We start from the raw sequence: 57,671 nt of genomic DNA, 5'->3' as shown, positions 1-57,671 counted from the left end.
CCTCGCTGCGCTGCCTGCCCTGGCGCAGGATACTACTAAAAAGCGCGAGGTGAATGTAACGGCCTCTTTCCGGCCGACGCTGAAAGAATCCACCAAGCTCACCTTCGGCGCCACGCCGCCCGTGGCCGATACATCGCGTCCGGTGCTGCAATACCGCATCCCCAACCAGAACCTCGTGTTCGCCTACCAGCCGGGCACCCTGAAGCCACTCGCGTTGCAGGTCGACAGCGCCGTGCAATGGGATAACTGGAACTATGTAAAAGCCGGGTACGGCACGCAGCGTACGCCTTACTTCGAGACCGGGCTGTCGATCGGCGATCCGAACAAGGCCGCCCTGAATATCTACGGTCGCTATACCTCCTCGAAGGGTAAGATCAAGTACCAGGAATACAGCCAGGGCGGCGTGGACGTGCACGGCGTGGCGCGTGCCGGCAGCAACCACGAGGTGACGGGCCGCTTAGGGTATACCGACGAGCAATACAACCGCTATGGCTACGTGCCGGCGACCCTGGAGCTGCCGAAAGACTCGGTGGGCATCCATTACCAGGGCTTCCGCGGCCGTGTGGGTGTCCGGAACATCAGCCGCACGGCATACGGCATTTCCTATGCACCGGAGCTGCGTGTGGAGACCTTCGGCAACAAGCAGGGGAGCAGCGAAACGAACTCCTATATCCGGCTACCGCTCCGTAAGGCACTCGAGAACCGCTTCGAGGTGGAGCTGACGGCCGACGGGCAATTCAACTCCTATACATCAGCGGATAAGGTCCGAAGCAGCAACAACTGGCTGCAGGTGTCGCCATCGGTATTTGTGAAGACGGCAGCCATTTACCTGCAGGCGGGCATTCGTCCGTCGTGGGACAATGGCGCCTTCAAGCTGATGCCGAACGTGGTGGCCGAGGTGTCGTCGCCCAACAAGGAGGTGACGCTGATGGCCGGCTGGACAGGGCACCTGCGTGCCAACAGCTTCCGCTCGCTGGCAGGATATAACCCCTGGATCGAAGCGCCGGATTTCGTGAACAACAGCCGGGTGCAGGAGATCTTCGGTGGCCTGCGCGGCGCGCTCACCGACCACTTCAGTTACCTCGCGCGCGTTGGCTTCAACACCTATACCAACCAGCCGCTGTTTATCAACGACGGGCCCACGGGACGCGCTTTTGCGGTGCGGTATGAGCCTTCGATGAATGCGCTCAACATCCACGGCGAGATCGGGTATGCCGTAGGCGAGCGCTTCTCGCTCCGTACCGTGCTCGACGTGCAGCGCTACACCGGGGTAGATGTGAACGAGAAGGCCTGGGGGCTGCCGACGCTGGAGTTCAACATGGCCCTGCGCCTGCAGGTGCTGCGCGACCTGTATGTCACCGGCGACCTGTATGCCTTCGACGGCGTACCTTATCGTACGGTAGACGGGGAGGGCAAGCTGAAGGGAGCCTTCGACGGCTCTGCGGGCCTCGAATTCAAGATCGTGCAAAACGTAAAACTGTGGGCCCAGTTCAACAATGTGTTCAACCAGAGCTATGAGCGCTGGAAGCAATATCCGGTGTATGGCTTCAATTTCCTCGGGGGAGTTGTATTTTCGTTCCCCCAAACAAGGAAATAGTGCTTGAACTGCTGACGCAATACCTCTCCCGGACCCGCTCGCTTACCATCCCGCATCTCGGCGCCTTTACACTCGAGGCCGTTCCCGCCCAGCGCAACGTGGTGGACCAGGTGATCCTGGGTCCTGCCTTCCACGTTGCGGTGCTGCCGGCGCAGGCAGTGAGCGAGGCGCAGCTCAACTGGCTCGCAGGGGCACTCAGTGAAACAGAACGCAGTGCCGGCGAACGGCTCCAGGCCTTCGGGCAGGAATTGCAGCAGCAGTTGCACCGGGGCCCCTTTCTCTGGCCTGGCGTAGGGTTATTACACTGGCAGGACGGAAGTGCGCAGCTGCAGCCGGCTACGCCCCCCGTGCTGGAGGCGGTGGCCGCCGGACGCGTGCTTCGGGAAGATGTCCGCCACACCGTGCGCCAGGGGGAGCAGGAGGTACAATCGGCCCTCGCCTCCGATACTCTTGACGCGGTACCCGCAAAGCGGGGCGATCTTGAATGGCTTGCCTGGCTGCTGGTCGTGCTCGCCGCCCTCTTTGTACTCTACCTGCTTTTCAAAAATGATTTCTCCGTGCACAGCACCGGGTTGCAGGTGAGCGCCACCGGGCCTTTCTGAAAACGCGCCTCGATCCGGCTACTGCTAGGCCGATCGGGGACAGCCGCAGGCGGCTCAGGTGGCCATTTCGGCAGTTACTCTTCAATGTAGCGCAAAAACGGTCGGACGATTTCTGGCAACGCAAAGAAGACATCCGGTTCGTTTAGCAGCCGCGTATCGCCGGGGCCGCTATTTTTGCAGCCTATTATGGACCAACGTGTGCACTATTCCGAATGCCCGGTTTGCGGCAGCCCCGACGTCAACCCGCTTTTTTCTGCCCGCGATCATACCGTAAGTGGCCAGGAATTCGTGATCTGGCAATGCGGCGCGTGTACGCTGCGCTTTACCCAGGATGTGCCCACGGCCGAAGCCATTGGCCCGTACTACAAGGCCGAATCCTATATCTCGCACACGGATACCAGCAAGGGACTCGTGAATCGCCTATACCAACGGGTGCGCCGCTATACGTTGCAGCAGAAGGTGCGCCTCATTGAAAGCAGCAGCGGCATCAGGCGCGGCACCGTGCTCGACGTGGGCTGCGGTACCGGCGCCTTCCTGCGCACGATGAAAGAAGCCGGCTGGGCGGTGCAGGGCCTCGAGCCCGACCCCGATGCCCGGCGCCTGGCCTCCGACAGTGGCGTGCCGGTGCAGCCCGCAGAAGTGCTGTACGAGCTGCCGCAAGGATCTTTTGACGTCATCACGCTGTGGCATGTGCTGGAGCATGTACACGAACTGCACCGCTATATTGAGCAACTCAAGAGCCTGTTGAAACCGGGCGGACGCCTGTTCATCGCCGTCCCGAACTACACGGCGCTCGACGCCGATATCTACCGGTTGTACTGGGCTGCGTACGACGTGCCGCGCCACTTGTATCATTTCTCACCGAAATCGCTGGAGACGCTCCTCGGCCGCCATGGGCTGCGCCTGCTGGAGAAGCGCCCCATGTGGTTCGATTCCTTTTACATCAGCCTGCTGAGCAGCCGCTACCAGAAAGGCAGTACCGCCTGGATCGGCGCGCCGCTCGCGGGACTGCGCTCCAACCTGAAAGCGCTGGGCAATAAGGACCGGTGCAGCTCGATTACGTATGTGATCGGAAAGTAGGGAATATTGAATATCGAATAGTGAATGTCGAAATTGTGGAGCACGGGTACATCGAGCGTAGCCCTGTGATTCGCTGCGGGACGGGATCATAGAATTGCAAAGGCGCGCCATGGGCGCGCCTTTGCGTTGATGCCTTTTGCGAAATTACAGAGGCACTTCAATTTCGTAGAGCTCCGGCCAGTTCTTGCCGGTGACGTAGAACTTCTTGGTTTCGGGGTGATAGACGATGCCGTTCATCTCGTTGGCGGTCGGGTTCTTGCTTTTTGCGAGCTGGGCTACCGAATCGAGGTTCATGCGGCCCACCACCTGGCCGGAAGCGGCGTCGATCTTTACGATGTCGTTGGTCTGCCACACATTGGCCCAGATAAAGCCGTTGATGTATTCGAGCTCGTTGAGCATCGGGAGCGGCGTCCCGTTCTCCGTAACGCCCTGGGTGCGCAGGAGGCGCAGCGTGCCCGGCTCGAGGAAGTACAGGTTGGAGGAGCCGTCGGAGGCAATAAGCTCGGTGCCGTTGCTGGTGAGCCCCCAGCCCTCGCGCGGGTAATCGAGCGTTTGCAGGAGCTTCAGGCTTTTGGCATCATAGAGCAGGGCCTTCTTGTTGCGCCAGGTAAGCTGGTACACGGTATCCCTGAAAACATACACCCCTTCTCCAAACAGGGTGCTGTCGATCTTGACCTTACGAACGGGCGTTCCGGTCTGCAGATCGGTCTGCAGCAGGTAGGAGCGCCCTTCCTGCCCGGTGCCTTCCCAGAGCTGGCCGTTATAGAAGGAGAGCCCCTCGGTGAAGGAGGCCGTGTCGTGCGGGTAAGCCCTTTTGAGGGTGTAGGAAATCGCCGGGATGGCAGGAGGGGCCTGGGTTTCGCCACCCCCGGTGTCACCGCCGTTATCGTTGGAGGCGCAGGCAGCCAGCAGGAGCGGTAGCACGGCAAGCCAGGAAAAGGAACGTCTCATGCCCGCAAAAATAATGGATGCGGCCAGTGCCGGCTGTTAAAGAAAAAAAATGGTATTGTATTTGTCTAAATAGAATTTATATATTTGTACTTACTCCGCGTTCCTATAGAAACACCAATAGTCTTCTCGGTATAAGTACCTACCATCCAATCCCTCTGATACCCCTGCGCAACAGTACCTGCACCAGTTTCCAATCCTGCTGAAACCGACCTAAATCCTGTTCCTATGCCCCAATCCGGAAACTATGAGGCATATTTTTACTTTGGCTGTACTGCTGCTCACGCTGGGTCTTTCCGCGCAACGTCCCTGCTCCAGCACCCCGTATCATGAGGCCCTCAAGGCATCAGACCCCCGCATTGCGCAAGGGCTCTTGGAGGCCGAATCCTTTCAGACCCGCATTGCCGCGCTGCGCACCCGCAACACGGCCCGCGAGCAGGATGCCGTGATCCGCATCCCCGTTGTCGTGCACATCGTTTACAATACCCCTGACCAGAACATTCCCGACGCGCAGGTGCAAAGCCAGCTCGACGTGCTGAACCGCGACTTCCGCCGCCGCAACGCCGACTCGGCAAACACGCCGGAGCGCTTCCGCGGCCTTGCCGCCGATGTCGGCCTCGAGTTCGTGCTGGCCACGGCCGACCCCAACGGATACGCCACCACCGGCATCGTCCGCAAGCACAGCTCTGTCTCCAACTGGACCAACGACGACAAGATCAAGTTCGCGGCCTCGGGTGGCAGCGCCGCCTGGGACAGCCGCTCCTACCTCAATATCTGGGTGGGCCCGATGCGCACGCTGCTCGGCTACGCCAGCGCTCCCGGCGGCGTTGCCGACCGCGACGGCGTCGTGATCGCTACCAAGGCCATGGGTACCATCAATGTAAGCGCGCCCTACCACCTCGGCCGCACCGGCACCCACGAGGTGGGCCACTGGCTGGGCCTCCGCCATATCTGGGGCGATACCTACTGCGGCGACGATGGCATCGCCGACACCCCCAAGCAAGGCAACTTTACGGCCGGCTGCCCCACCAGTGTCCGCAGCTCCTGCGGCAACACGGCCACCGGCGATATGTTCATGAACTATATGGACTTCACCAACGACGCCTGCACCAACCTGTTTACCGAAGGTCAGAAAGACCGGATGCGCAGCGCCTTCGCTACCGGCGGTCCCCGTGCTGCGCTGCAGCAGAGCCGCGGCCTCGACAAGCCCTGGAACAAGACCCCGGCCGCACCGCAGGAAGTTCCCGCCACGACAGCTGCACCCACCGCGAAACTCTATCCCAACCCCGCCGCGTCGGTCGTCAACATCGACCTCGGCTGCACCACCTATGCCGGCTGCGTGCTGACCGTACACAGTGCCAACGGCGCCCTTGTACTGCGCAACACCATCAGCGGCCGGCAGCACAAGCTCACCGTGAGCAGCCTTGCCCCGGGCATGTACTGGCTGAGCACACAGAAAGACGGACAGACGGTGCGCCTCTCCTTTGTAAAGCAATAAAAACGAATGAATTTTTTCGAAGCCCCGGCAGAAGCGCCGGGGCTTTTTCATGCGGGAAACGGATTAGAGTTCGATCAGCCGCGCTGCCCGGCGACCCACTTCAGGAGCGGCGGCTACGCCAATGCCGCCAAGCGCTACGGCCGCATGCACGCGGTTGTCCAGGGTGCGTACACAGGGCGTTTTTTCAGTGCCCATGCCCATGATCCCGCTCCAGCGGTGCTCGATGGTATAGTCGCCCTTGCGGCCGGGAAGCACCACCGAATCGAGGAAGCGCTCCAGCTCGCCCTGGATCAGCTCCGTGGTCACCCGCTCGTCGGAGGTTTCGGCCTCGCAGGCTTTGTTGCGGGCGCCCCCCAGCAGCACCCGGTTGCCGAGGTTGCGGAAATAGTAATACCCTTCGTCGGCGTGAAAGGTCCCCTGCCAGGCAAGTCCTTCGATAGGGGAGGTGAGCAGTACCTGTCCGCGCGCGGGCGTCACCTGCAGTTCGGGCAGGAGGTGCCGGGCGGCGGTATTGTTGCACAGCAACACGTGCCTTGCCTTGAGGTCGAAGCCTGCGCTGGTGGTCACGGTTACAAGGGAGGCGTCAGCATGGATAGCGCCGGCGGCGACGCCGTGGAGCAACTGTACATCATTTTGCTGCAGGCTTTTTTGCAACGCGCGCACGAGCTTGCCGGAATGCAGCGATCCCTCGGCCTTGTTGCGTACGAGGTGCGTGGTGGCACCGAAGCCGAAGCGCGGGATCTTGTGCGACACATCGCGGAACGTGCGGCGGGCACCGGTAAGGGGCTTGAGCAGGATGTTGAGGACTTCGAGCTGGCCGGCGAGCTCCTCGCTGCTGATGACGCCTTCTTCGAACAACTCGTAGCCACCGCACCAATCGAGGTCGATACGCGCGGCGGTCAAGTTCTTTTCGATCTGCTGCAGGCCGCGGTACCGTAGTTCTACGAGCTCCAGCATGCGGTCGTTTCCGAGGGCTTTGGCGTCGGCCACGAGCTCGCCCGCCGATCCGAAGCAGGCAAAGCCGGCATTGCGGGTGGAAGCGCCCATCGGTATGAGGTCGCGCTCGAGTACCACGATGGACGCTTTCGGGTAGCGCCGCCGCAGGTGCCAGGCCGACCAGAGGCCGGCGAAGCCGCCCCCAACGATGAGGACGTCGGCAGGCGCGAGAAAACTTTCCTGTTCCCAGATGCTGAACATGCGGCAAAGGTACTTTAACGGCACCTTAAGGACGGATTCCTGTATTTTCGGTGTTGAACACTACCACCATCCATGAAAAAAATTCTCCTTCTTGCGCTCGGCGCCTGCGCGCTCAACGCCGCCAACGCCCAGTTCAAAGGCATGCTTGAAAAAGCCACGCAGCAGGTGGCCAAGAAAGACACCGCCAAAGCAGCTTCCGGCAATCCCCTCGGCAAGATCGTTTCGGCCGCCACCGGCGGTTCCGCCTCCGGCCTTTCCAACGAGGACATCATCAGCGGCCTGAAAGAGGCCCTCGCCGTAGGTACCACCAATGGCGCCAATAAGCTCTCCGCCGTCGACGGCTTCTTCAAGGACGCCGCCCTCAAGATCCTGATGCCGGCCGAAGCGCAGAAAGTGGAAAAGACCCTGCGCGGCATGGGCATGGGCAAGCAGGTCGACCAGGCCATCCTGAGCATGAACCGCGCGGCCGAAGATGCCACGAAGAGCGCGGCGCCCATCTTCCTGAATGCCATCAAGGGCATTACCATCCAGGATGGCTTCAACATCCTCAAGGGCAACGAGACGGCCGCTACCACCTTCCTGAAAGACCGTACGCAGGCGCAGCTTACGGCTGCCTTCCGTCCGGTGATCGAGGAGGCCCTGAAAAAGGTGGATGCCACGAAATACTGGAACACGCTTTTCACCAACTACAACCGCTTCTCCGCCCAGAAGGTGAACCCCGACCTCACGGCCTACGTAACCGAGAAGGCCCTCTTCGGCATCTTCACCAAAGTAGGAGAGGAAGAGGCCAGAATCCGCAAAGACCCCATGGCCCGCACGTCGGATATCCTGAAGAAGGTGTTCGGGAAGTAATCCGGGAAATGATATTGACGAAAAGGGAGAGCCGCAGGGTTTTCCCTTTTTTTGTTGGAGGCGTGAGCCGTGGTGAGATGGAATTTTTCCGGTCGATTAATCCCCGACCGCCGCTTTACCGACGGTAGACACCTTGCGTGGAAAGGATCTTGGAGGGATGCGCGCTTGGTAGCCCGGCATAACATGCCGGGTTAAAGGTGTCGATAAAGAAAAAACATGTCAGCATCCCGGAGGGATGCGCGTTACTGGCCACGGTCGAAAATAAGGCGGTACCAATCGATTAATGCGAAATTCGAAACGGCGGATGATGATGCCAGGCGCTTCCAGTTATGGTACCGGACAGCGATAAATTTCACGGGATGTCTGGATCATGCTCCATTTCCCGATTTTTTGGTAACGCGCATCCCTCCGGGATGCATTTGGCGCAGGCGCTTGATCTGCACGCGGAGCCAGGAATTCATTTCAGAATTGCGGAGATCATACTAAATAATCGGAATGACGGAACTGCCCTGCTCACCCGCTCACGCTAATGTGTCGTCAGGTAATTATAATCCTTCAGCAGGATCTCCAGGAAATCGTACGGCGACATATCCGTTTCGATGTGCAGGTGCGCCTTGATCTTGTTGGCCGCGCGTTCGGCCAGGTTATAGTCGTGGTGGCGGCGCGCCGAGTCGAGGATGTTCTTGATGGCGTTGATGTCGCGGTCGGACAGCTGCATCACCTGTGGATATACGGGTGTGTAGGTGTCCACGACGTGCTGGAAGATCGTTTCCTCGATGCCGGCCTTCTGGGTGGTGCGGATCAGCAGGGTATGGGCCAGCAGGTCGCCGAGGCGCTGGTGCCGGGCGGTGACGTTGACGAGGATGATATCGGCCGTGAGCAGTGCGAAAGCGAGGCCGGCCTGCATCAGGAGCTGCGGGCTGCGGCCGCCCGAGGCCCCGCTGATCATGATCACGATGATCATATAATCGGTGGTGCGGATGATCCAGCGGATCAGCACCTGGCTCACGCTCGGGCGCCCGCCGCGGTCGTTGATGACCCGCAGCTTCATGAGGCGCTTTCCGATGCTTTGCCCCTTGAACACGAGCTCGCAGAACGGATGGTAGCAAAAGAAAGGCACGATGATGCAGAAGAGGCCGATGCCTTCCCAGAACTCCCGGGCCTTGCTGCCGTAGTCGAGCCCGCGCGTCACGCCCGTATAGATCTCGCCCATCACGTAGATATACGCAATGAGCACGGCGGTGTCGATGAACCAGGCGCCCAGCCGGCGGTGAAAGGCCGCCGCCGGAAAGGTGATGCTGATGTTGAAGCTCGTAGGTATGTGGATCGTAGACATAGGAAACCGCAACAAGTTACAGGATAAAACGGGTCGGCGAACCGAAAAATCACTAATTTACCCGGCGTAAATACTGCCATTTGCGCGAAGGATTATTCATTAAGAAGAACAAGGAGCACTGGGAGAAGATCGAGCACGACCGGTCGGCGAATGCGGATGAAACGGCCTCCAACTTCACCCGCCTGGTAAACGACCTCGCGTATGCCAAGACCTTTTACCCGGGCAGCAAGATCACAACTTACCTCAATGCCCTGGCATCGCGGATCTACCTGAGCATCTACCAGAACCGGAAGGACCCCGAAAACCGCCTGGCCGCCTTCGTGCGCCGCGACCTGCCGCTTACCATCGCCCGGCGCTACAAGATGCTGCTGTTCGCCTTCGGCGTCTTCGTCATCTTCTTCTCCGTGGGCTTCTTTTCCGCCATGCAGGACAAGACCTTCGTGCGCCAGGTACTCGGCGACGGCTACGTGGACATGACGGAGCAAAACATAGCCGAGGGCAATCCCTTCGACGTGTATGCCCAGACAAGCCCCTTCTTGATGTGGATCCAGATCATGCTCAACAACATCATCGTCTGCATCATGTATTTCTTCCGGGGCGTGCTGCTCGGCATCCCGAGCATCCTGGCGCTGGGCCGCGAGTCGATCCGGATCGGGGCCTTCGAATACATGTTCTATTCGCATGGGCTGGGTGCCGATGCCGTGGTGACTGTGCTGCTGCATGGGCTCCTCGAGCTGACCGCCATCATCATCACCTGCGGCGCCGGCCTCGTGATGGGCACGAGCTGGCTGTTCCCGGGCACGCGCCGCCGCTTCAAAGCCTTGCAGGACGGGGTCAAGGACGGCGTCAAGATCGTGGCGGCACTGATCCCCGTGTTCATGGTCGCCGCCTTTATCGAAGGCTTCGTGACGCGCCACTACAAGATGCCCTTGCCCATGAGCCTCGGCATCCTCGCGGCCTGCGGCGCCTTTATCGTCTGGTACTTCATTCTTTATCCCTTCCAGGTGGCCGCTGCGGAGAGAAAACGCCGGGCCGCGACCTATGAATAAGCGTTTCGTGCCTCTGTCATTGGTGCTACTACTGGTCAGCCTGCTCGGCGCCGCACCGCGCCTGCACGCGCAGGACGATGCCATGAGCGATACCCTGCAGCTGGATACCGTTGTGGTGGAGGAAGGTCTACTGAGCAATTCTGAGGATGACGAAGAAGAGACCACTACCTACACGGTGGAGACGGAGGACGAGGACGCGAAATTCCGTCCCGGTACGCTTGCCGCCACCGACAGCGGGGCGGTGCAGGCCCGCCGGGTTCCCGACGACCGCGTGCGTGCCCTGCGCGCCGACGACGCGTTCTGGTACCTCGGGGTGCGCCCGAAGCAACCGAAGCAGGAAGCGCCGCGCAGCAGCCGGACTTCGTCGCCCGGCTTTTTTTCCGACCGCTGGATCTCTTATATTTTATGGACGCTCGTGGGCATCGGCATCCTGGCCGCGATCATCGCCTTTTTATCGGCAGTGGATGCTTCGCCCTTCCGCCGCCGCAAGGAAGTGCTCGACGCTGATTCGGAGCCGTCGGAGGAAGACCTGTTCAGCTTCGACTTCGATGCCGCCATCCGCGATGCCGCGGCTGCTGAGAACTACCGCCTGGCCATCCGCCTGATGTACCTGCAGCTGCTGCGGGTGATGGCGGAACGCAACGTGCTGCAATACCGCCAGGAGCGTACCAACAGCGCCTATGTAAGCCAGCTTTACGGCACGCCCTACCATGCCGATTTCCTCCGCGCCACCCGCTACTACGAGTATGCCTGGTACGGGCAGCTGCCGGTAAGCGCCACTGCCTACGCCGCCGTGCGCACACAGATCGATCACCTCAAAAACCGCGTGGCATGAAGCGCAGGCTCCCCCTCCTGATCGCGTTGGCGGTCGTGCTCGTGGTGATCGTGATCGCCGTGGGCCGCGGCAAGAGCTCGCGCTCGTTCGACGAGCGGGTAACCCTCCGGCGCGACGACAAGATCCCTTATGGCTGCTTCGCGGCCCGCCACCTGCTGCCCACCCTTTTTCCGAAGGCTACCGTCAGCGACGACCGCAGCATGCCCGGCAAGTGGACCAACCTAACGGCGGCGAACAGCGGGCAGGCCGTGATCCTGATCGGCCGCGACATCAACGCCGACGAGGAGGAGCTGACCGAGCTTCTCGACTTCGTGCGCGCCGGCAACTACGTGTTCCTGAGCGGTGGCGATTTCTCCTACACGTTCAACCGCAAGCTGGGCCTCATGAACAGCACCTTCGACTTCGCCTCGTCCGACGACTCGCTCGAGGTGGAGCTCGTGGAGCCCCGTTTCCCGCACCGCGTGTATCACTATGCCGGGCGCAACGGCGGCACGGTGTTCGGCCGCAACGACCCCGACAGCGTGCAGGTGCTCGGCACCAACGAAATGGGCCGGCCCAATTTCGTGGCGCTGCGCTACGGCAACGGGCTGCTGTTTGTGCACGGGGCACCGCTCGCTTTCAGCAACTACTTCCTGCTGCAGCCCGGTAACCTCGATTACTTCGAACAGGTGCTTTCGGTGATCCCGCGCGATGTAACCCAGGTGGTCTGGAACGAGTACTACCTGAGCAAACGTGAGGGACCACAGGAAGAACCCAACTGGCTCGCCGTGCTGCTGCGCCACGAAGGCTTTGCCTGGGGGCTGGGTGTGCTGCTGGCCGCCCTGCTCTTGTATGCGTTCTCGGAGATGCGCCGCCGCCAACGCTGGATCCCGCCCTACGAGCGGCCCCGCAACGAGTCGCTCGACTTCGTAACCACCCTCGGCCGCCTCTACTACGATAAGCGCGATCACTCCGACCTGGCACATAAGATGACTACCTACTTCCTCGAGCACGTGCGGGCGCAATACAAGCTGTCTACCGAGGTGCTCGACGAAGACTTCATCCGCCGCCTGCGGGTGCGCTCGGGCTACCCCGAAGAGGACCTGCGCGGGATCGTCGACACCATCCAAACCCTTCGTAACGAACAAAGCGTGGACGCGAACAGGCTGCAGTCACTCTACCGCCGCCTCGAGTCCTTCTACCAAAATACATAACATGGAAACAGACCTCTTTGAACAACGAACCGACCTCTCGGCCCTCAGCGAAGCCATCAACGCCGTGCAGGCGCAGATCCGCCAGGTGATCGTAGGCCAGGACGAGATGGTGCGCCTCATCATCGCCGCCCTGCTTGCCGACGGCCACGTGCTGCTCGAAGGTGTGCCCGGCGTGGCCAAGACCCTCAGTGCCAAGCTCACCGCCAAAAGCCTCGAGGCGCCCTTCTCGCGCATCCAGTTCACCCCCGACCTGATGCCTTCCGACGTACTGGGCACACCGGTGTTCAACCCGCGCGAGGGCACCTTCGACTTCAAGAAGGGACCGCTCTTCAGCAACATCGTACTCATCGACGAGATCAACCGCGCCCCGGCCAAGACGCAGTCCGCACTGTTCGAGGTGATGGAGGAGCGCCAGATCACGATCGACGGCAAGACCTACCAGATGGCGCCGCCCTTCATGGTGATCGCCACGCAGAACCCGATCGAGCAGGAGGGAACCTACCGCCTGCCCGAGGCCCAGCTCGATCGCTTCCTCTTCAAGATCGTGGTGCCGTACCCGACCGCGGAGCAGGAGTTCGCCATCCTGCAGCAGTTCAACACGATGGGCAGCGCCGACGCGCTGGCGGCCATACAGCCGGTGCTGCGCCGCGACGAGGTGGTGCGGCTCCGCCAGCAGGTGCGCTCCTTCGTGGTGGAGGAGAAGCTCCTGCAGTTCATCGCCTCGTTCGTGCACCAGACCCGCAACCACAAGTCGATCTACCTCGGCGCCTCGCCGCGCGCGTCGCTGGCCGTGATGAACGCGAGCAAGGCCATAGCGGCCATGAGTGGACGCGACTTCGTGACACCCGACGATATCCTGGAGGTGATCCCGCCCGTGCTGCGCCACCGCATCATCCTGTCGCCCGAGAAGGAAATGGAAGGGGTATCCGAAGACACCGTGATCCGCCAGATCCTGCAAACCATGGACATCCCCCGCTGATGAAAACGATCAAGCGCTTTATCGACAGGACGTCTTTTTTCCCGACGCACCTGGTGTATTACACGCTGATGGGCGCTGCAGCCCTGTTCGTGCTGAGCTTCTGGTTCCCCTACCTGTTTACGATGGGGATGTTGGCGCTGCTCTTCATCGGGCTTGCCGTGCTGGTGGATACGCTGATGCTGTTTGGCCGGAAAAAAGGCTTCGATGCCTGGCGCCGCTGCCCGGAGCGCTTCAGCATCGGCGACGATAACCCCGTAGCCCTCGAGCTCGAGAACGAGTATGGCTTCGCGGTGCGCTGCACCATCATCGACGAGCTGCCCTACCAGTTCCAGGCGCGCCGTTGGCGCCGCCACATCCGCCTCGCCGGGGGCGACAAGCAAACGCTTTCGTACAAGCTGCGCCCGCTGCAGCGCGGCGAATATGGCTTCGGCAGTATCAATGTGTTCGTGCAATCGCCCCTCGGGTTCGTCAGCCGCCGCTATTCGTTCGAGCAGGAAGAGGTGGTGAAGGTGTACCCGTCGTTCCTGCAGGTGCGGCGCTACCAGCTGCTGGCCGCGGCCAACCGCCTCCAGGAGGCGGGCATAAAGCGGCAGCGTGCCCTCGGACACTCGCTCGAGTTCGAACAGATCAAGGAGTATGTGGTAGGCGACGACTACCGCACCGTGAACTGGAAGGCCACCGCCCGCCGCGGTGATCTCATGGTCAACAATTTCACCGACGAGCGCAGCCAGCAGGTGTATTGCATCGTGAACAAGGGCCGCGCCATGAAGATGCCCTTCGAGGGCATGACCCTGCTCGATTACGCCATCAACGCGGCACTGGTGCTGAGCAACGTGGCGCTGCAGCGGCAGGACAAGGCGGGCCTCATCACCTTTGCCCAGAAAACCGACACCTTCCTTGCCGCCGACAAGCGACCGGGGCAGTTCAACGGGATCATGGAAGCGCTCTACAAGCAGGAGACGACCTTCCTGGATGTGGACTTCGAAAAGCTGTTTGCCATCGTGCGCAACCGCATCACCCAGCGCAGCCTGCTGGTGCTGTTCACCAACTTCGAATCCTTTGAAAGCCTCGAGCGCGAGTTGCCCTCGCTGCAGCGGATGGCGCACTACCACCTGCTGGTGGTGGTGTTCTTCGAGAATACGGAGCTGAAGGGGCTGCGCGATAAGCCGGCCAAGACGATGGAGGATATTTACATCAAGACCATCGCCGACAAGTTCGCCCACGAAAAGCGCCTCATCGTAAAGGAGCTGCGCAAGCACGGCATCATCGCCCTCCTCACCACCCCCGAGAACCTGACGGTCCAGGCCATCAACAAGTACCTCGAGGTGAAGAACCGGCAGTCGATCTAGGAGCTCGGATCGGTGATCGCGGATCTGGGATCTTGCTTAGACGCGGCTATCTCTCGTTTTTCCAGGACACCGGTGTCGCCTGGGGCAGGAGAGAAGGAACGCAGATACCACGGATTTTATACGATGAGCGCGGATGATTGCGCACTACGTTTTTTTGCACCGGCTCTGCAGGATCTCCATCGCCGTTAAGATTATTTGGTACGATGAGGGCGTAGAGCCAGAATTACAAATAGACCACCAGACAAATAGACATCCCTCCTTTGCGAATACCTTAGCCCCTTCTTTTCTTAGCGGTTAAAATCACTTCTTTCTCTTTCCCTGCCTTCCCGGCTGCATTCAAGAATCGTCCTAAAACCGGTTCCCGTATTTTTGCTACCCCATGGAAAAAGTCCCGAACAGGTACGACGAAGGACAGGTGCTGCTGGTGAACAAGCCCCTGCGCTGGACCTCATTTGATGCCGTGCGCAAGCTGCGCCACCTCGTGCGCACCAAGAAGGTGGGGCATGCCGGTACCCTCGACCCCCTCGCCACAGGCCTCCTCATCGTGTGCACGGGCAAGTTTACCAAGAAGATCAACGAGTACATGGCGCAGGAGAAGGAGTACACCGGCACCATCACCCTCGGCGCCGTGACGCCCACCTACGACCTGGAGAGCGAGCCCGAAGATTTCAAGCCCTTTGACCACCTTACTCCGGAGCAATTGCGGGAAGCCACGAAACCTTTTACCGGCACCATACAGCAGCTTCCACCCGCGCATTCCGCCATCAAGAAGGACGGCAAGCGCCTCTACGAGCTCGCCCGCGCGGGCAAAGAGGTGGTGCTGGAACCCCGCACGGTCACGATTTCGGAATTTGAGCTGACGCGCATCGCCTTGCCGGAGGTCGATTTCCGCGTGGTGTGCAGCACCGGCACCTATATCCGCTCGCTCGCCAACGATTTCGGCGCGGCCCTCGGCACCGGCGGCTACCTCAGCGCCCTTTGCCGTACCCGCATCGGCGCCTTCCTCAACAGCGAGGCGAAAACGATGGAGGAATGGGAAGCCGAGATCCGGGAAGCGCTTGGAGCGCCGAGCAGGGAACAATCGAACAAGGAACAAGGAACACGGAACTACAAGCAAGGCACAAGGAACTTTGATGTACGACCTGGAAGCGACGAACCTAAGGATGCTCCCTGAGCGGATATTCCGGACCGACCGTTCGATCAAAACAATTATCGTACGTGCTTCCTGAGCGGCTGATACGGATTTTCGTTTCCGGGATTACTGGCCCACGGCTTCAGCCGTGGGTTTTCGATTTGCACAAGCCCATGGCTTCAGCCATGGGCGGAAGCGAACAAGGAACACGGAATATCGAAAATCGAAAGGGAGTTGCGAGCGGGAATCCACATGCCGCCGCCAGCCGTGCAGCACACCTTTCCGGATAGCTACCTACGTATCAGCGGGACACCGATTCTGCGCAGCCATTTCATCAATACGACCAGCGCTATTTTCTCATACTCACTCCGAACATTTTCTTTAGGGTAATCCGGCTCCCCTTCCCTTTGGGCAACCGAGCCACCGCGAAGGTTGCGCGCGTAGCGCTGGCTGGGGGCTGGGTCAAAACGGATAATCCACACCGAGCTGCAGGGTACCGCCCAGCGGCTTCCAGCCATAAAAGAATTTATTCTGCGCAGCCGGGTTTTCGGGGCTCGGGTCCTTGGCCTTGAATGCGTAATCGAGGCGGAACTTAATGAAGCTGAAGTCGGCCCGCAGCCCGGTACCCACGCCGATGGCCAGGTCGTTCCAGAGCTTGTCGGGGCGGAACTCGCCGCCGGGGTATGCGTCGTTCTTGCGGAGGAACCAGATATTGCCCGCATCCACAAACAGCGCGCTGTTGATGAACACGCCGCCGACCTCGAACAGGCGGAAGCGGTACTCCACGTTGCTTTCCAGCTGCATGTCGCCAAAGCGCTCGGGGAACGCGTTGCGCGCAAACGACTGCACCGAGGAGCCAGGGCCGAGCTTCCGCAGGCCCCAGGCCCGCATGCTGTTGGCGCCACCGCCGAAATAGGCGCGGTAGAAGGGCATATGACGGCGGTATTTGTTTTCGCCGGTGCTGATGCCGACCCCGCCGAGGAACCGGAAGGCGAGGGTCGACTTCGGGCCGGTGGCGATATTCTTCGCCCAGGAAACGTCCACTTTCACAAAGCGCTTCAGGGTGCTGTCGAGAAATTTCGAGCTGATGGCGCCTGCCGCAAGCCCCGAAAGCTCGATGGCCGCGCGAAGCACCCGCGAGCTTTTCTCGCGTACCCGCGTAAACGAGTTGCTGACGATGGTGGAAAGGATCAGTCCGTCGTTGAAGATGAATTCGTACGAGCGGTTGGTCTCGATCAGCTCTTTCAGGATGCGCATCCGGTTCACCTTCACAAATTCGGCATTGAAGCGCGTGGAGGCGATGGTGCTGCGCTCGCCGGAGGTCCGGTTGCCGTCGTATCCCCACGAAGCATTTACCGCCGTGAGGTCGAGGTAGTCGAAGCGGTGGATATAGCGGGCGTTGGCGCCGAGGGAGGAGCGCAGGGTACTGCGGAACGGCGATTTGAGCAGGAGCAGCGGTGCCTTCCAGCCATCGAACCACACAAGGCGTGGGAACAGGAGCGAGTAGGCCCCCGAAACCTGCACCGTCTGCGTCACCGTGGCGTTCAGCTCCGTAGCCACGCCGAGGCTGTAGGTGGCCTGGATGGCGCGCCGGGCGAAGTTTCGGTTCTGCAGGTTGAAGTTGAGGCCCACCAGGTTGGAGCCCACAAAGAGGCCGCCGAGGTTCTGTGAGCCTTCGATGTTGAAATCGTAGATATACTTACGGGCAGGGGTCAGGCGGATCACGAAGTCGACGGTGTCGGTGCCGGCGCGCGGCACGGCGTCCACGGTGGCCATGCGCCAGGCGGAGAGCGAATTGAAGCGGTTGGCCGTACGTTGCTGCACCCGCTGGTCGTAGAGGGTGCCGCGGCGGAGGTACACGTTCTCGGTGATCACCTTGGGCAGGAACAGCGTCGAATCATAGGGCCGTAGGAGCACGTCGCGGAAGGGGCGGGCGGGTGGCAAGGGCAGCTTCGAATTTTCGACGGTCAGGTCGGGATAGACCGTTACGTTGCCTACGTAATAGCGTGTCAGGTGGGAGCTGTCGGCGATGGGGCGGAGGCGGAGCTCTACGTCGGCTACGGGGTTCTCCCGGCGGCGCTGCAGGGCCTCGAGCAATTGCGCCTGCTCCAGCGGGTCCACGGTGGGGCGGAGCAGGGCGAGGCCCACGGTGTCCCACACGATCAGCATGTCTTCACGGCTGAAGCGCAGGAAGCCACGGTTGCGGTAGACATTCACCAGGCGGTCGAGCTCGGAGGAGAGGAGCCCCTTGGCAAAGGGCGCGCCCTTCCGGAGCAGCGCGGCGCGCTGGTTGGCGGGCTCCAGGGTAATGGCCTGCAGGGTGTCGAGAGCGGCGGCCTGCCGCGGGTTGTTGATCAGCGTGTCGTTGAGGGCGATGGTGATGGAGTCGATAAGAAAGCGCTTGTTCGGCTGCACGAAGAAGTCGAGGAGCACCCGCTGCTGGTCGCCTTTTTGCACCGTGTCGGTACGGTACGTGATCGTGTCGCGGAAATAGCCCAGCGCGCTCATGAGGCCGTTCATGAAGGTGATGGACCGGGCTACGTTGAGGGTATCGAAGCGGGCGGGGTTGCGGATAATGTTGAAGAAGAACAGCTTGGTGACGCTGCGCACGGCGATGGAGTCGTGCAGCTGCTCGGCCAGTCGCGACGCCAGCTCCTTGCTCGTGTCGCGGTCGAGGCCCTGCACGTGAATGTTGGTCTTGTATACGAACGGCGTATTCGCGCGGTAGTCGCGCACGGTGGTGCAGGAGGCGAAAAAGAGCAGCGCGGCAGCTACGAGAAAGCTAATTTTGACGCGGTACAAGGAAGAAGCTGCCGTTTCGATCATAGAATTGTTGCGATCAATGCTGAGTAAACAAGGGATCAAAGATATTCAAAGATTAGGCCTGAAAAAGGGACGCTCCGAAACCGGGCTCTTCCTTGCCGAAGGGCCTAAAGTGGTGGGCGAGCTGCTGGAGGCGCTGCCTGGTTCGGCCGTTGGGGTATACGCGTTGCCCGCCTGGATCGAAGCCCATGGCGGCTCTGTGCCCGGCTCCTTACTGACACCCGTAACCGAAGGCGAGCTTGCCCGCATCTCGCAATTGCAGACGCCCAACGGGGTGCTGATGGTTGCACGCCAGCTGCCCGCCCGCCGGCCGGCGCCCGCCTCCGGCTGGACGCTGTACCTCGACGATATCCAGGATCCCGGCAACCTCGGCACGCTGGTGCGCATCGCCGACTGGTTCGGCGTGCGCGACGTGGTGTGCAGTCCGGGCTGTGCCGAGCTGTATAATCCCAAGGTGGTACAATCCACGATGGCCTCGCTCGCGCGCGTCAACGTTTGGTATGATGAGGAGCAGGACTGGCTCGGGCAGCAGTCGCTCCCGCTGCTGGCCGCTGCATTGGGCGGCGATTCGATGTACGCGTTTTCGCCTCCGCCCACCGGCGGCATTCTTCTCATCGGCAACGAGTCGAAGGGCCTGCGGCCCGGGCTCCTGGAGCGCGCCACGCACCGGCTGACCATCCCCCGCATCGGCGGCGCCGAATCCCTAAACGCCGCGGTGGCCACAGGGATCATCCTGGCGCATCTCGTGAATCGTCAATCGTGAATCGTGAAGGGCTTCCCTTGGCTTCGGGGAAACAGTCGGTGGGCAGGAATGGCGTAGTTGCCTCGGGGACGGCGTATTTCCGTTTGGTCTTTAGTAGCGGAGAGGACCCTTTTATCGCTAAGCCGCAAAGGGGGGTTACGTGGAGTCGCTTATAATTACAGGCACTCCGAATACAGGTAGCGACGGTCGTTTTTATCTACAGACTTTTTTCAAGAGCGCAAAGAGAAGGCCCGCAGGCGGGCCAGTCTGAGATTGAGTACCCTGATCATCGAGGGGCTCCATTAGGGCATTGGCACGTCGTGAATAGCTTAGTAAACTGATTGAGCAGGGTTTCCGGTTTGCTCATTGGTAGCCGGGAGGGGCAGTTTTTATCGCTAAGGTGCAAAGGGATTTATCTAACGTCGCTCTTAAGTACAGGCACTCCGATTACAGGTAGCGACGGTCATTTTTATTTACAGTCATTTTTCAAGAGCGCAAAGAGAAGGCCTGCAAGCAAGCCCGTCTGACATTGAATACTCTTGTCGTTCAGGGGTTCCATGAAGGTATACTGTCTCAAACTCCCCTTCCCTTTGGACAACCGGGCAAAGCGAAGGTTGCGCGCGAAGCGCTGGTTGGGGGATGGGTCACTCCCCTTCCCTTGGTGAATGGGCCGGGGGATGGGTCACTCCCCTTCCCTTGGTGAATGGGCCGGGGGATGGGTCACGAGAACCGGATCGCCTTGATGGGCTGGATGCGGCGTACGAGCAGGGAAGGGATCAGCAGCACGAACAGTGACAGCAGCAGGGTACCGACCACCACGAGGCCTACCTGCGACCAGTCGACCCGCACGGCGGCCGTGCTCATGTAGTACTCGGCTTCGTTGAGCCGCACGAACTGGAAGCGCCGCTGCAAGGCGATGAGCAACAGGCTGAGGCCGGTGCCGAGCGCGATGCCGGTAAGGGTGATGAGCGCAGAATGAAAGAGGAAGATCCGCTGGATGGTCCAGTTGGAAGCGCCGAGTGCCTTGAGGATGCCGATCATCCGCACCCGCTCCAGCACCAGGATGATGAGGCAGGTGATGAAGTTGATGATGACGATGACGGTCACGATCGACAGCAGCACCGAGCCGTTGTTGCTCACGATGCCGAGCCAGTCGAAGATATTGGGATAGATCTCCCGTACGGTGCGTGTTTCCCAGAGCTGCGGGAAGGAGGGCTGCTCGAAGATGGCAGCGCTGACGGCGTCCATCCGCTCGTAATTATTCAAAAACACCTCGTACCCTCCGATCTCGTTGGGCGCCCAGCCGTTGAGGCGGCGGATGAGGCGCAGATCGCCGAGGGCGAAGGTCTTGTCGTATTCCTCGATCCCGGTCTTGTAGATGCCCACAATGGAGAGCCGGTCGGGGCGGAGGGAGCCATCGGGCCGCACGAAATAGATCAGCACGCGGTCGTGGAGCTTCAGGTGCAGCTGCGCCGCGGTGAAAGTGGACACCACGATCTCGCGGGCATAGGTGCTGTCGGGGAAGCGGAGCCAGCGCCCTTCCTGGATATAGGGAGCGATGTGCGCCGAGTCGTAGCTCGGGTCGAGGCCCTTGATGAGGGTACCTTCCATCTCCTCGGTGGTCTTGAGGATCGCGTACTTGGTGGCGAAGGGGTGGATGGAGCGGACGCCCGGCATCGACTGTACCGTCCGCAGGATCGAGTCGGAAGCCTCCATCGGTACTTCTTCGGCGATGGCCGTTTTGCCCGGCTGGCGGTAGCCGATCCGCACATGCCCCCAGAAGGAGAACACCTTTTCGCTTACCGCGTCCTGGAAGCCGTTGACGAAGGAGAGCGTCACGATCATGACGGTAACGGAGATCACCGTGGCCACCGTAGACAGGCGGATGATGAAGCGCGAGAAGCTCTGCTGCTGGTTGAAGGCGATCCGGCGGGCGATGAAGGAGGAGATGTTCACAAAATTTTTTTGGTTGCCCGGGAACCCTCCGGCGGCCGGCAGCGTCTATTCCCGGGACGGGCCAAAAATACGGAAACGTGAATCGTCAATCGTGAATCGTGAAGGCATCGGGGATGGGATTGGCCGCAGTGCCTGTTCTATCAACTGGTGAAGCGGGCTTGAACTAAACCCTGTCGTGGAACCTTGTTCAACACCGGAGGCAAAGTAAGGTAAAGCGGGCAACGCCAGATAAGTCACAAGCGCTAATCTCCTCTCAAAAGCATTCACGATTGACGATTCACGATTCACGGCCCCGGTGCCGCCCCTACAACAAACCCCGTTATGCCCTATTTTCAACCTATGATTCGCTCCCTGCTTGCCTTTTTTGCCCTGGTGATCAGCCTCGCGCCCGCCGCGGCTTCCGAAGTGCCTGCCGACGGCACCCCGGGTACCGTCGGGCGCATCTATTCGGCCAAACTACATCGCCCCGGCGACCAATCCTCCTTTCCCATGCTGACCCTCGGGTCGGCCGACGCGCTCGAGCTCCATTTCGACGACCTCGAAGGCGGTGTCAAGAATTACTACTATGGCTTCCAGCTGTGCAACGCCGACTGGACGCCCTCCATCCTGCATGCGTTTGAATACACGCGGGGCTTTCAGAATGTGCGGATCACCAACTACCGTATTTCCTCGGTGTCGGCCACCCGCTACACCCACTACCAGGCCATGGTGCCTGACCGCAACTCGGCGCCGACACGCTCCGGCAACTACCTCCTGAAGGTGTTCATCAACAACGACACGAACCAGATGGCCTTCGTGAAGCGCTTCGTGGTGGCCGATACGAAGGCCGGCGTGGCCCTGCAGGTGCAGGAACCTTTTAACGCCCGTTACTTCCGCACCTATCAGAAGCTGAACATCGGCATCAAAACCGGCAAGCAGATGACCAACTTCTCGCCCCAGGACCTTAAGGTGGTGGTGCTGCAGAACTACAACTGGCGCACGGCCCAGATGATCGACCGGCCCACGATCTACCGCGGCGACTACTACGAGTACAGCGACGAGGCGATCACCGCGATGCCCGCCGGCATGGAGTGGCGCTGGCTCGACTTGCGCAGCCTCCGACTCATGAGCGACCGGGTGGAGCGCCTCAACACCCGTTCCGATACCACGCAGGTGTACGTGAAGGCCGACGGTCCGCGCAATGGCCAGATCCGCGTGCAATACCGCGACCTCAACGGCCGCTACTCCATCGAGGCCATGGACAACGTGAACCCCTTCTGGCAAAGCGAATACGGGAATGTACACTTCACCTTCACGCCCCCGGGCGGTAAGGCCTTCGAGGGACAAGACGTCTACGTGTTCGGCGAGCTTACGGAGTACGCCGAGGGCGGCCGCGGCCTGATGACGTTCAACGAGTCGACAGGTGTTTACGAAGCCGATTTGTTCCTCAAGCAGGGTTTCTACAATTATGCCTACATCACCCTCCCGCGCGACAAGCCGGGCTACCCCGATATGAGCAGCACCGAGGGCAACAACTGGGCAACCGAGAACAGCTACACGGTGCTCGTGTATTTCCGTCCCTTCGGCGCCCGCGCTGACGAATTGGTGGGGGCGGGGACAGTTTCCTCGATCTTCGGTGACCGGAGATAGCCCATCCCCCGGCCAGCGCTTCGCGCGCAACCTTCGCTTTGCTCGGTTGTCCAAAGGGAAGGGGAGCTACAACCACATATTATTGGTCACCAGTGCGAAATCCGGGCTCACCTGCCCACCGATGTAATCGCTGGGAGGTCGGAGGTATTGTGCATCCTTTCTCCGAACGCCGGGACGCGGCTTTCCTAAAAAGTGACATACCAGTTCCAGTTTCGGGAAGCGTCCTGATGATCAGTCAACGTTCACCCTTACAAGCTGCGGGCACGTCAGGAAGAAAGCGGCACAGAGCCGACCGTTACCAATAAACCAATAAACTAATAGACCAATAAACGTACTTTTGCCGGCTCTAAAAACACCACCGCAGCGCATGGAACCGAAGTACCTCCGCCAGATCGCCGGCAAACTGAACCTAGCCGAAAAACAGGTCACCTCCGTGGAAACCCTCCAGGCCGAGGGCGCCACCATCCCCTTTATGGCCCGATACCGCAAGGAAGCCACCGGCAACCTCGACGAGGTGCAGCTCGCCCACATCGTGGAGGAGCTCGCCTATTTCAACGAACTCGTCAAGCGCAAGGAAACCGTACTCAAAACGATCGGCGACCTCGGCAAGCTGACTCCCGAGCTCCAGAAGCGCATCGACGACTGCCTTTCGGCCACCGAGCTCGAAGACATCTACCTGCCCTATAAGCCCAAGCGCAAGACCCGCGCCACCATGGCCATCGAAAAGGGCCTGCAGCCGCTGGCCGAGCTCCTGTTTGCCCAGGGCGACGGCGACGTGAACGAAGCGGCCGCGTCCTACCTCAACGAGCTTGTAAAAGACAACAAAGAGGCCCTCCAGGGCGCCCGCGACATCATTGCCGAATGGGTGTCGGAGAACGAGAACGCCCGTGCCAAGGTGCGCCAGCTCTTTACCGAAACGGCCGCCCTTTCGGCCCGCGTGCTCGAGACCAAGAAGGATGAGCCCGAGGCACAGAAATACCGCGACTATTTCGAGTTTGCCGAGCCGCTCGACAAATGCCCCTCGCACCGCCTGCTGGCCATCCGCCGTGGCGAAAAGGAAGGCTACCTGCTGATGGACGTCAACATCGAAAAAGCGACCGCGGTCGAAGAACTGGACCGCATGTTCGTGAAGGCGTCTAACCCGGCCGCCGCAGAAGTGCACCGCGCCGTCGAGGATTCCTATAACCGCCTCCTGAAGCCGTCCATCGAGAACGAATTCCGCCTCCTGTCGAAAAACAAGGCCGACGAGGACGCCATCAACGTCTTTACCGAGAACCTGCGCCAGCTGCTGCTGGCCTCGCCCCTCGGCTCCAAGCGCGTGCTCGCCCTCGACCCCGGCTACCGCACCGGTTGCAAGACCGTCTGCCTCGACGCCCAGGGCGCTCTCGTGCACCATACGGTGGTGTACCTGCACCAGGCCGACAACTTCGCCCACGAGCTGAAGCACCTTGTACAGAAATTCGATATCGAAGCCATCGGCATCGGCAACGGTACCGCCGGCCGCGAAACCGAGACCGCGGTGCGCGCCATCGACTTCGGAAAGCCCGTGAGCATCTTTCAGGTGAATGAGAGCGGCGCCTCCATCTACTCGGCTTCCGAGGTCGCCCGCGAAGAGTTTCCCGACCAGGATGTGACCGTGCGCGGCGCCGTCTCCATCGGCCGCCGGCTTCTCGACCCGCTGAGCGAGCTCGTGAAGATCGATCCGAAATCCATCGGCGTGGGCCAGTACCAGCACGACGTGAACCCCGTAAAGCTGAAAGGCGCCCTCGACCGTGTTGTGGAAAGCGCCGTGAACTACGTGGGGGTGGACGTGAACACCGCCTCCAAGCACCTGTTGCAATACGTGTCGGGCATCTCCTCCACGCTCGCCGGCAACATCGTGGCCTACCGCAACCAGTATGGCGCTTTCAAGAGCCGCGACGAGCTGAAGAAAGTGCCGCTGATGGGACCGAAGTCGTACGAGCAGTGTGCGGGCTTCCTCCGCATCCCGGGCGCCGAAAACCCGCTCGATAACTCGAGCGTGCACCCCGAGCGCTACGGCCTCGTGGCCCAGATGGCCACCGACCTGCAGGCCCGCCTCGAAGACCTCATCCGCGATGCCGGGCTGCGCAAGAAGATCAACCGCAAGCAATACCTCTCCGAGACCGTCGGTACATATACCATCGACGACATCCTGAAGGAGCTCGAAAAGCCCGGCCGCGACCCGCGCGGCGTGGTGGAGGAGTTCCGCTTTGAAGAATCGATCAAGAGCATTGAAGACGTGCGCGAAGGCATGTACGTGCCGGGAATCGTCACCAACATCACGGCCTTCGGTGCCTTCGTCGACATCGGCGTGAAGCAGGACGGCCTCGTGCACGTGTCGCAGCTGAGCAACCGCTTCGTGAGCGATCCCAATCAGGTGGTGAAGCTGCAGCAAAAGGTGATGGTGACCGTAACGGAAGTGGATGTTGCCCGCAAGCGCATTGCCCTGACGATGAAGACGCCCCAGGCACCGGGAAAGAACGAAGGACCCCGCCCCGAAAAGAAGCTGGGTAAGCCGGTGCCGCAGGGCGCAAGGCCGGCCGCTCCGAAGCCCGCGCTGAAGGAGGAATCCTTTGCAGACAAGCTCGCTTCGCTGCAGAACAAGTTCAAGAAATAGAGTGCTTTGATTGGAGCTGGTTGTTTGAAGTCTTCGACACAACCTTGTTCAGTAGATATACGATTCGGAAGCCCCTTCATGCGAAGGGGTTTTTGCTGGATCGAAAAAGAAAAAAGTTATGGAAACGGAACTGACGCGGACCGCGGCAAAAGCGGTATTCATGAAGGCATTCGGGGCGCAGCTGGAAGCGTATGGATTCAGGGAGCAGGCATCGGGCCGCGGACTCTACGAATACGTGCACACGGCACCGGGCGGCGCCCGCTATGTATTCAAGGGCACGTTCACGCGGCAGGGAGATTTTCACCCGCTGCTGCAGGTGTATTATCCCGAGGTCACGGCATTCATCGGCACCGTGGCGCCTTGGATCGCGGAGCGGGCGGGTACCGCCGTATTCTCCACGCACTTTACCGACTTCCTCGACGCCGACAACAGCGACGGGTATTTGCACAGCACCGGCCCGCACCCGTATCACCCGATCCCGGCGCCGCTCACCGAACCGCGGATGCGGCAATGGGCGGCGGAACTCGCCGCAGCCTGGCTTCCGACGGCACTCGTTCCGGTACTGGAACGTACCGGCAGCCTGGAGGCAGCGGAGGCCCTGCTCAACGCGGAAAACCCGGTGAAGCCGCCGCGGTACCGCTTTGCCGGCTCGCAACGCTGGATGAACTCGGTGCTGACCCGGTACGTTCCGGTGCACTTCATCATGGGGCTTGTGTTGGCGCACCTCCTCCGGCGCCGGAACCTGCCGGAGCTCCGCGACGGAGCGGCCAATTACCTCCGGCGCAACCGTCAGGTCGACAACGAATTGTTCGACCTCCTGCAGAAGGTTGTCGACGCTACGGCCGAAGGATGATCCTGCTCCGGCAGAAAATAGCAAAAGCCCCCGACAGTGTATCGTCGGGGGCTTTTTCAATCGTCAACCGGTATCCGTATCTATGGAATCGTTGCTCGTTCTGTTCGCGCCGGCGATCCGGTGACCGCTGCCGGATGGTAGACGCAACAGCGACCGGGCCGCAAAAAATAAACTTCAAACTGATCAGGCGCTCGCGAGGCGGCCAACGGCGCGACCCTGCTCCGACACTACCGTACCGTTAGCCTGCACCAGCAGCTTCGTCTCGTTGTCGTAAATGACGTACGGATAGCTGCGGTTGTTGAGGCGGGCCATCTTGCCCAGCACCTGGAGGCGGTTGTTCGTCACTTTCACCACGTTGTACTGGGTGGTCACGAAGTATTGCGAGTGCGGGTCGGCATGGAAGCTCAGGCGGCCGAGGATGTAGCGATCGGCAAGGACCGTAGTGGCAGGTGCGCGGCGCACGACTGCGGTTTCCTGCGCTGCCTGCGGACGGGCAGGAGCGGGCACCGGCGTGCGGGCGATGGCAGCCGATCCGCTGTTCTGCCCGGAAGCGCGGTTCCAGCCGGCGGCGATGGAGGCCAGGCGGTCGTCGCGGCCCGGGTGGGTGCGGCTCGGTGCCGCCGTGGCGAGGGTGCGCATGGCCGCCTGTGCGTCGGCGAGCGAGGCGCCCATCTTACGGAGCACGTAGCCCGAGAACTCGTCGGCCTCGAGCTCGAACCGGGGTTGGGAGCCCTGGGCGGTCACGGTATGGCCGTCGAGGTGGTGGCCGATCTCGTGGGCCAGCACGCTCACGGCGGCCCACTGGTTGCCGGTCTTACGTACGAGCTCGTCGACGAAGCCGGGATTGTACAGGATGTAGCGCTGACCGCTGTAAACCACAGCGGCGGCATTGTCGATACGTGCGGGCCGCACCTCGAAATTGGGCTTCAGGCCCACGGCGTCCATAATGGCGCGGACGTAGTTCTGTACCTGTGCCGAGGCGGTAGGCGCTGCCTCGGGTTGCACGGGCGTCCACGCCAGCGTGCCGGGGTGGGAGCCGATCCGGATCGTGATGGTCTGTGCCGACGTGCTGAGGCTTAAGAGGAGGGCGAAGAGCCCGAAAAAGGTGGTGCGCAGGATATTCGGTTTCATGCCCGCCTAAAGGCAAATTTGGTTCCGGTCGGGCGCTAAAGGAAGAGGCTTAACAAGGGGTTAGGCTAAATAAGGTTAAAGAGCGGAGCCGAAGGGTTTTAAAGAGTTTTGGAAGGTTTTGGAGGGTTTTCTTTGAAGCTCCGGGAGGTCCCAGGAGGGCTGGGGTTTCAGGGGCAAAGGAGGAACACGGATGATACGGATGCTACGGATTATCGGCGCCCATCAGCAGCATCCGGTCTATCTGCGTTCTGCTTAGGCCTCCAGCCCTTTAAGAAAGGCGGCGGCATGGTGCAGGGTGGCTTCGGGGGCTTCTTTGTGGGGCGTATGACCGATGCCCGGGAGGAGGAGTACTTCTACGGGGCCGTTGATGCCGCTGGCGATGCCTTCCACCTGGCGAACGGTGCCGTATTCATCGTGTTCGCCCTGGATCACGAGGGTAGGGCAGGAGATGCCCGGCAGGAGCGGGGTGATGTCCCAGTTGCGGAACGCCGGGTCGAGCCAGGTGTCGGTCCAGGCGCGGAAAAGGGCTTCGGTCTTGCTGCCGTGGTATTTCCCGAGCCGCTCTTTGAGGTTGGTGGCCGAATACTGCTCCACCGCGGTGCGTACGCCCTGCAGCGTTTCGGGTTCCACGAAGAGGTGCGCCGCCTCGGAAACAAGGGCCCGGATGCCGGCTGGTTGGAGCGCCGCGGCGATGAGGGCGATGGAGGCGCCGTCGCTGTGGCCAAAGAGCACGACATCGCGGAGCGACAGCGCGTCGAGCAGACCGCGGAGCACGGCGGCCTCGCGCTCGAGGTAGCCCTTGGTGCGGGGCGGGCCGGAGAAAGGGGCGGAGCGGCCGTAGCCCTGCCGGTCGTAGACCAGCAAATTGCACTGGGTAGCTGCGGCGAGCCGGGCGGGGAAGTCGCGCCAGAGGGCGGTGCAGCCAAGCGAGTCGTGCAGGAATACGATCGTTGGCCAGCCGGGATGTGTGACCGCATGGTACACATACAGGTCTGTTCCGTTCCGTGTAAAAAGTCCGTCAAAGCCGTCGGGGTAAGTCACGGGAGGGGTGTTGTTTTTAGTCTGGTGGCGGCAGGGGTACAGCCGTTACCGGTCAGGCGTCAGCCAACTACAAACCGCAAACTACAAACTACAAACTTACCTTTGCGCCATGCGTTTCTTCAAACCGCTCGGGGCACTGGCCGCCCTGGCCCTCATTGCCTGCTGTTTCCTTCCCTGGGTCTATATCGCCTCGCCCAATATCACCGTCACCGGCTTCGACACCACCGGCACCCGGTTCGGTAAGCCGGGCTACCTGCACCTGATCTTCTCCGGCGCCTTCCTGGCCCTGCTCTTCCTGAAGCAGGTGTGGGTGCGCCGCCTCAACCTGTTCTTCATGGCCTTCAACGTGGCCTGGGCCTTCCGCAACCTGCTGCTTATGGGCGCCTGCTTTGCCGGCGAATGCCCGGAGAAGCGCCTCGCGCTCTACCTGCTCCCCATCCTGAGCTTCGTGATGCTCCTTGCCGTACTCCTGGCTCCCGATCCGGTGGGGGATAAGAACGACGAGTTTGATACCTAAACAAGGTTCTCAAGGTTTTGATGGTTCTTAAGGTTCTAAAAGTCGGTTTGAATTAATGTACGGGCCGGCCAGGCCGCCAGCGGCCTATTTCGCGGGGCGACGCAGCGGGGGGGGCGGCGCAGCGAACGAGCAATGGGCTGAAATATCTTCCCGGCATTTCATCGTCGCGCCGTCGCGTGGTTGCGCCCCCCCCCCCGAAGCTTCGGGGGCGTGCTAAGGCCGCTCGCGGCCGTCCATTTCAGGATTCTCAGGAACCACAATAATTTAAACAGGCTCTTGGTGTTAGGGCGCAATCCGTCAAAAGAAACCTTGAGAACCTTCTGCACCCTAAAAACCTTAAAAACCGGTTCCTAGTTTTCCACCTTCGGAAAGAAATTATGCCCACTGCTATGCGGAGCGGGCCGGAATGCCTATTTTGGTAACCTTTCCTTCATTTTTCGCATCGCCGGACCGCCTAGCTTTGCGACCCACGTACTGACCTCCGGAACAACACCACTCCATCCACTAACCTTTGTCTGACCGACCCTATGGCCCTGCATGCCCTACCGGGCAGCGCATTGCCGTTTTCGAAACACGCAAAAAACCAAAGCATATATGACCCCGTCCCTGCTGTCCGTTTTAAAGCCCGCACCCCGTGCCGGTACACCCAACACCTACCGAACCCGTATCTCCCGCGCCTTCGCCGCTCTACTTACCGTGACCGCCTTCTTCGTGCAAGGGGCGGTGAGTGCGCAGACGACGCAGACCGTGTTTTCGGAGAACATAGGAGGAACCGCTGTAACCTCAAACACGCTTATTCCGAGTCATTCAGGTTGGCAGAACAACGGAGGTCTTAGCTACAGCGGGACAGGCGATGTTCGGACGAGCACACCTTCAAATGGATACACTGGTGCAAGTGGAATTAATAGCGTTTTCCTTACCAACACTGTTGGAAGAGATTTCGTAATTTCTGGGATTAACACAAGTGCGTTTACATCGTTATCATTATCATTCGGCTTGCAAAAAAATTCAACAAGTAGCGCCGGTGATGTAATTGTGGAAGTGAGTTCAGATGGCACAAACTATTCCACCTTAACCTACACCGCTCTTCCAACCGGAACGGGAACGACCGCCTGGTACCTTCGGAATGCTTCTGGAACTATCCCTTCGACACAGAACCTGAGCATACGTTTTCGTCAGAACAGCGCGACCGTCCAAAATCGTATTGATGATGTTAAGCTAACCGGTACTCCAGCTGATCCCACGACAACAAGTATATCGCCCACGACTGCTACAGCCGGCGGTAACAGCTTCACTATCACGGTAAACGGCACCAACTTTATCAAAGGCAGCGCCAATAGCACGAACCTGCCCACCGGCACGGCTTCATCGGTAGTGACCGTAAACGGCACGCCGGCCACCACCACCTTCGTCAGCAGCACCCAGCTGACCGCAACCGTACCCGCTTCAGCCATCGCCGCCGGCGGCACGGCTACGATCGGCGTAACGACGAATGGCGCAGCGGCCGCGTCCAACACCCAAACCCTGACCATCAGCACGCAGCCGACGGTCACGACCGGCAGTACCACACTGACCAACGGCTCCTCCGACGTGGTGCTCAACGGTACAGTGAATGCCAATACCGACAACGCGAGCGCTTCCTTCAACTACGGTACTTCCAACACCTATGGCAGCAGCGTAGCGGCAAGCCCCAACCCGGTAACAGGCAACAGCCCCACTGCGGTTACGGCCACCCTCAGCAACCTGAGCCCGAACCTCACGTACCACTTCCAGGTGGTGGCCACCAACGGCGGCGGCACCACAACTGGCAGCGACGTCACCTTCGTATCGCCCGCGGCCACCACGATGGCGCCTTCGATCAGCAACGCCACGGCTTCGACGCTCGATGTCACCATCAATGACCCGAGCAACCCGGCCAACACCGAGTACGCGATCCTGGAGACCACCACCAACCGCTACGTGCAGTCGAACGGAACCCTCAATACGGCTCCCGTGTGGCAGGTGGCCGGCGGCAACCCCGACCAGTGGGGCGGCAACAGCGGCATCCCGAGCACGGCGCGCGTGAGCGGCCTCGTAAGCAACACGTCCTATACCTTCGTCGTGATCGCCCGCAACAGCAGCGGCATCACTACGGCCCAAAGCCCCTCGGGCAGCGGCTCCACCATCGCCGGCAACAGCATTGGCATCACCGGCGGCGTGCCCACCTCGGTGTGCAACGCGTCGAACACGGTGTTCGATGTTGAATTCTCCTCTTCGAGCTTCTCCGGCACCTTCAAAGTGCAGCTCTCCGACGCTTCCGGCGTATTCCCGAACAATACCACCGACGGCATCATCGGCTCCGGCAACGGCTCGCCCATCACGGCTACCATTCCGGCAGCGCAGGCCGCTGGCACCGGCTACCGTGTGCGCGTGCTGAACGATAACCCCGAGTTCTACGGTTCCGACAACGGTGCCAACATCACGGTCACGCAGGCCGTAACCCCGTCGGTGAGCATCGCCTCCAGCACGGGTTCCAACGCTTCCTGCAATGGCGCCTCGGTGACCTTCACGGCCACGCCGGTAAACGGCGGCACGCCCTCCTATGCCTGGACCAAGAACGGCAACCCGGTGGGCACCAACAGCGATACGTATACCGATGCCGGTCTCGTTTCCGGCGACGTCATCGCCGTGACCCTTACCTCGAGCATCTCCTGCGTCACCACCACAACGGCCACTGCCGACATCACGATGACGGTGAACACGACGGCTGCCCCGGCCGCACCCGTAGCCGCCGCCAACCCGGCCTGCGCCTCCACCACGCTCGACGCGATGACCGATCCCGCCATGGACGTTCAGAACTACTGGCAGGGCACGGTGGCCAACGGCACCGACATGATGGCGCCGGCCACGGCTCCGTACACAGTGAACGCTACCGGCACCTATTACGTACGCGCCTACAACAGCAGCACCGGCTGCTGGTCGGACGCGTCTTCGGTGCTGGTGACGATCGTTGCGGCACCCTCTGTGACCGCGCATCCGGGCAATGCCACGGTGTATGCGGGCAACGGAACCACCTTCTCCGCTACGGCCACCGGTACTACCGGCGTGCAGTGGCAGGTGAACAGCGGCTCGGGCTTCGCTGACATTTCCAACGGCAGCACCTATAGCGGCGCCACCAGCAATACGCTGATCGTAAACAACATCACGGCCGCCATGAGCGGGTACCAGTTCCGCGCGCAGTATACGGGCAACGCTCCCTGCGGCGTGACGGCCTCCAACGCCGCCACGCTTACCGTGCTGCCGGCATTGGCCACGATCTTCTCGGAGAGCATGGGCACGCCTGGCTCCAATACCAATGTAAATACATATGCAAACGGCACTGCGCCGGCCACGTTCCAGAACAAGGGCGTGCTGACATTCACTACTTCCGACGGCGTCACCGACGTGCGCAATTCCAACAATTCCAGCGGGTACAGCGGCGCCACCGGTGGCGGCAACGTCTTCTTCGGAATAGCCACGAGCCTCAACCGCAACTTTACCATCAGCGGCATCAACACGCTGAACTATACCAATCTGACGCTTTCCTTCGGACTTCGTATGGACCAGTCCGGGACCCCCTTCGTAGTTGAAGTGAGCGAGGACGGCACCAACTGGACGGCGCTGACGATCACACAGCCTGCCGCTGCCGGCACCTGGTATGCCATTACTGCTTCGGGTACGATCCCGGCTACGGCCAACCTGCGCATCCGCTTCTCCAAGAACAACAACGGCCAGTTCCGCCTCGACGACGTGAAGCTGCAAGGCTATCGTCCCGACCCGACGCTGACCAACATCACGCCCACGTCGGCCACCGCCGGCACGAGCAGCGTGAGCCTGACGGTGAACGGTACCAACTTCGTGACCGGTGCTTCGGCCGTGACCTGGAACGGTTCGTCCGCGGGTATCACAACGACCTTTGTTTCTGCTACGCAACTGACCGCCACACTTCCGGCCAGCCTGCTGACGACGCCTGGCACCTATACTGTAGGCGTGACCGTCAACGGCGCGCTGAACGCTTCCAACACGGCTACGTTCACGGTAACCGATGCACCGCCGACGGTAGTGACCGGCGCCGCCAACCAGACCGACGGCAGCAACGTAACGACCCTGCTGGGCCTCGTGAACCCGAACAACGTGAGCACGAACGCCTCCTTCGAATGGGGTCTCGACAATACCTACGGCAACTCCGCGGCCGCCCTGCAGAACCCCCTCACGGGCAATAGCAGCCAGCCTGTATCGGTGACCGTCTCCGGCCTCGACCCCAACGTAACCTATCACTACCGCGCTACCGCTACGAGCAGCGCAGGAACTACCAACGGCAATGACGCCACCTTCGTGTCACCCGCCGCTACGCCGGGTGCGCCGACGGCCGGCACCATTACGCCTTCCTCGATCGAGCTTACGATCGATGCCGCCGGCAACCCCGCGGGTACGCAGTTCGCGATCTTCGAGACCACTACCAATAAGTACGTGCAGGCCAACGGCACGCTCGGTACGTCGGCCGTATGGCAGGCCACCGGCACCGGCGCCGGCGAATGGGGCAGCCAGACCGGCGTATCCGGCAAGCTGCGCGCCGCTTCGCTGAGCAGCGCCACGAGCTACAACTTCCAGGTGATCGCCCGTAACAGCAGCGGCACGCTTACCGCGGCTGGCCCGGCTACTTCGGTTATGACGAGCGCCGGCAACACGCTGGTGATCGACTCCGGTGTCCCGACGTCGCTCTGCAACGCCGGCAATAACTCCTTCGATGTACACTTCACCGCGAGCGGGGGCTTCAGCGGCACCTTCTATGTGCAGCTGTCCGATGCCTCCGGCAACTTCACCAACAGCCTCTCGAGCAATATCATCGGCACGGGAGCGGCATCGCCCATCAGCGCTACCGTCCCCGCCGGCTATGCCGCCGGCACGGGCTACCGCGTGCGGGTGATCAACGACAACCCCGAATTCTACGGCGACGACAACGGCAGCGACCTCACGATCACGGCGGCCGCGACGCCCTCCGTATCCATCACGGCCGCCCCGGGCAGCACGATCTGCACCGGCACTTCCGTAACCTTTACGGCGACCCCCGTCAACGGCGGCACGCCGACCTACCAGTGGTATAAGAACGGCAACCCCGTGGGTACCAACAGCAGCACCTACACCGATGCCGCGCTCGCGCAGGGCGATGCCGTATCTGTGGAAATGACCTCCGGGCTTTCCTGCGTCACAACGGCGACGGCCACCTCCAACACGATCACGATGACGGTGAACACGACGGCTGCCCCCGCGGCGCCCGTGGCCGCCGCCAACCCCGCCTGTGGCTCCACCACGCTCGAAGCGATGACCGACCCGGGCGGCTCCGTCAATTACTTCTGGCAGGGCACCAGCGCTACCGGTATGTCCACGGCATCGGCAGCAACCAGTGCGTACCCGGTGAACGCTTCGGGTACCTACTATGTACGCGCCTACGACAATGTTACCGGTTGCTGGTCCACCGCTTCTTCGGTAACGGTGACCATCGCCGCGGCTCCCGCCATAACGACGCAGCCTTCAGGCAGCAGCATCTTCACCGGCAGCAATGCCACCTTCACGGCGGCCGCCACCAACAGCACGGCGGTGCAGTGGCAGGTCAACAGCGGCGCGGGCTTTACCGACATCGCCAACGGCGGCAACTACAGCGGCGCCACTACGAACACCTTCACGGTGAGCGGCGCCACGACAGCCATGAGCGGCTACCAGTTCCGCGCCGTGTACAGCGCTGCCGCCCCTTGCGGCAACGTGACCACGAATACGGTGATCCTGCAGGTGTTCCCGGCACCGGGCACTCTCTTCTCCGAAAACGTGGGTACCGCCGGATCGGGCGACATCGCGGTGGGTACGTACACCGGCTGGCAGAACCAAGGCGTTCTTGCATTCAGCGGCGTGTCGACGAGCACCGATGTGCGCACTACGTCCAGCTCGAGCGGCTACACCGGCGCCAGTGGCAGCCGTAACGTGTTCTTCGGCACGAGCGGCGGCAACAGCAAGATCTTCGAGATCAGCAATATCAATACATCGAACTGGAGCAACCTGCAACTGAGCTTCGGCCTGCTGCGTACGAGCACGGCGCAAAACCTGACGGTAGAAGTGAGCACGGACGGCACGAACTATACTGCGCTCTCCTTCACCCCGGCCAACAACACCAGCTGGAACCTCGTTACAGCAAGCGGCACGATCCCCGCTACATCCAACCTGCGCATCCGCTTCTCCAAGAACAACACCGGCTCGTTCCGCGTCGACGACATCAAGCTTGTAGGCACACCGGCCACGCCGACCGTGACCTCCCTCTCGCCGACGTCGGCCGTGGAAGGCACGAGCGGCCTTACCCTCACTGTAAACGGCACCGGCTTCGTGAACGGCTCCACCGTTACCTGGAACGGCTCCACCACGGGCATCAGCACGAGCTTCGTGAGCGGCACACAGCTGACGGCCACCGTAGGTGCCTCGCTGCTGGCCAACGCCGGCACGGCCCTGGTAGGCGTCAGCAGCACCGGCGCACTGGCATCGTCGAACACGGAGACCTTCACCATCCTGCCGCGCACTATTACGCTCGGCACGGTATCGAACCTGAGCTTCTGCAACGGCGCCTCCTCGAGCCGCGACTTCACCGTCGCCTTCGCGAGCACCGGCACCTACAGCGGCTCCTTCTACGTGCAGCTTTCCGATGCGTCCGGCAACTTCCCGAACAACACGACCGACAACATCATCTCGTCCGCCTACAACGCGTCGCCCATCACCGCTACCATCCCGGCCGGTCAGGCCCCCGGCAGCGGCTATAAGGTGCGCGTGCTAAACAGCAACCCCGCTGTGTACAGCGACGCTTCTGCGGCCATCGCGATCGATCCGTCGGCAGCGGCTACCATCACCTACGAGGGCTCGCCCTTCTGCGGGGGCAGCGGCACCGCCGAAGTGACCCGCACGGGCACGGCCACCGGCACCTACAGCGCCGTACCTGCCGGCCTCGTTATCGACGCCAGCACAGGCGCGATCGACCTCGTGAACTCGACTCCGGGTACCTACACCGTGACCTACACCTTCGCCGGCGGCACCGCCTGCGCCTCGATGGCCACCACGCAGGTCAGCATCAACCCCGGCGTGCTGGTAAACCCCGTACCGAACATGGTTGCCTGCGCCGGCTCGGCCACGCAGCCCATCGTCTTCAGCGGCGCTGCAGGCGTTACCTACAACTGGACCAATTCGGAGCCTGCCATCGGCCTGGCCGCATCGGGCACCGGGAACATTGGCTCCTTTACGGCAACGAACGGCGGCACGAGCGACCTCGTAGCGGTGATCTCGGTAACGCCGGAAGGCGGAACGGGCTGTACCCTTAAGCCGATGGTCTTCCGCATCCGCGTGCGCCCGCTGCCCACGGTGAACATGGTACCTGACCAGGCCCTCTGTGCCGGTTCGGCTACCGACCCGATCACCTTCGCCGGCGCAGTGCCCGGAACGGTGTACAGCTGGACCAACAACAACCCCGCGATCGGACTCGGCGCCATCGGCACCGGTGATATCCCGGCATTCATGCCCCGCAACAACGGTACATCGCAGGTGGCCACCATCACGGTGACGCCGCGGGCCGACGGCTGCAGCGGCACGCCGATGACCTTTACGATCACGGTGCATCCGGCCGCAGGTACCATCAGCTACGACGGTGCGCCCTATTGCCCGAGGGGAGCAGCCTACCCGACACAGCAGGGTACGCCCGGCGGCACTTATGCTGCTCCCGCTGGCCTCGTCATCAATTCCGCTACGGGTGAGGTGAACCTGGCGCTTTCCACGGCCGGCACCTATACGGTAACCTATACGATCGGCGGGGCTGTTTGTGCGAACACCGCCACCACCCAGCTCACGATCCTTCCGCCCGCTACGATGGATGCCCCGTCGAATCCGGTATACTGCAACGGCGCCACGGCACCGGCGCAGCTCTTTACCGGCGCCGTGGGTTATACCTGGACCAACGACAACCCGTCTATCGGCCTGGCCGCGTCGGGGTCCGGCAGCCTGCCCTCGTTTGTGGCGGTGAACAATACGGCTGCGCCGGTATACGCCTTCATCAACGTGACGCCCCAGGGCAACGGCACCACCACCTGCTCCGGCAAGCCGGTACGCTTCCGCATCACCGTCAACCCGACGCCTACGGTTACCAACCCGGGCACCCAGGTATACTGCCGCGGCATCGTTACCGCCCCGGTGACCCTCACGGGCAACATGGGTACGGAAGCTACCTACAACTGGTCCAGTTCTTCCATGGCCACCGGCCTCCTGCAGCGCCGCGGCACCAACGTGGTACCGGCCTACACTACGGTGAACGCTACGGCGGGCACCGTATCTACGACCATAACGGTACGACCCGTGGCCAACAAGTGCGTGGGCGCCCCCATCACCTTCACCTACCAGGTGGGCAACTGCGTGGCACAAAACGGCGGTGGCACCGGCGAGGGCGGCCCCGATGCGGCCCGAACAGCTACGTTCGCAGCCACGGTGTCCGCGGCTCCCAACCCCGCGCGCGACGTGGTGACGGTGCAGGTACACCATGCCCCGGCCAAGGAAGCCACCTACAGCCTGCAGGTGATCAACGCCTATGGCAGCCCGGTAGGCCGCCCACAGACCTTCTCCGGCACCACCTGCACGGTAAGCCTCTCCGGGCTTACCCCGGGCAACTATGTGCTGCAGGTCACCGACATGCGCAGCGGCCTGAGCACCCGGAAGCAGGTCATCAAGCTCTGATCTATGCTGGTTTCAGCCTCATAAAAAAAGCGCCCCGGCTCCGGGGCGCTTTTTTCTGTTCGGGCCCGGGCCCGGCAGGCAACGGGGGAGGGGCGTGCCCCGTATTCAAAGCCGGGCACTGGGCAGATGCACCCCGGGACATCCTATTTCCTTGAATTCCAATCTTTTTACGGCGAAGTTTTTCGACGGGCGGCCGGGGCCGTGTTTAAAAAAATCCTAATTTGTGCACCGTTTTAACAAACTATATTAACCACTTATGAGAAGACATCTACTCCTCCTGGGAGCGCTCTTCATGGGTCTCTGCAGCCAGGCCCAGCTATCCGGAACCAAGACGATTCCCGGCGACTACCCCAACCTGGCAACGGCCGTGACCGACCTGAACACCCAGGGTGTAGGCGGTGGCGGTGTCACCTTTGAGCTGGCAGCCGGCTACACCGAATCCTCCGCCGACTCCATCATGCTCACGGCTACGGGCACCTCGGCCAACCCGATCGTCTTCCGCAAGGCGGCGGGCGGCGGCGCCAACCCCCTCATCACCCGCACGGGTGCCGGCCTGCTCGCCACCACCTCGCTCAGCGCGGCCGGTGATGCGGTCATCATCATCGAAGGCTCCGACTTCGTGACCTTCGACGGCATCGACGTGGCCACGAACAACCAGGGCATCGAGTACGGCTACCTGGTCCGGAAGGCCAGCGCCACCGATGGCGCCAAGAACGTGGTGATCCAGAACGCCACGATCACGCTGACCAAGGGCACCAGTGCCTACGTGATCGGCATCCTCGTACACAACCACGTGCGCGGCGGCTCCGTTTCGGCGGTGGGCGGCGTCACGGTCACGTCTACGGGCGGACGCCACGAGAACATCACGATCCGCGGCAACCGGATCTCGAACGTGTTCACCGGCGTTTACCTGCGCGGCTTCAACCATACCACCGCTCCCAACGATTTCTACGATCAGAACATCGTGGTCGGCTCGGCAGGCGCAGGCAACAACATCACGAACTACGCCGGCAACGCCGCGAGCGCGAGCTACGGCGTGTATGCGATCTACGTGAACAACGTCAGTGCCGATCACAACGTCGTCGACAACACGGCCAACGGCGGCTCGGGCTTCACGAGCACCGGCTATGGCATCTACTTCTCCACGGGCACCGGCGCTTCGTTTACGGCCAACAACAACACCGTGACGGTGAGCTCCGCGTCCACCTCGGCCACTTACGGCATTTATAACAGTGCCTATGGCGGCGCCGGCAGCATGAACGACAACACGGTATCCCTTACCGCCTCGGTGGCTTCCACCGGTTCCTATGCCCACCTGTACAACGGCAATACGACCACTGCCCTCACGATCAACAACAACACGATCGTGGGAACTACCCTGCAAACGACGGGCACCACCTACTTCATCTACAACAACAACTCGTCGGCAGCTACGATGTCGGTCCGGAACAACCAGGTTTCCGGCAACTTCAACCGCAGCGGCACTTCGGGTACCCTGTACGGCTACTACAACAACGGCTCGCCCACCGGCGTAGAGGAGTTTGCCGACAACAACTTCTCGAACATCACGCTGGCCGGCACGTCGATCTTCTACGGCGCCAACTCCACCACGGCTACGGCGAACACCCAGAACTACTTCAACAACACGATCAGCAACGTCGGCGGCGGTACCGGTACCGTGTACGGCTTCAACCTCACTACCGCCGGCACCCGCAATGTGTACGACAACGTGATCCACACCCTTTCGGGCGGCACCGTGTACGGCATCCTGAGCGGATCCGGCTTTACCGCGGGCGCCATCTACAAGAACAAGATCTACGGCCTCACGAGCAACAGCACCGGTACGGGCACCGTCGTATACGGCATCAGCGCCTCGTCCGGCGCGCCCACGATCTACAATAACCTGGTCGGCGACCTGAACGCGCCCACGGCTGCGGGCACCGACGCTATCCGCGGCATCAGCATCACCAGCACCAGCACCACCAGCACGTCGCGCGTGTACTACAACACGGTGTACCTCAATGCCACGTCCAGCGGCACCAACTTCGGTACTTCGGCACTGTATGCGAGCACGAGCACGACGGCCACTTCGGGAACCCTCGACCTGCGCAACAACATCCTCGTGAACACGTCCACTCCGGCCGGCACCGGCGTCACCGCTGCCTTCCGCCGCTCGTCGACGACCCTCAGCAACTTCGGCAGCACGTCGAACAACAACCTCTTTTATGCCGGTGCGCCCTCGGCCAACCGCGTCATCTTCTACGACGGCACCAACGCCGATCAGACCATCGCTACCTACCAGGCGCGCGTAGCGCCTGCGGAGACGGCTTCGATCTCCGAGATGCCCACCTTCGTGAGCACCACCGGCGCCGACGCCACCTACCTGCATATCAGTACCTCCGCCCCGACCCGCATCGAAGGTGGCGGCCAGCCCATCGCCGGCTTCACCGACGACTTCGACGGAGACACCCGTGACGCCAATACACCCGATATCGGCGCCGACGAGTTTGCCGGCACGCAGCCTTCCGGTTGCAGCGGCACACCCACCGCAGGCACCATCACCGGCCCGGCTACGGTCTGCGTCGGCTCCGGCCGCACGCTGCAGCTCTCCGGCCAGTCTACCGACGTGGGCATCACCTACGAGTGGCAGTTCTCCGATGTGCAGGGCGGACCCTACACGCCGATCGCCGGCGCCACCGGCTCATCGCTGGCTACCGGTAACCTTACCGCAACCCGCTACTACATCGCCGTGGTGCGCTGCACCAACAGTGGACAGCAAGTGGAGACACCCGAGTTCACCCTCACCGCTACCGCGCTCCCTGTAGTGACGGTCAGCCCGGCCGCTCCCTCGGTGTGCGCCGGCAGCAGTGTCTCGCTCACGGCAAGCGGCGCCGACACCTACGCCTGGACGCCTGCCACCAACCTGACCCCGACCACCGGCGCCACGGTGACGGCTACGCCCACCATCACCCGCACGTATACCGTAACGGGTACGGAAACGGCTACCGGCTGCGTCGGTACGGCCACCGTAACCGTAGCGGTGAACCCCGCGCTCGCCCTCACGGCTACCGCCACCCCGGCTACCATCTGCTCGGGCGCGAGCAGCCAGCTGCTGGCTTCCGTCGGCAACTCGGTGCGCACGTACTCGGTTGCCAGCATCCCGTCTGCGCCGGTTGCCGCTACAGGCACCCCGACGGTGCTGGCCAACAACGGTACGGCTGTAGTTGCCGTAACTGCCGGCGACCTCGAAGACGGTCGCTGGGAGAATATCGCGCTGCCCTTCACGTTCAATTTCTATGGCACCGACTATTCCAGCATCAACATCTCGACGAACGGCTATGCCACTTTCGGCACCGTTACGACCAGCACCGGCTTCGCACCGGTACTGCCGTCGACGTCCACGCCGAATAACGCCGTTCACTTCCTGAGCGCCGACCTCGACTTCCGCAGCCCCGCTACCGGTCGTCTCGAATACTTCACCGAAGGCACCGCGCCCAACCGGAAGTTCGTGATCAATATGGTCAACGCTGCGTTCTACGACGTAACGACCGGCAACAACCCCGGTACCGCGAGCGTGCAGGCCATCTTCTACGAAGGCAGCAACGACATCGAAGTACACACCATCGCGCTGAGCAACACCTCCGTTATCAAGACGCAGGGCATCGAGAGCGCTACAGGCACCTTCGCTACCGTGGTGCCCGGCCGCAATGCCGCCGCCACCTGGAACGGTGTGCCGGATGCCGTGCGCTTCTCGCTCGGTACCCTCAACTACAGCTGGACCCCGGCCACCTTCCTGAGCAGCACCACGATCGCCAACCCGGTTGCCAGCAACGTAACAGCTACCACGACCTATACGGTAACCGCAACCGAAGCGCTCACCGGCTGCTCCGCCACGGCTACCGTGACCCTCACCGCCGGCGACCCGCTGACGGTGAACAGCACCGCCAGCAGCACCTCCATTTGTTTTGGCTCTTCCGCGACCCTGAACGCGGCTCCTGTAGGTGGCGGCCAGCCCTATACCTACTCCTGGAGCAACGGCACCAACGTGGTGGGTACGACCCAGAGCGTGAGCGTATCGCCCTCCGCCAACACGACCTATACGGTAACCGTGACCGACGCCTGCGGCAATACTGCTACTTCGACGCAGACCGTAACGGTGAATAACCCCACAGTGACCGGCACCACGCCCGCCACCCGTTGCGGCCAGGGTACGGTGACACTTCAGGCCACCTCCGGCGCCGGCACCACGCTCAGCTGGTATGCAGCCGCCACCGGCGGTCAGCCCATCGGAACCGGCAGCAGCTTCACCACTCCGGCGATCAGCAGCACGACTACGTTCTATGTAGGCGCCAGCCAGCCGGGCGATAACGTCAACGCCGGCCGCCTTGCCCCCGCAGGCGGAACGGGTACCAACCTCACCACCTACGGTCAGGACTTCACGGTCACAAAGACGATCACCCTGAACAGCGTGGACGTTGTATCCATCACCGGTACCTCGATCACGATTTCCCTGTACAGCGCCGGTGGCGCCACGCAGCTCCAGACCACGGGTGCCCGCACGGTGCCGACCAACACGACCTCGGTGATCACCCTGGGCTGGACCATCGCCCCGGGAACCTACCGCCTGGTAGCAAACGGAATGACCGGCAACTTCATCCGTGAAAATTCAGGGGTGACCTACCCGATCGCGCTCAGCACCGCTGGCCAGATCAACGGCTTCGTTTCGGCGATCACGGGTGCGGTGACCACCACTGCCAGCTACTACTTCATGTACAACTGGAACATCCAGGTACCCTGCGAAGGCCAGCGCACCGCCGTACTTGCTACGGTGACGACGCCTCCGTCCATCAGTGTAACCGCCAGCAGCAGCACCATCTGCCGCGGCCAGGAAACGACCCTCAGCGTAACGAGCCCCAACGCCGGCTACACCTATACCTGGATGCCCGGCAACCTTACCGGCGCCTCGATCACGGTGACGCCGCAATCGGCTTCCAACAAATACTATGTAACCGCCGTAGACAACTCCGGTGGCGCCAACAACAGCTGCGCCACTTCCGACTCCATCACGATCACGGTGAACCCCGCCGTGCAGGCTTCGGCAACCTCCGCGTCCGCTACGGTTTGCGCCGGAGGCAGCACCCAGCTTACTGGTGTTGCCCTCGTGCAGCCCCCGGTGCGCATCACCGAGATCATGCTGAACCGCGGTGGCACCGGCTCTACCAACCCGTACCCGGCCTACCTGCCCACCGCTACGCCCGACGTAGTGGAGATCAGCAACGTGAGCAACAGCCCGGCTGACGTGAGCGGACTCACCTTCCAGGTGTGGACGACCACCGTGGTGAACCGCACCTACACGTTCCCGGCCGGTACGATCATCCCTGCCCAGGGCATTGCCCTGGTGCACGTGGGTGCCGGTACCAACGACCCCGCCAACCTGTTCTTCAACACCGGTGGCGCCAACGACAACCTCCTGTCGACCACGGCAGCGGGCTTCGTGCTGCGCACCAGCAATGGGATCGTTGACGCGGTAGCCACCAACAGCTACGTGTTCACTGCCGCATCGGGTGTAACAACAAATGACTGGAGCGGAAACATCCCGTCTACCAGCGGCCTCGCCGGTCCGATTCGCAGTGCCGCCACCGACAACAACGTAGCGGCCGACTGGACCCTTTCCAGCGCTTCGAACCTGCAAACCCTCGGTGCCCTCAACACGGCCTTCCAGCCGATCGCACTGCCAACGCTCACCTACCAGTGGATCCCGGCCGCCGGCCTCAGCGATGCCAACATCGCTAACCCGGTAGCCACCCCCACGGTCACCACGGATTACATCCTGATCGCAACGAACACGACCACGGGTTGCCAGGGCCGCGATACGGTGACCGTAACCGTGACGCCCAACACGCTGCTGACCACCGTGCCCCAGGCCCAGACGGTCTGCGCCGGCGCCAACGCCACCTTCACGGCTGCCGCCACCGGCGCTGCCCTGACCTATGTATGGAAGAAAGATGACGTCCTGATCCCGGGCGCCACGAGCGCTACGTATACGGTAAATGCCGCTGCTGCAGCAGACGCCGGTACCTATGAAGTGATCGTGACCGGTACCTGTGGTATGGACTCTGTGTCGGCAACGCTGACCGTGAACGCCATCACGGCCATCACCACCCAGCCGGTGCCCCGTGCCGCCTGTGCCAACGGCAGCGCCACCTTCGGGGTAACGGCTGTGGGTGCGAACCTCAGCTACCAGTGGCTCCTCAACGGTAACCCGATCACGGGTGCCACGGGTGCTACCTATACGGTAACGAACGCCTCGACTGCCAACGTGGGTAACTACTCGGTGCAGGTGAACGGCGCCTGCGGCAACGTGACTTCTGCCGAAGTAGCGTTCATCCTGACCGCAAATACCATCATCACCCAGCAGCCGGCCAGCCAGGCCCTCTGCCCGGGTGCAGCCGCCACCTTCACGGTTGTGGCTACGGGCAGCAACCTGACCTACCAGTGGAAGAAAGACGGCACCGACATCGCGGGTGCCAATGCCGCTACCTACAGCATCGCATCGGTAAGCGCCACCGACGCCGGATCCTATACGGTGGTGGTGAGCGGAGCCTGCGGCGACCTGGTTTCGAACCCCGCCGTGCTTTCCCTCAATGCCGCCAACTCCTGGACAGGTGCCGTGAGCAGCAACTGGAACAATGCCGGCAACTGGTGCGGTGGTATCCCGACCAACACGACCAACGTAACGATCCCCGCCGGCTCTGCCAACATGCCGATCGTGAATACGACGGTGGCTGTGGGCAACCTGACCATCGCCAGCGGCGCTTCGCTGATCGTCGACAACGGCGGCACGCTGGAGCTCTATGGCAACCTGGTGAACAACGGCAGCTTCAACGCTTCGTCGGGCACCATCGCCTTCCGCGGTGCTACCGCGCAAACGAGCCCCGGTATTGCGGCCAACCGCATCATCATGAACGGTGCCGGCGGCGTAACGATCACCGGTAACGGCATCAACGTCTTCGACCTGACCCTGACGCAGGGCAACATCACGGTGAACAACCAGGATGTACGCATCGAGAACGTGGTGACCGGCGGCAGCGTCAACAGCCACATCGTGCTCCTGGGTACGAGCCGCGTGCTGCTGACCAACGTCGGAAACGTGGCCCGCACAGCCCCGATCGGCATCGATGCCACTTCGTACAACCCCGTGACGATCGCCAACGGCTTCGGACGCGACTTCATCATTACCCTTGCCGCCGGGATTAACCCCGCCGCGGCCTGGCCCGCCAACGCCGTGAACCGCACCTGGACCATCACGCCTTCGGCAGCCAACGCGAACCCCGCAACGGTAACCTTCGGCTTTGCCGATACCGACGGTGGCAGCGCCTTCAACGGCTCGGCCAACATGGAAGTGGGCAGCCACAACGGCACTGCCTGGACCATCGTGACCCCGGCCGGCGGTGTAGCCCCCGCAGGCACAGCGGCCGCCCGCACGGTAACCACGACCACGACCACCTTCGGCGCCATGGCCGTCGGTAACGTAGGCAGCCTCCTGCTCATCACGTCGACCCCGCGTCTCGACGCCGACGTAACCCTGGTGCAGCTGCTCCCGAACGTAGTGGTGAACAACACGGTGCTCCGTGTATCGGTACGCCGCACGCTGCAGACCCAGTGGGTGCTCACCGATGCCCAGGGCCGTGTGGTCCGCAGCTTCAAGCAGTCGCTCACCGCAGGCACCAACGACCTGCGCCTGTCGCTCGGCGACCTCTCCGCAGGTACCTACTTCCTGCAGGGCTCTACCGGCAAAGGGAACATCGGTACGCTGCGCCTCGTGAAGCAATAATTGCAAACGCCTCTGTAATACGAACGCCGGCCCACCAGGGCCGGCGTTCTTTGTTAACGGCGATGCATACTGGTATTCACCTAATTTTACTCCCTGCTTTGACCAGCAAAACTTATTGACATGAGAAAAACATCCCTTTTGCTTATTGCCCTCTTTGCAGCCTTCGGAGCGGGCGCCCAGCTGACCGGCATCAAGAATATCCCCGGTGACTACCCGGATCTTGCGGCCGCAGTGACCGCGCTGAACGCCTCCGGTGTCGGCGCAGGCGGCGTCAAGTTCAATGTAACGACCGCCCAGACCACCAGCACTGGCTATGCGATCACGGCCACCGGCACGGCCACCGATTCCATTGTTTTCATAGGCAATAACAACACGATCACGGCTACCGGCAGCGCCGCGAGCACGGCCGACGCCATCTTCTCGCTCGCCGGCAGCGATTACGTCACCATCCGCGGCTTCGTAATGACGGGCGATAACAACGTGGAGTGGGGCGTGCTCCTGGGCCGTAAGAATACGGCGGCGCCCTTCGACGGCTGCGTGATGAACGTCGTGCGCGACAACACGATCAGCCTGAGCAAGACTACCGTGAACAGCACCGGGATCTACCAGGCCCACCTGGTGCCCGGCAGCAGCACCGTTCTGGGTACTACCGGCCTTGTAATCACCGACGCGCACACCGGCAATACGTTCGCCGGCAACAATATCTCCAACGTCTACCTGGGCATTGTAACCAGCGGTCCGTCGGTAGCGGCTGCATACGACAACACGACCCTGATCAGCGGGAACACGATCACCAACTTCGGCGGCGCCTCGAGCGGCAATAACGTTTACGGGATCCGGGCCCAGAACTTTGGCTCGGTGACCATTTCCGGAAACTCCATTACCAATGGCGCCGGTACTTCGGTGACCGCCTATGGCATTCAAACGGCCAACGGCAGCGGCGGCGCGACCATAGCAAACAACACCGTACAGATGACCGGCTCCGGAAGCACCACCGCCATCTACGGCATCGGTACTTCGGGTGCTACCGCTTCCCAAGGCATTTTCATCGAAGGCAATACGGTGTCGAACTGCAATTATACTACGGCTACGACCGGAGTGTTCTCGGCCATCGTGAACGTCAACACCACCACTCCCGGTCCCGGGACGCTCGCCATCCAGAACAACACCATTTCCGCCAACAGCCATTCCGGCTCCGGCACTTTTTACCTCATCGATGGGGGCGTGGCGAGCTCGGTGGTTGTATTGGGCAACACAGTATCCAACAACATCAAGACCGGCGCCAACGGCGTTCTGGGATGCATTCGAATCGACAAGGCATTATCGATCAACGTTTCCAACAACCAGCTCCTGAATAACGGGATCCCGACTACGTCGGGCAGCGGCACACCCATCCCGTCGGCCTACGGCGTGATCGTGAGCAGCAATACCGCCACCGCTGAACAGTATACCGGCAATACCGTAACGGGCCTTTCGATCGGCGGCTCGCATACGACTACGAACGCGAATGTGTATGGGATCTTCCCGAACGCTACCTCGATGGGTACCCGCACGGTGAGCCGCAACGTCGTCGGCAACCTTTCCAGCACGCTCGGCGGCAACGTATACGGCATCTACTGGGGACAGAGCTTCGATATCGTGACCCTGTCGAGCGGCAGCATCAGCAGCAACCGTGTGTATGATCTTTCCGGCGCCTCGGCCAACAGTGCCGTGTCGGGCATTTACCTCGTTTCGGGCCGGCTCACCGGCGTGAGCAACAACATCGTGGGCGACCTGCGGGCGCCGGCTGCCTTTGCCAACAATCCCGTTAACGGTATCAACGTGCAGGGCGGCACGACCGTAAACGTCTACTACAATACAGTATACCTGAATGCAACGAGCACCGGCACCAGTTTCGGATCGAGCGCCCTCACCGCTTCGTCCAGCTCCGTACTCGACCTGCGCAACAACATCCTGATCAACACTTCCACGTCCAACGGCACCGGCCGCACGGTGGCCTACCGCCGCAGCGGCACGGCGCTCACCGGCTACACCGGTAACAATAACATCTTCTTCGCCGGTACGCCCGGTGCGTTCAATAATATCTTTTACGACGGCACCAACGCCGACGAGACGCTGGCCGCCTACAAGGCCCGCGTAGCCCCGCAGGACGCGGCCTCCCAGACCGAGAACGTCCCCTTCATCAGCACCAATGGAGCGCAGCCCGGCTTCCTGCACATCGCTGCCACGGCCACTACGGCGGCGGCCAATGGCGGTGCACCCGTGACCGGCATCAGCTCGGATATCGACCAGGAGCAGCGCGACGGCACCACGCCCGATATCGGCGCCGACGAGTTCAGCTTCACCACCACCGCCATCCGTCCGGTGGATGCCTCGCTTACCGAAGCCGTGCTCTTCCCGAGCATCGTACGGGGTAGCGCCACGCTCCGGGTGCACAGCCTGCGTGCCCAGCGGATCAACTGGCTGCTGACCGACGCCTCGGGTCGTGTATACCAGTCGTTCAGCCAGCCGCTGCAGGCGGGTGTCAATACGCTGCCGCTTTCGCTGCAGGGGCTGCCCGCCGGCAGTTACCAGCTTACCGGCAGCAGCCCGCGCGGAAAGGCAGCCGTGGTTCGGTTCGTTCGCCAGTAGCTTCCTTGATCGCATGAAAAAGCCCCCCGACGTTACCGTCCGGGGGGCTTTGTTAATTCTGCTCAGGAGAGGATGCGCATGCTTTTGCCGATCCGCTCCACCGCGTCGTCGACCTGCTCGCGGGTGATGACGAGGGGCGGGGCGAGGCGGATCTTGTCGCCATGGGTGGGCTTTGCCAGCAGGCCGTTGTCTTTCATAGCGAGGCAAAGACGCCAGGCGGCTTCCTTGTCGGGGTGCGCGATCACGATGGCATTGAGGAGGCCTTTGCCGCGAACGAGCTTGATGAAGGGCGACTGCAGGTAGCGCAGCTGCTGCCGGAAATATTGGCCCAGCACCTCGGCGTTCTCCACCATGCCTTCGTCTTTCAGCACTTCGAGCGCGCTCATGGCCACCGCGCAGGCCAGCGGGTTGCCGCCGTAGGTGGATCCGTGCTCGCCCGGGCTGATGGTGAGCATGATGGGATCGTCGGCCAGCACCGCGCTTACCGGCAGCACGCCCCCGCTCAGTGCCTTGCCGAGGATGAGGATATCGGCGCGCACGTCTTCGTGGTCGATCGCCAGCATCCGGCCCGTGCGGCCCAGCCCCGTCTGGATCTCGTCGGCAATGAAGAGCACGTTGGCTGCCGCGCAAAGCTCTTTGGCCGTGCGGAGGTAGCCTTCGTCGGGCACCACCACGCCGGCCTCGCCCTGGATCGGCTCCACCAGGAATCCGCAGACGTTCTCGTCGCGGAGGGCGGCCTTGAGCGCCTCGGCATCGTTGTAGGGGATGAGCTCGAAGCCGGGCATGAAGGGACCGAAGTCGGTATAGGAAGAGGGATCGGACGAGAAGGAGATCACCGTAGAAGTACGGCCGTGGAAATTCTGTTTGCACACGATGATCTTCGCGGCTCCCTCGCGGATGCCCTTGACGCGGTAGCCCCAGCGCCGGGCCAACTTGATGGCGGTTTCCACGGCTTCCACGCCCGTGTTCATCGGCAGCACCTTGTCGTAGCCGAAATAGCGGGTGATGTAGCGCTCGAACTCGCCGAGGAGGTTGCTGTAGAAGGCGCGTGAGGTGAGCGTGAGCTTTTGCGCCTGGGTAGTCAGGGCGCCGATGATGCGGGGATGGCAATGACCCTGGTTGACGGCTGAATAGCCGCTCAGGAAATCGTAGTACTGCTTGCCCTGGACGTCCCATAGGTGAACGCCGAGGCCGCGCTCGAGTACGACGGGAAGAGGATGGTAGTTGTGGGCGCCATACTGGTGCTCCAGCTGCATATAATGATCGGGTGCATGCACCGCAGGTACAGGGGTAGACATAAGCCTAAACGATTTAACGGTAAGAAGAAGATTGCGCGAAGAGGGGAAAAAGAAGGATGCGTCCTCAGTGGTTGAGGAGGTCGAGGTTGGCTTTCAGGAAAGGAAGGGTTGTGTGCATCCGTTGCGGCTATGCCTCAAAAATAAGGAAAATCATCAGGCCGACAAGTGGGCGGCGTCGCTGCGGTACAGGAAATAGCGATCCGGGAAGGAGAGGAAGGGCGGATCCTGGAATAAACCGTACACGGCCGAACCGCTGCCGGTGAGCGATGCGTAGGTAGCGCCCGCCTCATACAGTGCTTCCTTAATGCCGGCGATCTCCGGGTATTGCGCGAACACCGATGGCTCGAAGTCGTTTTCCAGCGCTCCTTTCCATCCGGCGGGTGCAAGGGTGGCCAGCGTCCGTAGCGAGGGCCGGTCGTCGTTGGGCTGCACGCCCTTGAACGCAGCAGCAGTGGGGATATGGATACCGGGGTGCACGATCACGAGGGTATAGGCCGACAAGTCGAGGGAAAGCGGCTCGAGCGCCTCGCCGCGGCCCTGCGCGAAAGAGGGGCTGTTGCGGATAAAAAAGGGACAATCGGAGCCAAGCTGCAGGGCATAATCCAGCAGTTGCGCTTCGCTGAGGCCCAGCTGCAGCTTCCGGTTCAGCAGGGTCAGCGTGAAGGCGCCGTCGGCCGACCCGCCACCGAGGCCCGCGCCCGTGGGTACTACCTTATGCAGGTGCAGGCGCACCGCCGGCAGATCTGGGAAGTGCTGCAGCAAGAGCCGGTAAGCTTTATAGCAGATATTGCTTTCGGGGGCGCCTTCCACCGCGCGGCCAGAGGCGCTGAATTCGATCGTTCCGTGTCCTTCCACCTGCACGAGCTCGAGGGCATCTGCGAGCGGCACCGGGTAAAAGATCGTCTCCAGGTCGTGGTAGCCATCGGCGCGCCGGCGGCGTACCTGCAGCCCGAGGTTGATCTTGCAGTTGGGAAAAACGATCATGGGAAGTCAAAAGTAAAAAGTCAAAATTCAAAAACCGGATCGGACGCCTAGAGTCCTTTTGACTTTTGAATTTTGACTTTTGAATGGTTGTAGTGCAGCAGGTGTTACTTTTTCTTTTTCCGGTTGTTGATCTCGTCGCGGATGGCAATGGCCCGGAGGTAATCCTCGGCCTCCAGCACTTCATTGAGCAGCGTATTCAGGTCTTCGAGGGAGAGGCTGCGGAGGTCGTCCTTGCCGCCGGAGCTTGCAGGGGTATCGTCCTCGTCGTCATCGTCGGCGGCGGAGGGAGAGGATTTGCGGCGCTTTGAAGCGCTGCTGTCTTCCATCATGATGCCGGCGGAGTCGAGGATGTGCTCGTAGGTATACACGGGGCAGCCGAAGCGTACGGCGAGGGCAAGGGCATCGGAGGTGCGGGAGTCAATCTCGATGGTATCGTTATCGGAGGAGCAAACCAGCTTGGAGTAAAAAATGCCTTCCTGGAGGTCGGAAATGATGATCTCGTGCAGCTCGATATTGAAGGCACTCATGAAGTTCTTCATCAGGTCGTGGGTCAGCGGACGGCTCGGCTGCATCTTTTCGAGGGCTACCGCGATGGCCTGCGCCTCGAATCCACCGATCACGATCGGCAAGCGTCTTAATCCACCCACTTCGCCCAGCACCACCGCATAAGAATGTGTTTGTGTAATGCTATGCGACAACGCCACAATTTCCAGTTCTATTTTCTTCATATATCCGTGTATCTGTACTTGCTGCTGTTACAAACCTAGTGATTTTAGGCAATAAAAATGCCACAGCGGGGGCTGTGGCAGTGTAAGCTCTGCTTAGGCGCCTTTCACCTTCCGGACAGCCTCGAGCATCTTGGGCACCACCTCGAAGGCGTCTCCCACAATGCCATAGTCAGCGGCCTTGAAGAAGGGTGCTTCCGGGTCTTTGTTGATGACCACGATGGTCTTGCTGCGGTTGACGCCGGCCAGGTGCTGGATGGCGCCGGAGATACCGATGGCAATGTACAGGTTGGGGGCGATGGCTACGCCGGTCTGCCCAACGTGCTCGTTGTGGGGGCGCCAATGGGCATCGGCAACGGGGCGGCTGCAGGCAAGGGCGGCGCCCAGCACGTCGGCCAGCTCCTCCACCATCTTCCAATTTTCCGGGCCTTTGAGGCCGCGGCCGGCGCTCACCACCACGTCGGCTTCGGTGAGGGCCACTTTGCCGGAGGTCTTGGTAGAGCCGGTCACCTTGATGCGCGGTGCGTCTACAGTGGCGCTGAACGGAACCACCTCGGCGGTGCCGCCTTTTTCAGCAATGGCAAAGGCGTTCGGGTTGAGCGCGATCACCTTACGCTCGGTCTTTACTGACACCTGCGCGAAGGCCTTGCCGGAGAATACGTTCTTGCGTACAGTGAAGGCGCCGCCGGCTTCAGGAAGGGCGGTGGCACCCGACACGAGCCCGGCCTTGAGGCGCACGGATACGCGCGGGGCGATGGCCTTGCCGGAGGAGTTGTTGGAGAACACGATCACGTTGGCGCCGGTTTGCTCGGCAGCCGCGGCAATGATCTTCGCATATACCTGGGCGTCGATGGCGGCGAGGGAGCCGTCCTGCACCTGGTGCACTTTCGTGATGCCGTACTTGCCGAGGTCGGAGAGGCCTTCGGGGTTGCCGAGCACGATCGCTTCAGCGGAGGTGCCGCTCTGGGCGGCGAGCTGCGCGCCATAGGAAGCCGCTTCGAGCGAAGCTTTCTTGATATGGCCGTCGATATGGTCGATGAAAACGAGAACAGACATGATGTAGGGATCTTAAGATTTGGAGATGGAGTGATCGGGATGTCAGATCTCAGATCTGAGATCTCAGATCGTTAGATTACTCTTGCTTCTTCGTGGAGCATGCGCACGAGCTCTTCCACCTGGTCGGGCGAAACGAGCTTCACGCCGGCCTTTGCCGGGGGGAGGCCAAAGGCAGCCACCTCGGTGAGGGTTTCGGCGGAGGCTTCCACTACCTTGAGGGGCTTGGTGCGGGCCGCCATGATGCCGCGCATGTTGGGGATGCGGGCCTCGGCCATACCCTTCTGGCAGGAAAGCACGAGGGGCAGCGCCACCTCAACGGTCTCTTCGCCACCTTCGATCTCGCGCTTCACGGTAGCGGTGGTGCCCGCTACCTGCAGGTTGGTGGCGAGGGCGATATAGGGCATATCGAGCAGCTCGGAAAGCATGCCGCCCACAGCGCCGTTATTATAATCGATCGTTTCCTTACCGGTGAGGATGAGGTCGTAGCCGCCAGCCTTGGCCACCTCAGCGATGGCGCTCGCTACCTGGTACGGGTCGGTCGGCTCCACGTTGATTCGGATCGCCTCGTCGCCACCCAGGGCCAGGGCCTTGCGGATGATGGGCTCGGCGTCGGCACCACCTACCGTTGCGAGGTGAATGGTCGTAGACGCGTCGGCCTCCTTCAGCTCGATGGCACGCACGAGGGCATACCATTCGTCGTAGGGATTGATGATCCACTGCACGCCGGCTTCCGCGAATTTCGTGTTGTTGTCGGTGAAGGCTATTTTTGCCGTCGTATCTGGCGTCTTAGAGATACACACCAAGATTTTCATATAAACAAACAGTTTTAAGGAGTGAAGCCAAAGGTTGCATAAGCAACCATCCGGCATGCAAATATAAGCTTTCACCACTGCCAAAATACTTTTTCCGATGGACCGCATTGCCCGAATAAAGGAGCTGCTGCAGGCGCAGCCCGACGACTCTTTCCTGCACCACGCGTTGGCGCTCGAGCACATAAAATCGGGCGACGACGATACGGCCCGCAGCCTCTTCGAGGCCCTGCTGGCGCGGGATCCGGGCTACGTGGGTTCTTATTACCACCTGGCCAAGCTGCTCGAGCGGCAGGGCGATGAGGCTGCCGCCATTGCCGTGTACGAGCAGGGCATGACGACCGCAAAAGCCGCCGGCGACAACCATGCATTTTCGGAGCTGCGCTCGGCCCACGAGGAGCTCACGATGTAAGCCCTTTTCGCTCGTTTTTTCCTGTTGACCAACGTATCCAAATTACGCCCGCCGGTGCGCACCGATCGCTTATGGACCTTTTACCCGCTTTTCTTCAATATGCCCGCCGACAGGGCCTGTTCGCGCAAAAAGAGCGCTTGCTCGTAGCCGTGAGCGGCGGTCTTGACTCGGTGACGCTGGCGCAACTGTGTCGCCGTGCCGGGATTCCGTTTGCTGTTGCGCATTGCCATTTCGGGTTGCGCGGCGCTGAGAGCGATGGCGATGCCGTGTTCGTGGGCGGGCTCGCCGAAGCCTGGGGCGTGCCTTATTTCGAGCAGACCTTTGCCACCGAAACCTATGCCGCCGAGCACCGCGTGTCGATACAGGTAGCGGCCCGCGACCTGCGCTACGCCTGGTTCCGCGAGCTCGTAGCCACCCGCTGGCCCGGCGCCCGCATCGCCACCGCCCATCACGCCGACGATAACGCGGAAACATTGCTGATGAACGTTTGCCGCGGCACGGGCATCGCCGGGCTGCAGGGCATCCCGCCGAAAGCCGGCAACGTGGTGCGTCCCCTGCTGTTCGCCACCCGTGCGGAAATCGCGGAATATGCCACGGAGCAAGGACTTACCTGGCGGGAGGATGCTTCCAACGACTCCGACGACTACACGCGCAATCATTTCCGCCACCACGTGCTGCCCGCCATCGAGACCGTATTTCCACAGGTACGGAAGGTGCTTGCCGGCAATGCAGTCCGCTTTACTGAAGCGGCACAGCTGTACCGCGAGGCGGTAGCGGGATCGTTGAAGAAGATCGGGGAGCAGCGGGGTGCGGAGCTGCATGTGCCGGTGCGGCGCCTCCTGCAGCTTGTACCGCTCGACACGCTGCTCTTTGAGCTGGCGCGTCCGTACGGGTTCACCCCGGCGCAGACCGGCGAGCTGCACCGCCTGCTCCACGCCGAATCGGGACGTTTTGTACTGTCGTCCTCGCACCGCGCCCTGCGCTACGGGCGCTGGCTCATCATCGCACCCCTCACTGTTGCCGACAACACGGTGCACCTCATCACCCGCGAAACACCGGCGGTAACCGTGGGAGAAGGTCTGCTCGAATGGGAACTGTTGCACCAGCTACCCGATGAACTACCGGCCGGGCCCGGGATCGCCCTGCTCGACGCAGCGGAGCTGGAGTTTCCGCTTGTACTGCGGCGGTGGAAAGCAGGCGACTACTTCTACCCGCTGGGCATGCGCAAAAAGAAAAAGGTGGCCCGCTTCTTTATCGACAGCAAGCTGTCGCGCATCCGCCGCGAAGCCGCCTGGGTACTCGAATCCCACAAAAGGATCGTGTGGGTGGTGGGGATGCGGATCGACGACCGGTTCAAGGTGGGGCCTTCCACGAGGCGCGCCCTTCGGTTTACCTGGTCCAGCCTTCCGCCCGCAGGTAATACTGAACGCCGTTGATGAACTCCTGGACGGCGGGGTAGCCGGCGATGGCGCCTACAATGATGATGAAGCCGACCCCGAACAGGGCGCCCCAGAAGTGCGCGGAATGATTGATATTATCGCCACCGCGCCGGTCGAGATAGGAGCTGAGGATAAGGTACAGCGGTCCGTAAATAAAGCCCGGGATGATGGGCGGAATGATGAACAACCCCACTTTGATATAGGGCGCCACCATAAGGCCCGCAAACACAACCGCGCTCACGGCACCCGACGCGCCGAGGCTGCGGTAGTGTTGGTTGTGCCGGTTGCGGAGGTGCGTCGGAAGCAGCGATACAAAGAGGGCCAGTATATACATGCCGAGGTAATACCACTTGCCGGCCCCGCCGAAGATCTCGAGGAACTTTTGCTCCACGAAGCGCCCGAACAGGTACAGCGAGATCATGTTGAACGCGAGGTGGAACACATCGCCATGGATCAGCCCACAGGTAAAGAACCGGTACCACTGGCCACGTTGAACCGATGGCGGATGGTAGATCAGGTCGTCCACCGTTTTGGGGCTGCTGAAACCACCGATCGAAACAAGCACGGTAATGAGGATGATGCTGATGGTCATGCTGATGCTCATGTGGAACAAGTTGGCGGCAAAAGTAGGTGGAATGCCGGATGTTGCCGTTTTGCGGTCAGGGGATGGCGGCTTAACTGACCCCAGTTGCGGCCGCAGCCTGAAGCAACTGCCGCTCCGCTTTTACTAATAGACCAATAAACTAATAGACCAATAAACCACACCTCACTTATGGTGGTACTTCTCGTTGCGGAGGATGGTGCATGCACGGTAGAGCTGCTCCGCCAGCAGCAACCGCACGAGCTGGTGCGGAAAGGTTAGCGCGGAAAGCGACCACTGGAGCTGCGCCCGCTTCAACACGGCAGGGTCGAGGCCGAAAGCGCCACCGATGAGGAACACGATGTGCCGGGTGCTCTCGGTGGCCCGCTGTTGCAGGAATGCGGCAAGTCCTTCGGAGCTCAGCATCTTGCCGCGCTCGTCGAGGGCGACCAGGAAATCGTCGGGCTTCAGCCAGTCGAGCACGAGCTCGCCTTCGCGCCGCCGCAGTTCGGGCTCAGCCATCGTGGCTGCGTTCCTGGGCACCGGCAGGATCTGCCATTCGGCCGGGAAGTAACGGGAGAGCCGCTTCGTGAAATCGTCGATCCCGGCCTTTACATAGGGTTCGTGGTTCTTGCCGATGGTCCAGAGGGATAGCTTCATGAGGGGCAATAGTAGGCAATTTTCCCCTTTCCGCTGCGGCTTCCGGAACGCCCGTGCTTAGTATAGATTTTGCAACAAGGCTCCCAAAAAGGATCAGGTGCAGGTTTTCAAGAAAGGAAGTGGAATAGCCGGGCTTTGGATGGTGCTGGCGATCCTGGCGGGCGCCGGGAGTACGCAGGCGCAGGGAAGCCGGCGCGATTCGGTACTGGTGGCCGCCAGCATGCAGTATGGCAACGAAACCTGGCTTCGCCGCCTGTTCCTGGGCTCCAACTACCGCCGCGATTGGGAAACCCCCGTGAAGCTTCCCGTATTTCACCTTAAGGCGCAGGGCTATACGATTTCGGAGCTGGGTGGCGGCAAGCAAACGAAGTCGCTGCAGCTCAAGGATGCGCAGGGCCGCGAGTGGGCGCTCCGCACCGTGGATAAGGACGTGACGATGGGACTCCCGCCCGCGCTCCGCAAAACCTTCTTCCGGCGCCTCACGCAGGACCAGGTTTCGGCGGCGCATCCCTACGCGCCGCTGGTGGTTTCCCGTCTTGCCCGCGCGATGGGGGTGGTGGCCCCGGCGCCTAAGTTCTACTATATTCCCGATGATCCCGACTTCGGCGAATTCCGCAGCATGTTCGCGCACACGGTGTGTATGCTCGAAGAGCGCGAGCCAACGCCCGATGGTTCCGATACCCGCAACAGCACCTCCATGATCGAGAAGATCCTCGCCGACGGCACCCGCGTGCCCGATGCGGAGTCGATCCTGAAGGCCCGCCTGCTCGACATGCTGGTAGGCGACTGGGACCGGCATGCCGACCAATGGCGCTGGGCCGACCGCAAGCGCGAAGGCGCTACGTATTACTACGGGATCCCCCGCGACCGCGATCAGGCCTTCTTCCGCGCCAACGCGCCCGTGCCCCGGTTTATGCGGATCCTCGGACTCCGCTTCCTGGTTTCCTTCGACGGCGATTTTTCGAACCTGAAAAGCCTGAACTATAAATCCTGGCCGTTTGACCGCTTCTTCCTCGGCAGCCTCGACCGCGAAACCTGGAAGCGGGCGCTTGAGGACATCAAGACGCGGCTCACCGACGACGTAATCCGCGACGCCGTGCGGGCGCTTCCCGCGGAAGTGTATGCGCTCAGTGGCCCGCGCATCGAGCGTGACCTGCGTGGCCGCCGCGACCGCTTCGCGGATAAGGCGATGTCCTATTATAAATTCCTTTCGGGCGTGGTGGATGTGTACGGCAGCAACCGCGAAGAAGAGTTCGTGGCTTCGGGCAGCGGCGACAGCTTGCGCGTGCAGGTATACCAGTTTGCCGGCGGAAAGCGCGGGCGCCTGCTGTACGAGCGGCGCTTCCTGCGTGGCGATACCCGCACGGTGCGCCTGCATGGTCTTCGGGGCAACGATCGCTACACGATCGCCGAGGGCGGAAGCCGCATCCGCGTAGAGCTGCTCGGCGAGGAAGGTGTGGACCGCTATTCGGTAGGCCGCGGGCAGAAGGTGCGCAT

36 protein-coding genes (2 of these 36 only partly in view) are annotated in these 57,671 nt (G+C 61.5%); 22 read left to right on the top strand and 14 right to left on the bottom strand.

Features of this window, described 5'->3' with window-relative positions; all coding sequences use genetic code 11:
* The 3 genes from ABD937_RS11940 to ABD937_RS11930 all read left to right on the top strand — a co-directional run.
* Positions 1 to 1,597, top strand: the 3' portion of a protein-coding gene (locus tag ABD937_RS11940) for a TonB-dependent receptor (RefSeq protein WP_345255953.1). The gene continues 32 nt to the left of window position 1, outside the view; the window shows 1,597 of its 1,629 coding nt (coding positions 33-1,629); its start codon lies beyond the left edge, outside the window; its stop codon occupies positions 1,595 to 1,597.
* Positions 1,597 to 2,199, top strand: a complete 603-nt coding sequence (locus ABD937_RS11935; protein ID WP_345255952.1) for a hypothetical protein — start codon at positions 1,597 to 1,599, stop codon at positions 2,197 to 2,199. The genes ABD937_RS11940 and ABD937_RS11935 overlap by 1 nt, the downstream gene beginning before the upstream one ends.
* Positions 2,200 to 2,385: 186 nt before the next feature.
* Positions 2,386 to 3,279 carry a class I SAM-dependent methyltransferase gene (locus ABD937_RS11930; protein ID WP_345255951.1) on the top strand — a complete coding sequence of 298 codons (894 nt, stop codon included), beginning with the start codon at positions 2,386 to 2,388 and terminating at the stop codon, positions 3,277 to 3,279.
* A 144-nt stretch (positions 3,280 to 3,423) separates the two neighbouring features.
* On the opposite strand, the gene ABD937_RS11925 is transcribed toward ABD937_RS11930, so the two are convergent.
* Positions 3,424 to 4,230, bottom strand: a complete 807-nt coding sequence (locus tag ABD937_RS11925) for a glutaminyl-peptide cyclotransferase (protein ID WP_345255950.1) — start codon at positions 4,228 to 4,230, stop codon at positions 3,424 to 3,426.
* Positions 4,231 to 4,492: 262 nt separating this feature from the next.
* Between ABD937_RS11925 and ABD937_RS11920 the strand changes: the two genes are divergently transcribed.
* Complete coding sequence (locus ABD937_RS11920; protein ID WP_345255949.1) at positions 4,493 to 5,725, top strand: M43 family zinc metalloprotease; 1,233 nt, start codon at positions 4,493 to 4,495, stop codon at positions 5,723 to 5,725.
* 63 nt (positions 5,726 to 5,788) lie between these two features.
* Here the strand turns inward: ABD937_RS11920 and ABD937_RS11915 are convergent, their stop codons facing one another.
* Positions 5,789 to 6,922, bottom strand: coding sequence for an NAD(P)/FAD-dependent oxidoreductase (locus ABD937_RS11915; RefSeq protein WP_345255948.1), 1,134 nt, complete (start codon positions 6,920 to 6,922; stop codon positions 5,789 to 5,791).
* A 72-nt stretch (positions 6,923 to 6,994) separates the two neighbouring features.
* Here ABD937_RS11915 and ABD937_RS11910 point away from each other — a divergent pair, with 72 nt between their 5' ends.
* On the top strand, positions 6,995 to 7,774 hold the full coding sequence (locus ABD937_RS11910) for a DUF4197 domain-containing protein (protein WP_345255947.1): 780 nt from the start codon (positions 6,995 to 6,997) through the stop codon (positions 7,772 to 7,774).
* Between the two features lie 526 nt (positions 7,775 to 8,300).
* Here ABD937_RS11910 and ABD937_RS11905 read toward each other — a convergent pair.
* Positions 8,301 to 9,110 carry an RDD family protein gene (locus ABD937_RS11905; protein ID WP_345255946.1) on the bottom strand — a complete coding sequence of 270 codons (810 nt, stop codon included), beginning with the start codon at positions 9,108 to 9,110 and terminating at the stop codon, positions 8,301 to 8,303.
* A gap of 80 nt (positions 9,111 to 9,190) precedes the next feature.
* Between ABD937_RS11905 and ABD937_RS11900 the strand changes: the two genes are divergently transcribed.
* From ABD937_RS11900 to truB, 6 genes are all read left to right on the top strand, one after another.
* Positions 9,191 to 10,159: a stage II sporulation protein M gene (locus ABD937_RS11900; RefSeq protein ID WP_345255945.1), complete on the top strand. Its 969-nt coding sequence runs from the start codon at positions 9,191 to 9,193 to the stop codon at positions 10,157 to 10,159.
* Positions 10,152 to 10,994 (top strand): DUF4129 domain-containing protein, encoded by an 843-nt coding sequence (locus ABD937_RS11895; protein WP_345255944.1) that lies wholly within the window; start codon positions 10,152 to 10,154, stop codon positions 10,992 to 10,994. Before ABD937_RS11900 ends, ABD937_RS11895 begins: the two co-directional genes overlap by 8 nt.
* Positions 10,991 to 12,187 carry a DUF4350 domain-containing protein gene (locus ABD937_RS11890; RefSeq protein ID WP_345255943.1) on the top strand — a complete coding sequence of 399 codons (1,197 nt, stop codon included), beginning with the start codon at positions 10,991 to 10,993 and terminating at the stop codon, positions 12,185 to 12,187. Before ABD937_RS11895 ends, ABD937_RS11890 begins: the two co-directional genes overlap by 4 nt.
* Position 12,188: 1 nt before the next feature.
* On the top strand, positions 12,189 to 13,166 hold the full coding sequence (locus tag ABD937_RS11885) for an AAA family ATPase (protein ID WP_345255942.1): 978 nt from the start codon (positions 12,189 to 12,191) through the stop codon (positions 13,164 to 13,166).
* Entirely contained in the window at positions 13,166 to 14,515 is a 1,350-nt protein-coding gene (locus tag ABD937_RS11880) for a DUF58 domain-containing protein (RefSeq protein WP_345255941.1), read from the top strand. Before ABD937_RS11885 ends, ABD937_RS11880 begins: the two co-directional genes overlap by 1 nt.
* A 379-nt stretch (positions 14,516 to 14,894) precedes the next feature.
* Positions 14,895 to 15,689 carry a tRNA pseudouridine(55) synthase TruB gene (truB, locus tag ABD937_RS11875; protein ID WP_345255940.1) on the top strand — a complete coding sequence of 265 codons (795 nt, stop codon included), beginning with the start codon at positions 14,895 to 14,897 and terminating at the stop codon, positions 15,687 to 15,689.
* Between the two features lie 420 nt (positions 15,690 to 16,109).
* Here the strand turns inward: truB and ABD937_RS11870 are convergent, their stop codons facing one another.
* Positions 16,110 to 18,473, bottom strand: a complete 2,364-nt coding sequence (locus ABD937_RS11870; protein WP_345255939.1) for a BamA/TamA family outer membrane protein — start codon at positions 18,471 to 18,473, stop codon at positions 16,110 to 16,112.
* 16 nt (positions 18,474 to 18,489) lie between these two features.
* Here ABD937_RS11870 and ABD937_RS11865 point away from each other — a divergent pair, with 16 nt between their 5' ends.
* Positions 18,490 to 19,233, top strand: coding sequence for a TrmH family RNA methyltransferase (locus ABD937_RS11865; RefSeq protein ID WP_345255938.1), 744 nt, complete (start codon positions 18,490 to 18,492; stop codon positions 19,231 to 19,233).
* Between the two features lie 699 nt (positions 19,234 to 19,932).
* On the opposite strand, the gene ABD937_RS11860 is transcribed toward ABD937_RS11865, so the two are convergent.
* Complete coding sequence (locus ABD937_RS11860; RefSeq protein ID WP_345255937.1) at positions 19,933 to 21,168, bottom strand: ABC transporter permease; 1,236 nt, start codon at positions 21,166 to 21,168, stop codon at positions 19,933 to 19,935.
* Between the two features lie 339 nt (positions 21,169 to 21,507).
* On the opposite strand from ABD937_RS11860, the gene ABD937_RS11855 reads away from it, so the two are divergent.
* The 3 genes from ABD937_RS11855 (at position 21,508) to ABD937_RS11845 (ending at position 26,288) form a co-directional block, all read left to right on the top strand.
* The gene (locus tag ABD937_RS11855; protein ID WP_345255936.1) at positions 21,508 to 22,797 is read left to right on the top strand and encodes a type IX secretion system plug protein; all 1,290 of its coding nucleotides are present in this window, start codon (positions 21,508 to 21,510) and stop codon (positions 22,795 to 22,797) included.
* Between the two features lie 367 nt (positions 22,798 to 23,164).
* Positions 23,165 to 25,435 (top strand): Tex family protein, encoded by a 2,271-nt coding sequence (locus ABD937_RS11850; protein ID WP_345255934.1) that lies wholly within the window; start codon positions 23,165 to 23,167, stop codon positions 25,433 to 25,435.
* Positions 25,436 to 25,553: 118 nt separating this feature from the next.
* Positions 25,554 to 26,288 (top strand): hypothetical protein, encoded by a 735-nt coding sequence (locus ABD937_RS11845; protein WP_345255933.1) that lies wholly within the window; start codon positions 25,554 to 25,556, stop codon positions 26,286 to 26,288.
* 183 nt (positions 26,289 to 26,471) lie between these two features.
* Here the strand turns inward: ABD937_RS11845 and ABD937_RS11840 are convergent, their stop codons facing one another.
* Complete coding sequence (locus ABD937_RS11840; RefSeq protein WP_345255932.1) at positions 26,472 to 27,419, bottom strand: M48 family metalloprotease; 948 nt, start codon at positions 27,417 to 27,419, stop codon at positions 26,472 to 26,474.
* Positions 27,420 to 27,671: 252 nt separating this feature from the next.
* Positions 27,672 to 28,460, bottom strand: a complete 789-nt coding sequence (locus tag ABD937_RS11835; protein WP_345255931.1) for an alpha/beta fold hydrolase — start codon at positions 28,458 to 28,460, stop codon at positions 27,672 to 27,674.
* Positions 28,461 to 28,569: 109 nt separating this feature from the next.
* Between ABD937_RS11835 and ABD937_RS11830 the strand changes: the two genes are divergently transcribed.
* From ABD937_RS11830 to ABD937_RS11815, 4 genes are all read left to right on the top strand, one after another.
* Positions 28,570 to 28,977 (top strand): hypothetical protein, encoded by a 408-nt coding sequence (locus ABD937_RS11830; RefSeq protein WP_345255930.1) that lies wholly within the window; start codon positions 28,570 to 28,572, stop codon positions 28,975 to 28,977.
* Positions 28,978 to 29,514: 537 nt separating this feature from the next.
* Positions 29,515 to 37,746 (top strand): IPT/TIG domain-containing protein, encoded by an 8,232-nt coding sequence (locus tag ABD937_RS11825; RefSeq protein ID WP_345255929.1) that lies wholly within the window; start codon positions 29,515 to 29,517, stop codon positions 37,744 to 37,746.
* Positions 37,747 to 38,002: 256 nt separating this feature from the next.
* Positions 38,003 to 45,580: an Ig-like domain-containing protein gene (locus tag ABD937_RS11820; RefSeq protein WP_345255927.1), complete on the top strand. Its 7,578-nt coding sequence runs from the start codon at positions 38,003 to 38,005 to the stop codon at positions 45,578 to 45,580.
* Positions 45,581 to 45,700: 120 nt separating this feature from the next.
* A complete protein-coding gene (locus ABD937_RS11815; protein WP_345255926.1) occupies positions 45,701 to 48,211 on the top strand; it encodes a beta strand repeat-containing protein in 2,511 nt (836 codons plus the stop codon).
* 62 nt (positions 48,212 to 48,273) lie between these two features.
* Here the strand turns inward: ABD937_RS11815 and rocD are convergent, their stop codons facing one another.
* The 5 genes from rocD to ABD937_RS11790 form a co-directional block, all read right to left on the bottom strand.
* Positions 48,274 to 49,509: an ornithine--oxo-acid transaminase gene (gene rocD / locus ABD937_RS11810; protein ID WP_345255925.1), complete on the bottom strand. Its 1,236-nt coding sequence runs from the start codon at positions 49,507 to 49,509 to the stop codon at positions 48,274 to 48,276.
* A gap of 153 nt (positions 49,510 to 49,662) precedes the next feature.
* Positions 49,663 to 50,493: a 4-(cytidine 5'-diphospho)-2-C-methyl-D-erythritol kinase gene (ispE, locus tag ABD937_RS11805; protein WP_345255924.1), complete on the bottom strand. Its 831-nt coding sequence runs from the start codon at positions 50,491 to 50,493 to the stop codon at positions 49,663 to 49,665.
* Between the two features lie 104 nt (positions 50,494 to 50,597).
* Positions 50,598 to 51,221 (bottom strand): bifunctional nuclease domain-containing protein, encoded by a 624-nt coding sequence (locus ABD937_RS11800; RefSeq protein WP_345255923.1) that lies wholly within the window; start codon positions 51,219 to 51,221, stop codon positions 50,598 to 50,600.
* 93 nt (positions 51,222 to 51,314) lie between these two features.
* Entirely contained in the window at positions 51,315 to 52,274 is a 960-nt protein-coding gene (locus tag ABD937_RS11795) for an electron transfer flavoprotein subunit alpha/FixB family protein (protein ID WP_345255922.1), read from the bottom strand.
* Between the two features lie 71 nt (positions 52,275 to 52,345).
* Positions 52,346 to 53,086, bottom strand: coding sequence for an electron transfer flavoprotein subunit beta/FixA family protein (locus ABD937_RS11790; RefSeq protein ID WP_345255921.1), 741 nt, complete (start codon positions 53,084 to 53,086; stop codon positions 52,346 to 52,348).
* A 97-nt stretch (positions 53,087 to 53,183) separates the two neighbouring features.
* Between ABD937_RS11790 and ABD937_RS11785 the strand changes: the two genes are divergently transcribed.
* Both ABD937_RS11785 and tilS read left to right on the top strand, forming a co-directional pair.
* Positions 53,184 to 53,495 (top strand): tetratricopeptide repeat protein, encoded by a 312-nt coding sequence (locus tag ABD937_RS11785; RefSeq protein WP_345255920.1) that lies wholly within the window; start codon positions 53,184 to 53,186, stop codon positions 53,493 to 53,495.
* 71 nt (positions 53,496 to 53,566) lie between these two features.
* Positions 53,567 to 54,931 carry a tRNA lysidine(34) synthetase TilS gene (gene tilS, locus ABD937_RS11780; protein ID WP_345255919.1) on the top strand — a complete coding sequence of 455 codons (1,365 nt, stop codon included), beginning with the start codon at positions 53,567 to 53,569 and terminating at the stop codon, positions 54,929 to 54,931.
* Here the strand turns inward: tilS and ABD937_RS11775 are convergent.
* A complete protein-coding gene (locus ABD937_RS11775; protein WP_345255918.1) occupies positions 54,885 to 55,538 on the bottom strand; it encodes a rhomboid family intramembrane serine protease in 654 nt (217 codons plus the stop codon). The genes tilS and ABD937_RS11775 overlap by 47 nt on opposite strands.
* Positions 55,539 to 55,700: 162 nt before the next feature.
* Entirely contained in the window at positions 55,701 to 56,174 is a 474-nt protein-coding gene (locus ABD937_RS11770; protein ID WP_345255917.1) for a 23S rRNA (pseudouridine(1915)-N(3))-methyltransferase RlmH, read from the bottom strand.
* 97 nt (positions 56,175 to 56,271) lie between these two features.
* On the opposite strand from ABD937_RS11770, the gene ABD937_RS11765 reads away from it, so the two are divergent.
* Positions 56,272 to 57,671, top strand: the 5' portion of a protein-coding gene (locus tag ABD937_RS11765) for a hypothetical protein (RefSeq protein ID WP_345255916.1). 85 nt of this gene lie beyond the right edge of the window; the window shows 1,400 of its 1,485 coding nt (coding positions 1-1,400); its start codon is at positions 56,272 to 56,274; the stop codon falls past the right edge of the window.

It is taken from the genome of Flaviaestuariibacter amylovorans, from assembly GCF_039541815.1.
Lineage (GTDB): Bacteria > Bacteroidota > Bacteroidia > Chitinophagales > Chitinophagaceae > Flavisolibacter > Flavisolibacter amylovorans.
This window is presented reverse-complemented; position numbering and strand designations above follow the sequence as displayed.

Coding starts and splice junctions, on each gene's coding strand:
- ABD937_RS11930 (WP_345255951.1), top strand. CDS start 2,386: ATGGACCAACGTGTGCACTATTCCGAATGCCCGGTTTGCGGCAGCCCC.
- ABD937_RS11925 (WP_345255950.1), bottom strand. CDS start 4,230: ATGAGACGTTCCTTTTCCTGGCTTGCCGTGCTACCGCTCCTGCTGGCT.
- ABD937_RS11915 (WP_345255948.1), bottom strand. CDS start 6,922: ATGTTCAGCATCTGGGAACAGGAAAGTTTTCTCGCGCCTGCCGACGTC.
- ABD937_RS11910 (WP_345255947.1), top strand. CDS start 6,995: ATGAAAAAAATTCTCCTTCTTGCGCTCGGCGCCTGCGCGCTCAACGCC.
- ABD937_RS11905 (WP_345255946.1), bottom strand. CDS start 9,110: ATGTCTACGATCCACATACCTACGAGCTTCAACATCAGCATCACCTTT.
- ABD937_RS11895 (WP_345255944.1), top strand. CDS start 10,152: ATGAATAAGCGTTTCGTGCCTCTGTCATTGGTGCTACTACTGGTCAGC.
- ABD937_RS11890 (WP_345255943.1), top strand. CDS start 10,991: ATGAAGCGCAGGCTCCCCCTCCTGATCGCGTTGGCGGTCGTGCTCGTG.
- ABD937_RS11885 (WP_345255942.1), top strand. CDS start 12,189: ATGGAAACAGACCTCTTTGAACAACGAACCGACCTCTCGGCCCTCAGC.
- ABD937_RS11880 (WP_345255941.1), top strand. CDS start 13,166: ATGAAAACGATCAAGCGCTTTATCGACAGGACGTCTTTTTTCCCGACG.
- truB (WP_345255940.1), top strand. CDS start 14,895: ATGGAAAAAGTCCCGAACAGGTACGACGAAGGACAGGTGCTGCTGGTG.
- ABD937_RS11870 (WP_345255939.1), bottom strand. CDS start 18,473: ATGATCGAAACGGCAGCTTCTTCCTTGTACCGCGTCAAAATTAGCTTT.
- ABD937_RS11865 (WP_345255938.1), top strand. CDS start 18,490: ATGCTGAGTAAACAAGGGATCAAAGATATTCAAAGATTAGGCCTGAAA.
- ABD937_RS11855 (WP_345255936.1), top strand. CDS start 21,508: ATGATTCGCTCCCTGCTTGCCTTTTTTGCCCTGGTGATCAGCCTCGCG.
- ABD937_RS11850 (WP_345255934.1), top strand. CDS start 23,165: ATGGAACCGAAGTACCTCCGCCAGATCGCCGGCAAACTGAACCTAGCC.
- ABD937_RS11845 (WP_345255933.1), top strand. CDS start 25,554: ATGGAAACGGAACTGACGCGGACCGCGGCAAAAGCGGTATTCATGAAG.
- ABD937_RS11840 (WP_345255932.1), bottom strand. CDS start 27,419: ATGAAACCGAATATCCTGCGCACCACCTTTTTCGGGCTCTTCGCCCTC.
- ABD937_RS11830 (WP_345255930.1), top strand. CDS start 28,570: ATGCGTTTCTTCAAACCGCTCGGGGCACTGGCCGCCCTGGCCCTCATT.
- ABD937_RS11825 (WP_345255929.1), top strand. CDS start 29,515: ATGCCCTACCGGGCAGCGCATTGCCGTTTTCGAAACACGCAAAAAACC.
- ABD937_RS11820 (WP_345255927.1), top strand. CDS start 38,003: ATGAGAAGACATCTACTCCTCCTGGGAGCGCTCTTCATGGGTCTCTGC.
- ABD937_RS11815 (WP_345255926.1), top strand. CDS start 45,701: ATGAGAAAAACATCCCTTTTGCTTATTGCCCTCTTTGCAGCCTTCGGA.
- rocD (WP_345255925.1), bottom strand. CDS start 49,509: ATGTCTACCCCTGTACCTGCGGTGCATGCACCCGATCATTATATGCAG.
- ispE (WP_345255924.1), bottom strand. CDS start 50,493: ATGATCGTTTTTCCCAACTGCAAGATCAACCTCGGGCTGCAGGTACGC.
- ABD937_RS11800 (WP_345255923.1), bottom strand. CDS start 51,221: ATGAAGAAAATAGAACTGGAAATTGTGGCGTTGTCGCATAGCATTACA.
- ABD937_RS11795 (WP_345255922.1), bottom strand. CDS start 52,274: ATGTCTGTTCTCGTTTTCATCGACCATATCGACGGCCATATCAAGAAA.
- ABD937_RS11790 (WP_345255921.1), bottom strand. CDS start 53,086: ATGAAAATCTTGGTGTGTATCTCTAAGACGCCAGATACGACGGCAAAA.
- ABD937_RS11785 (WP_345255920.1), top strand. CDS start 53,184: ATGGACCGCATTGCCCGAATAAAGGAGCTGCTGCAGGCGCAGCCCGAC.
- tilS (WP_345255919.1), top strand. CDS start 53,567: ATGGACCTTTTACCCGCTTTTCTTCAATATGCCCGCCGACAGGGCCTG.
- ABD937_RS11775 (WP_345255918.1), bottom strand. CDS start 55,538: ATGAGCATCAGCATGACCATCAGCATCATCCTCATTACCGTGCTTGTT.
- ABD937_RS11770 (WP_345255917.1), bottom strand. CDS start 56,174: ATGAAGCTATCCCTCTGGACCATCGGCAAGAACCACGAACCCTATGTA.